Source organism: Microbispora sp. KK1-11 (genome assembly GCF_006874435.1).
Classification (GTDB): domain Bacteria; phylum Actinomycetota; class Actinomycetes; order Streptosporangiales; family Streptosporangiaceae; genus Microbispora; species Microbispora catharanthi.
In genome coordinates this window covers 1-55980 of sequence record NZ_VIRJ01000045.1, presented here as the reverse complement: position 1 = coordinate 55980, position 55980 = coordinate 1, and the positions used below count along the sequence as shown (strand labels likewise).

55 protein-coding genes and 3 tRNA genes (1 of these 58 only partly in view) are annotated in these 55980 nt (G+C 67.7%); 17 read left to right on the top strand and 41 right to left on the bottom strand.

The annotated features are described in order from the left end of the window. From rsmA to FLW16_RS39630, 4 genes are all read right to left on the bottom strand, one after another. Positions 1–790, bottom strand: partial view of a 16S rRNA (adenine(1518)-N(6)/adenine(1519)-N(6))-dimethyltransferase RsmA gene (gene rsmA, locus FLW16_RS39645; protein ID WP_142566135.1) — the 5' portion only. The gene continues 98 nt to the left of window position 1, outside the view; 790 of the gene's 888 nt are visible here — the first part of the coding sequence; it begins with the start codon at positions 788–790; the stop codon falls past the left edge of the window. 19 nt (positions 791–809) lie between these two features. Next, entirely contained in the window at positions 810–1667 is an 858-nt protein-coding gene (locus FLW16_RS39640; RefSeq protein ID WP_142566134.1) for a TatD family hydrolase, read from the bottom strand. A 2-nt stretch (positions 1668–1669) separates the two neighbouring features. Next, entirely contained in the window at positions 1670–3256 is a 1587-nt protein-coding gene (gene metG / locus FLW16_RS39635) for a methionine--tRNA ligase (protein ID WP_142566133.1), read from the bottom strand. An 80-nt stretch (positions 3257–3336) separates the two neighbouring features. After that, complete coding sequence (locus FLW16_RS39630) at positions 3337–4575, bottom strand: glycosyltransferase (RefSeq protein WP_221891516.1); 1239 nt, start codon at positions 4573–4575, stop codon at positions 3337–3339. Between the two features lie 398 nt (positions 4576–4973). Here FLW16_RS39630 and FLW16_RS39625 point away from each other — a divergent pair, with 398 nt between their 5' ends. After that, positions 4974–6497 carry a hypothetical protein gene (locus FLW16_RS39625; RefSeq protein WP_260616100.1) on the top strand — a complete coding sequence of 508 codons (1524 nt, stop codon included), beginning with the start codon at positions 4974–4976 and terminating at the stop codon, positions 6495–6497. Between the two features lie 67 nt (positions 6498–6564). Here FLW16_RS39625 and rsmI read toward each other — a convergent pair whose 3' ends face one another. After that, positions 6565–7386: a 16S rRNA (cytidine(1402)-2'-O)-methyltransferase gene (gene rsmI, locus FLW16_RS39620; protein ID WP_139577252.1), complete on the bottom strand. Its 822-nt coding sequence runs from the start codon at positions 7384–7386 to the stop codon at positions 6565–6567. 208 nt (positions 7387–7594) lie between these two features. On the opposite strand from rsmI, the gene FLW16_RS39615 reads away from it, so the two are divergent. Beyond that, the gene (locus FLW16_RS39615) at positions 7595–9100 is read left to right on the top strand and encodes a dolichyl-phosphate-mannose--protein mannosyltransferase (protein WP_142566142.1); all 1506 of its coding nucleotides are present in this window, start codon (positions 7595–7597) and stop codon (positions 9098–9100) included. Between the two features lie 116 nt (positions 9101–9216). After that, the gene (locus FLW16_RS39610; RefSeq protein ID WP_142566131.1) at positions 9217–10533 is read left to right on the top strand and encodes a hypothetical protein; all 1317 of its coding nucleotides are present in this window, start codon (positions 9217–9219) and stop codon (positions 10531–10533) included. Positions 10534–10555: 22 nt separating this feature from the next. On the opposite strand, the gene FLW16_RS39605 is transcribed toward FLW16_RS39610, so the two are convergent. Then, positions 10556–10966 (bottom strand): VOC family protein, encoded by a 411-nt coding sequence (locus FLW16_RS39605; protein ID WP_142566130.1) that lies wholly within the window; start codon positions 10964–10966, stop codon positions 10556–10558. Positions 10967–11045: 79 nt separating this feature from the next. Between FLW16_RS39605 and FLW16_RS39600 the strand changes: the two genes are divergently transcribed. Both FLW16_RS39600 and FLW16_RS39595 read left to right on the top strand, forming a co-directional pair. Then, the gene (locus tag FLW16_RS39600) at positions 11046–12002 is read left to right on the top strand and encodes a YafY family protein (RefSeq protein WP_142566129.1); all 957 of its coding nucleotides are present in this window, start codon (positions 11046–11048) and stop codon (positions 12000–12002) included. An 11-nt stretch (positions 12003–12013) separates the two neighbouring features. Then, complete coding sequence (locus tag FLW16_RS39595) at positions 12014–12946, top strand: amidohydrolase family protein (RefSeq protein WP_142566128.1); 933 nt, start codon at positions 12014–12016, stop codon at positions 12944–12946. On the opposite strand, the gene FLW16_RS39590 is transcribed toward FLW16_RS39595, so the two are convergent. The 11 genes from FLW16_RS39590 to galU all read right to left on the bottom strand — a co-directional run bounded on the left by FLW16_RS39590 (position 12922) and on the right by galU (position 22074). Next, complete coding sequence (locus FLW16_RS39590) at positions 12922–13296, bottom strand: VOC family protein (RefSeq protein WP_142566127.1); 375 nt, start codon at positions 13294–13296, stop codon at positions 12922–12924. The two genes, FLW16_RS39595 and FLW16_RS39590, sit on opposite strands and share 25 nt — an antisense overlap. Continuing rightward, positions 13293–13913, bottom strand: coding sequence for a TetR/AcrR family transcriptional regulator (locus FLW16_RS39585; RefSeq protein WP_142566126.1), 621 nt, complete (start codon positions 13911–13913; stop codon positions 13293–13295). The genes FLW16_RS39590 and FLW16_RS39585 overlap by 4 nt, the downstream gene beginning before the upstream one ends. 69 nt (positions 13914–13982) lie before the next feature. Then, on the bottom strand, positions 13983–15425 hold the full coding sequence (locus tag FLW16_RS39580) for a cell wall metabolism sensor histidine kinase WalK (protein WP_260616097.1): 1443 nt from the start codon (positions 15423–15425) through the stop codon (positions 13983–13985). Between the two features lie 418 nt (positions 15426–15843). Next, the gene (locus FLW16_RS39575) at positions 15844–16689 is read right to left on the bottom strand and encodes a Clp protease N-terminal domain-containing protein (RefSeq protein WP_142566125.1); all 846 of its coding nucleotides are present in this window, start codon (positions 16687–16689) and stop codon (positions 15844–15846) included. A 389-nt stretch (positions 16690–17078) separates the two neighbouring features. Further along, positions 17079–17155, bottom strand: a tRNA-Ala gene (locus FLW16_RS39570). Positions 17156–17205: 50 nt separating this feature from the next. After that, positions 17206–17919 carry a hypothetical protein gene (locus FLW16_RS39565; protein WP_142566124.1) on the bottom strand — a complete coding sequence of 238 codons (714 nt, stop codon included), beginning with the start codon at positions 17917–17919 and terminating at the stop codon, positions 17206–17208. Between the two features lie 379 nt (positions 17920–18298). Beyond that, positions 18299–18940, bottom strand: coding sequence for a GNAT family N-acetyltransferase (locus FLW16_RS39560; RefSeq protein ID WP_079313233.1), 642 nt, complete (start codon positions 18938–18940; stop codon positions 18299–18301). Between the two features lie 67 nt (positions 18941–19007). Next, the gene (locus tag FLW16_RS39555; protein ID WP_260616096.1) at positions 19008–19484 is read right to left on the bottom strand and encodes a molybdenum cofactor biosynthesis protein B; all 477 of its coding nucleotides are present in this window, start codon (positions 19482–19484) and stop codon (positions 19008–19010) included. A 4-nt stretch (positions 19485–19488) separates the two neighbouring features. Next, the gene (gene moaC, locus FLW16_RS39550) at positions 19489–19965 is read right to left on the bottom strand and encodes a cyclic pyranopterin monophosphate synthase MoaC (protein WP_142566122.1); all 477 of its coding nucleotides are present in this window, start codon (positions 19963–19965) and stop codon (positions 19489–19491) included. Beyond that, the gene (gene glp / locus FLW16_RS39545; RefSeq protein ID WP_142566121.1) at positions 19962–21164 is read right to left on the bottom strand and encodes a gephyrin-like molybdotransferase Glp; all 1203 of its coding nucleotides are present in this window, start codon (positions 21162–21164) and stop codon (positions 19962–19964) included. The genes moaC and glp overlap by 4 nt, the downstream gene beginning before the upstream one ends. 4 nt (positions 21165–21168) lie before the next feature. Beyond that, positions 21169–22074, bottom strand: coding sequence for a UTP--glucose-1-phosphate uridylyltransferase GalU (gene galU, locus FLW16_RS39540; protein WP_142566120.1), 906 nt, complete (start codon positions 22072–22074; stop codon positions 21169–21171). Positions 22075–22107: 33 nt separating this feature from the next. Between galU and FLW16_RS39535 the strand changes: the two genes are divergently transcribed. The 5 genes from FLW16_RS39535 (at position 22108) to FLW16_RS39515 (ending at position 26358) form a co-directional block, all read left to right on the top strand. After that, positions 22108–22674, top strand: a complete 567-nt coding sequence (locus tag FLW16_RS39535) for a 5-formyltetrahydrofolate cyclo-ligase (RefSeq protein WP_142566140.1) — start codon at positions 22108–22110, stop codon at positions 22672–22674. Between the two features lie 33 nt (positions 22675–22707). Next, complete coding sequence (locus tag FLW16_RS39530) at positions 22708–24207, top strand: potassium/proton antiporter (RefSeq protein WP_142566119.1); 1500 nt, start codon at positions 22708–22710, stop codon at positions 24205–24207. A gap of 160 nt (positions 24208–24367) precedes the next feature. Further along, positions 24368–24706 (top strand): FmdB family zinc ribbon protein, encoded by a 339-nt coding sequence (locus FLW16_RS39525; protein WP_142566118.1) that lies wholly within the window; start codon positions 24368–24370, stop codon positions 24704–24706. Between the two features lie 62 nt (positions 24707–24768). Then, complete coding sequence (locus FLW16_RS39520) at positions 24769–25575, top strand: S-methyl-5'-thioadenosine phosphorylase (RefSeq protein WP_142566117.1); 807 nt, start codon at positions 24769–24771, stop codon at positions 25573–25575. A 12-nt stretch (positions 25576–25587) separates the two neighbouring features. Then, entirely contained in the window at positions 25588–26358 is a 771-nt protein-coding gene (locus FLW16_RS39515) for an SAF domain-containing protein (protein WP_142566116.1), read from the top strand. Between the two features lie 29 nt (positions 26359–26387). Here the strand turns inward: FLW16_RS39515 and FLW16_RS39510 are convergent, their stop codons facing one another. Next, positions 26388–26840 carry a MarR family winged helix-turn-helix transcriptional regulator gene (locus FLW16_RS39510; RefSeq protein ID WP_260616095.1) on the bottom strand — a complete coding sequence of 151 codons (453 nt, stop codon included), beginning with the start codon at positions 26838–26840 and terminating at the stop codon, positions 26388–26390. A gap of 122 nt (positions 26841–26962) precedes the next feature. Here FLW16_RS39510 and FLW16_RS39505 point away from each other — a divergent pair, with 122 nt between their 5' ends. After that, complete coding sequence (locus FLW16_RS39505; RefSeq protein WP_142566115.1) at positions 26963–27313, top strand: DUF1801 domain-containing protein; 351 nt, start codon at positions 26963–26965, stop codon at positions 27311–27313. A 35-nt stretch (positions 27314–27348) separates the two neighbouring features. On the opposite strand, the gene FLW16_RS39500 is transcribed toward FLW16_RS39505, so the two are convergent. Then, complete coding sequence (locus FLW16_RS39500) at positions 27349–28473, bottom strand: M15 family metallopeptidase (protein ID WP_142566114.1); 1125 nt, start codon at positions 28471–28473, stop codon at positions 27349–27351. A gap of 129 nt (positions 28474–28602) precedes the next feature. Next, entirely contained in the window at positions 28603–29178 is a 576-nt protein-coding gene (locus FLW16_RS39495) for a hypothetical protein (protein ID WP_142566113.1), read from the bottom strand. Positions 29179–29338: 160 nt separating this feature from the next. Between FLW16_RS39495 and FLW16_RS39490 the strand changes: the two genes are divergently transcribed. Then, positions 29339–29411: transfer RNA gene (locus FLW16_RS39490), tRNA-Arg, on the top strand. Between the two features lie 1366 nt (positions 29412–30777). On the opposite strand, the gene FLW16_RS39485 is transcribed toward FLW16_RS39490, so the two are convergent. The 8 genes from FLW16_RS39485 to FLW16_RS39455 form a co-directional block, all read right to left on the bottom strand. Beyond that, on the bottom strand, positions 30778–32151 hold the full coding sequence (locus FLW16_RS39485) for a tyrosine-type recombinase/integrase (protein WP_142566112.1): 1374 nt from the start codon (positions 32149–32151) through the stop codon (positions 30778–30780). Then, positions 32148–32339 carry an AlpA family transcriptional regulator gene (locus FLW16_RS39480; RefSeq protein ID WP_142566111.1) on the bottom strand — a complete coding sequence of 64 codons (192 nt, stop codon included), beginning with the start codon at positions 32337–32339 and terminating at the stop codon, positions 32148–32150. Before FLW16_RS39480 ends, FLW16_RS39485 begins: the two co-directional genes overlap by 4 nt. Then, a complete protein-coding gene (locus tag FLW16_RS39475; protein ID WP_142566110.1) occupies positions 32339–33724 on the bottom strand; it encodes a replication initiator in 1386 nt (461 codons plus the stop codon). The genes FLW16_RS39480 and FLW16_RS39475 overlap by 1 nt, the downstream gene beginning before the upstream one ends. 97 nt (positions 33725–33821) lie before the next feature. After that, positions 33822–33962, bottom strand: a complete 141-nt coding sequence (locus FLW16_RS44205) for a hypothetical protein (RefSeq protein WP_185949796.1) — start codon at positions 33960–33962, stop codon at positions 33822–33824. 21 nt (positions 33963–33983) lie between these two features. Further along, the gene (locus FLW16_RS39470; RefSeq protein WP_142566109.1) at positions 33984–34343 is read right to left on the bottom strand and encodes a hypothetical protein; all 360 of its coding nucleotides are present in this window, start codon (positions 34341–34343) and stop codon (positions 33984–33986) included. Between the two features lie 17 nt (positions 34344–34360). Further along, a complete protein-coding gene (locus FLW16_RS39465) occupies positions 34361–35020 on the bottom strand; it encodes a DUF2637 domain-containing protein (protein ID WP_142566108.1) in 660 nt (219 codons plus the stop codon). Positions 35021–35038: 18 nt separating this feature from the next. After that, on the bottom strand, positions 35039–36391 hold the full coding sequence (locus tag FLW16_RS39460) for an FtsK/SpoIIIE domain-containing protein (RefSeq protein ID WP_142566107.1): 1353 nt from the start codon (positions 36389–36391) through the stop codon (positions 35039–35041). Next, complete coding sequence (locus tag FLW16_RS39455; RefSeq protein WP_142566106.1) at positions 36384–36725, bottom strand: hypothetical protein; 342 nt, start codon at positions 36723–36725, stop codon at positions 36384–36386. The genes FLW16_RS39460 and FLW16_RS39455 overlap by 8 nt, the downstream gene beginning before the upstream one ends. Before the next feature lie 127 nt (positions 36726–36852). On the opposite strand from FLW16_RS39455, the gene FLW16_RS39450 reads away from it, so the two are divergent. Beyond that, positions 36853–37209 carry a GntR family transcriptional regulator gene (locus tag FLW16_RS39450; protein ID WP_142566105.1) on the top strand — a complete coding sequence of 119 codons (357 nt, stop codon included), beginning with the start codon at positions 36853–36855 and terminating at the stop codon, positions 37207–37209. A gap of 177 nt (positions 37210–37386) precedes the next feature. Here the strand turns inward: FLW16_RS39450 and FLW16_RS39440 are convergent, their stop codons facing one another. After that, the gene (locus tag FLW16_RS39440; RefSeq protein ID WP_142566103.1) at positions 37387–37605 is read right to left on the bottom strand and encodes a hypothetical protein; all 219 of its coding nucleotides are present in this window, start codon (positions 37603–37605) and stop codon (positions 37387–37389) included. Between the two features lie 517 nt (positions 37606–38122). On the opposite strand from FLW16_RS39440, the gene FLW16_RS46065 reads away from it, so the two are divergent. Continuing rightward, positions 38123–38497: a hypothetical protein gene (locus FLW16_RS46065; RefSeq protein WP_312847187.1), complete on the top strand. Its 375-nt coding sequence runs from the start codon at positions 38123–38125 to the stop codon at positions 38495–38497. 1 nt (position 38498) lies between these two features. Beyond that, the gene (locus FLW16_RS39430; RefSeq protein ID WP_142566102.1) at positions 38499–38975 is read left to right on the top strand and encodes an NUDIX hydrolase; all 477 of its coding nucleotides are present in this window, start codon (positions 38499–38501) and stop codon (positions 38973–38975) included. Positions 38976–39001: 26 nt separating this feature from the next. On the opposite strand, the gene FLW16_RS39425 is transcribed toward FLW16_RS39430, so the two are convergent. From FLW16_RS39425 to FLW16_RS39410, 4 genes are all read right to left on the bottom strand, one after another. Then, positions 39002–39481: a hypothetical protein gene (locus FLW16_RS39425; protein WP_142566101.1), complete on the bottom strand. Its 480-nt coding sequence runs from the start codon at positions 39479–39481 to the stop codon at positions 39002–39004. Positions 39482–39618: 137 nt separating this feature from the next. After that, a complete protein-coding gene (locus tag FLW16_RS39420) occupies positions 39619–40188 on the bottom strand; it encodes an HD domain-containing protein (RefSeq protein WP_185949795.1) in 570 nt (189 codons plus the stop codon). Positions 40189–40255: 67 nt separating this feature from the next. Beyond that, a complete protein-coding gene (locus tag FLW16_RS39415) occupies positions 40256–40735 on the bottom strand; it encodes a GntR family transcriptional regulator (RefSeq protein ID WP_142566099.1) in 480 nt (159 codons plus the stop codon). Further along, on the bottom strand, positions 40719–41072 hold the full coding sequence (locus FLW16_RS39410) for a hypothetical protein (RefSeq protein ID WP_142566098.1): 354 nt from the start codon (positions 41070–41072) through the stop codon (positions 40719–40721). The genes FLW16_RS39415 and FLW16_RS39410 overlap by 17 nt, the downstream gene beginning before the upstream one ends. A 162-nt stretch (positions 41073–41234) precedes the next feature. Between FLW16_RS39410 and FLW16_RS39405 the strand changes: the two genes are divergently transcribed. Further along, entirely contained in the window at positions 41235–41960 is a 726-nt protein-coding gene (locus tag FLW16_RS39405; RefSeq protein WP_142566097.1) for an XRE family transcriptional regulator, read from the top strand. Between the two features lie 486 nt (positions 41961–42446). Here FLW16_RS39405 and FLW16_RS39400 read toward each other — a convergent pair whose 3' ends face one another. The 4 genes from FLW16_RS39400 to FLW16_RS39385 are packed head-to-tail and all read right to left on the bottom strand — an operon-like array spanning position 42447 to position 52721. Further along, the gene (locus tag FLW16_RS39400) at positions 42447–43889 is read right to left on the bottom strand and encodes a HEPN domain-containing protein (RefSeq protein WP_185949794.1); all 1443 of its coding nucleotides are present in this window, start codon (positions 43887–43889) and stop codon (positions 42447–42449) included. Between the two features lie 47 nt (positions 43890–43936). Next, positions 43937–46867 (bottom strand): DUF499 domain-containing protein, encoded by a 2931-nt coding sequence (locus tag FLW16_RS39395; RefSeq protein ID WP_142566095.1) that lies wholly within the window; start codon positions 46865–46867, stop codon positions 43937–43939. Then, positions 46864–49734, bottom strand: coding sequence for a DUF1156 domain-containing protein (locus tag FLW16_RS39390; protein ID WP_142566094.1), 2871 nt, complete (start codon positions 49732–49734; stop codon positions 46864–46866). The genes FLW16_RS39395 and FLW16_RS39390 overlap by 4 nt, the downstream gene beginning before the upstream one ends. Further along, positions 49731–52721 (bottom strand): helicase-related protein, encoded by a 2991-nt coding sequence (locus FLW16_RS39385; RefSeq protein ID WP_396687107.1) that lies wholly within the window; start codon positions 52719–52721, stop codon positions 49731–49733. Before FLW16_RS39385 ends, FLW16_RS39390 begins: the two co-directional genes overlap by 4 nt. Positions 52722–53804: 1083 nt before the next feature. Here FLW16_RS39385 and FLW16_RS39380 point away from each other — a divergent pair. Continuing rightward, positions 53805–53875, top strand: a tRNA-Arg gene (locus FLW16_RS39380). Positions 53876–53908: 33 nt separating this feature from the next. Here FLW16_RS39380 and FLW16_RS39375 read toward each other — a convergent pair. The 4 genes from FLW16_RS39375 to FLW16_RS39360 form a co-directional block, all read right to left on the bottom strand. Then, on the bottom strand, positions 53909–54241 hold the full coding sequence (locus FLW16_RS39375; RefSeq protein ID WP_142566092.1) for an integrase core domain-containing protein: 333 nt from the start codon (positions 54239–54241) through the stop codon (positions 53909–53911). Between the two features lie 148 nt (positions 54242–54389). Continuing rightward, positions 54390–54593 carry a hypothetical protein gene (locus FLW16_RS39370; protein WP_142566091.1) on the bottom strand — a complete coding sequence of 68 codons (204 nt, stop codon included), beginning with the start codon at positions 54591–54593 and terminating at the stop codon, positions 54390–54392. A 143-nt stretch (positions 54594–54736) separates the two neighbouring features. Beyond that, positions 54737–55510 carry an SDR family NAD(P)-dependent oxidoreductase gene (locus FLW16_RS39365; protein WP_142566090.1) on the bottom strand — a complete coding sequence of 258 codons (774 nt, stop codon included), beginning with the start codon at positions 55508–55510 and terminating at the stop codon, positions 54737–54739. A 198-nt stretch (positions 55511–55708) separates the two neighbouring features. Continuing rightward, positions 55709–55980, bottom strand: a 272-nt coding sequence (locus tag FLW16_RS39360) for a saccharopine dehydrogenase C-terminal domain-containing protein (protein ID WP_396687091.1), incomplete at its 5' end; no start/stop codon positions are given.

Below are 55980 nucleotides of genomic sequence, written 5' to 3'. Positions count from 1 at the left end.
CGCGCGCCGAGGGGTCGATCCCGGCCCCGACCAGGGCCTTCTCCGCGGCGGCCGCCGTTCCGGCCCAAGAGGCGAGCGCCGCGCGCAGCGTCTTGCGGCGCTGGGCGAACGCCGCGTCGACGGCGGCGAACACCTCCTCGCGGGTCGCCGTCGTCGCCGGCGGCTCCCGCCGTACGAGCGAGACCAGGCCGGAGTCGACGTTCGGCGCGGGCCAGAAGACGTTGCGCCCGACCGGACCGGCCCGGCGCACGTCGGCATACCAGGCGGCCTTCACCGAGGGAACGCCGTAGATGCGCGACCCCGGCGCCGCCGCGAGCCGGTCGGCGACCTCCGACTGCACCATCACCAGCCCGCGCCGCAGCGACGGCAGCACCTCCAGCAGGTGCAGCACGACCGGCACGGACACGTTGTACGGCAGGTTGGCGACCAGCGCGGTCGGCTCGGTCCCGAGCTCGGCGGGCCCGACCTTGAGCGCGTCGGCGTGCACCACGGTCAGCCGGCCGGCCACCTCGGGGGCCCGCTCGGCGACCGTCAGCGGCAGCTGCTCCGCCAGCACCGGGTCGATCTCCACGGCGACGACCTCGGCGACCTCCGGGAGCAGGGCGAGGGTGAGCGAGCCGAGCCCCGGCCCGACCTCGATCGCCACGTCGTGCGGCGCGACCTCGGCGAGCCGGACGATCCGGCGGACGGTGCCACCGTCGATCACGAAGTTCTGCCCCAGCTTCTTCGTCGGACGGATGTTCAGCTTCTCCGCGAGCGCACGCACTTCGACCGGCCCGAGCAGACTCATGCCTCCAGTGTCCCCCGCGCTACCAGGCGCCGAAGACGGTCTCGCCGTTGACCGTGATCCGGGCGGCGAGGTCGGCGACGTCCATGCCCTTGACCTCCGCGAGGCAGCGGAGCGTGAGCGGGATCAGGTAGGGCGCGTTGGGCTTGCCCCGGTGCGGCGTCGGCGGCAGGTAGGGCGCGTCGGTCTCGACCAGCATCAGCTCGGGCGGGGCCACCGCCGCCGCCTCGCGCAGATATCCGGCGTTCTTGTACGTCACCGGGCCGGAGAACGACATGAAGTAACCGGCGTCCACGCACCGCTTGGCCATCTCGGCGTCGCCGGAGAAGCTGTGGAAGACCACCACGTCGGGGGCGCCCTGGTCGGCGAGCACGGCGAGCACGTCGTCGTGCGCGTCACGGTCGTGGATGACCAGGGCCTTGCCGGTCCGCTTGGCGATCTCGATGTGCGCGCGGAAGCTGGCGTGCTGGTCGTCCTTCGACGCCCAGTCGCGGAAGTAGTCGAGTCCGGTCTCCCCCACCGCCCGCACGTGCGGCCGCCGCGCGAGGTCCTCGATCTCGGCGAGGACCTCGGGCGTGGAGGCGTGCGCCTCGTTCGGGTGGATGGCCACGGCCGCGTAGACGTCCCGGTGCTCGCCGGCCACCTCGGCGTTCCACCGCGAGGAGGGCAGGTCGTATCCCACCGTCACCAGGCGCGTCACGCCGACCGACTTCGCCTCGGCGAGGATCGACGCGACGCTCGCCCCGGCCGCCTGGGCCGCCAGCGCGACGGGATCTCCCGAGGACGCCTGACGATTGCCGACCATGATGTCCAGGTGGCAGTGGCTGTCGAACACCTCACCCGGCAAGGCCTCGGGCGGTGTGGGACGCTCTCGTGACATCGTCAGGCGTTCTCGAGGCGCGGGAAGAGGATCTCGCCCTTGACGACCTGGGCGCCGGCGGGCAGCCTGCCCCAGGTGGCGACGTCGGCGATCCGCTGGTCCGCGAGCGCGCCGAGGTGCGGCTCCGCCCCGAGGGACGCCCACAGCTTCTCGCTGGTGGCGGGCATGACCGGGTGCAGCAGGACCGCGATCGCGCGCAGCGACTCGGCCGCCGTGTAGAGGATCGTGGCGAGCCGCGCCTGCCCCTCGGGCGAGTCGTCCTTGGCCACCTTCCACGGCGCCTGGTCGCTCAGGTAGCCGTTGACCTGCTTGACGAAGTCGAAGACGGCGCCGATGCCGCCGGCGAAGTCCAGGTTGTCACCGATCATGGTGTCCGCCTGGGCCGTCGCTGCGGCCAGGCCGTCCGCGATCGCCTGCTCGGCGGGACCCGCGTCCTTCGCCTCCGGCAGCAGACCGTCGAAGTACTTGCCGATCATCGCCGCGACCCGGGACGCCAGGTTGCCGAAGTCGTTGGCGAGTTCGGAGGTGTAGCGGGCGGAGAAGTCCTCCCAGGAGAACGAGCCGTCCTGGCCGAACGGGATCGCCCGCAGGAAGTAGTAGCGGTAGGCGTCCACACCGAAGTGGCTCGTCAGCTCGCGGGGCGAGATGCCGGTGAGGTTGGACTTGCTCATCTTCTCGCCGCCGACCATGAGCCAGCCGTTGGCGAACACGCGCCCCGGCAGCGGCAGGCCGTTCGCCATCAGCATGGCGGGCCAGATGATCGCGTGGAACCGGAGGATGTCCTTGCCGACCAGGTGCACGTTCGCCGGCCAGGTGGCGTCGAACTTCGCCTGGTCGGAGCCGTAGCCGACGGCCGTGGCGTAGTTGAGCAGCGCGTCGATCCAGACGTAGATGACGTGCTTGGGGTCCCAGGGGATCGGGACGCCCCAGTCGAAGGTCGACCGCGAGATCGACAGGTCCTGCAGGCCCTGCTTCACGAACTGCACGACCTCGTTGCGCGCCGACGCGGGCTGGACGAAGCCGGGGTTCTGCTCGTAGAACTCCAGCAGGCGCGGGCCGTACGCCGAGAGCCTGAAGAAGTAGTTCTCCTCCTTCAGCCACTCCACCGGGCGCTTGTGGATCGGGCACAGGTCGCCCTCCAGCAGGTCGCCGGGCGACTTGTACTCCTCGCAGCCGACGCAGTAGGGCCCCTCGTAGCCGCCCTTGTAGATCTCGCCCTTGTCGTACAGGTCCTGCACGAACTCCTGCACGCGGTCGGTGTGACGCGGCTCGGTGGTGCGGATGAAGTCGTCGTTGGCGATCTGGAGGTGCTCCCAGAGCGGCTTCCAGGCGTCCTCGACGAGCTTGTCGCACCACTCCTGGGGCGACACGCCGTTGGCCTCGGCCGTGCGCATGATCTTCTGACCGTGCTCGTCCGTGCCCGTGAGGTACCACACCTTCTCGCCGCGCTGGCGGTGCCAGCGGGTGAGCACGTCGCCCGCGACGGTCGTGTAGGCGTGGCCCAGGTGCGGGGCGTCGTTGACGTAGTAGATCGGCGTCGTCACGTAGAACGCCGACTCCCCGGATGCAGTCGTTCCTGTAGCCGCCATGTGCGAATCCTATCGGCCCCGGGGAGATGACTCCCCGGGTTAAAACGCCGGTGGCGTCGTCAGGGACGCGACCCCGCGACCTAGGCCACGGACTCGCGGCCGGCGGTCTCGGACTCGCGGGTGACGGCCTCGGCGGCCTCCTCGGCGGCGGACGCCGCGATGTCTACCGGGTTCTCCCGGGTGCGGCGGATGCCGAGGATGCTGATGAACAGCGATGCGAAGATCGTCTGAAAGCTCATGACGAACGCGGTCGCCGACGGCACGACGAGGCGCAGCGACTCGGCCGGGATCAGCTCGCCGAAGCCGCGGCCGCCCCAGTGGGCGAGCGAGGCCACCAGGCCGGCGAGACCGGCCACCGCCAGGGCGCCACCCGCGAGCAGGCCCTTCTCCAGCGTGACGACGTCCACCAGCCTGCGGATGCGCCGGTCCTCGGGGAGGAAGCCCTCCTCGGCCGCGTACACCTTGGTGAACAACGCGAACAGCACGGCCTGGAAGCCGATGACCACCATCGCCGACGCGCCGACCAGCGTGTCGACGTCGAAGGCGAGCTTGCCGATGTAGACCGGGCCGAACGACAGCGCGGCCCCGGCGACGAGGCCGAGGCTCATCAGCACCAGGCCCGGGATGAAGAACAGCCAGCGCGGGCTGTAGAGCATCAGGAAGCGCAGGTGGCGCCAGCCGTCCCGCCAGGAGCGCAGGTGCGGCGGGCGGGAGCGGCCGTCGGGCGACAGGGTGGTGGGCACCTCGCGGACGTCGAGCCCCTGCAGGGTCGCCTTCACGACCATCTCGGAGGCGAACTCCATGCCACCGGTCTGGAGTCCCAGCCGCAGGATCGAGTCGCGGCGGAAGCCGCGCAGGCCGCAGTGGAAGTCGCCGATCTCGCTGGGGAAGAACAGCCGGCCGATGAACGACAGGACCGGGTTGCCCAGGTAGCGGTGGAGCGGGGGCATGGCGCCCGGGGCGATGCCCCCGCGGAACCGGTTGCCCATGACCAGCTCGGCGCCGTCCCGGAGCTGCTCGACGAAGGGCATCAGGCTGGTGAAGTCATAGGAGTCGTCGGCGTCGCCCATGATGACGTACTTGCCGCGGGCGGCGCGGATGCCGCCGATCAGGGCGTTGCCGTAGCCCTTCTCGTCAATATGGACAACCCGGGCGCCCGCGTCACGGGCCAGCTGTTGGGAGCCGTCCGTGCTGCCGTTGTCGGCGATGACCACCTCACCGTCGATTCCGTTCTCGCGCATGCAGGTGAGAGCCTTGCGAACACAGATCTCAACGGTCTCGGCCTCATTGAGGCATGGCATGACAACGGTAAGTTCCACGTCGCAACTCCTCGCATATGACGGCAGGACACCAATGATGCCCGCTTCCCAGTAGCGTCCGAGTCAAGTCCGCGAAACGGCTGGCATTCTGTAACCGTGACTCCACCCACCGCTGGAGCGGCGGGCTCCCCGCGTCGCCGGCCAAGCGGCGTCGCAGAGGACGAGCCCGGCCCGGAGAATTCCCAGCACGCCGGCCACGTCGGCGTGCGCGGTATGTCCGCAGGTGAGGCGCAGGAAATCCGCCCGGGTGGCGGCGTCCTCCTTCGCCGCACATCCGCGGCTGTGCATCGGAAGGCACCGGCGATATTCGAGGGGGGGAAGCGCGGACTCACCCGCCTGCCGAAGCAGGCGGTCGAATCCGCGCGACTTTGATGGTCGCGATCGCGGATCCTCCGTCGGTGAACGCCTCCCCGGTCGGCGGCTGGGGCCGTCCGCTCGCCCTGCTGCGCCGGCACCGGGTCTTCGCGGTCACGCTCGGCGTCGCCTTCGTGCTGCGGATCGTCACGATGCTGGGCTTCGGCCCGGCCATGTGGTTCAACGACTCCTACGACTACGTGTCCGTGGCGCTGCGCCCGCGTCCGCACCCGATCCGCCCGGACGGGTACAGCTTCTGGCTGCTGCTGCTCAAGCCGTTCCACAGTTTCTCGCTCGTGGTGTTGACCCAGCACCTCATGGGCCTGGCGGCGGCGTTCCTTATCTATGCGCTGCTGACCAGAAGATTTGGGATGCCAGGCTGGGGGGCGACGCTGGCCGCCGCCCCCGTGATGTTCGACGCCTACCAGATCCAGCTCGAACAGCTGATCATGTCGGACACCATGTTCATCCTGCTCGTCGTGGGCGTGGTGACGCTCGTGCTGTGGCGGGAGCGGATGACCTGGCGGGGCGGGACCGTGGTCGGGCTGCTGCTCGCGCTGACGGCGCTGACCCGGAGCATCGGCCTGCCCATCCTCGCCCTGGTCGTGGCCTATCTGGTGATCAAGCGGGCGGGCTGGAAGCCGATCGCCGCCGTGATCGCCGCGTGCGCGCTGCCCGTGCTCGCCTACATGGGCTGGTTCAAGGCGGTGAACGGCCAGTTCGCGATGACCAACAGCGACGGGGTGATCCTCTACATGAGGACGTCGCTGTTCGCCGACTGCCACAAGATGAACATCGACGAGCGCCGCGAGCTCGAACTGGCGCTGCTGTGCATCAACGTCGCGCCCAAGGACCGCGGCCTGTCCGCTCAGGCGTACCTGTGGTGGGACGACCAGAACCAGCTCCACGTCTTCGGCTCGGGCATGAAGTTCACCCCGGAGATCAACGCGAACGCGAGCGCGTTCGCGAAGAAGGCGATTCTGTCCCAGCCGGGCGACTACCTGGCCGCGGTGGCCAAGGACTTCTTCCGCGCCTTCCAGTGGGGCCGCCCGCGGTTCCCCGACGCCAAGACCTTCCTGCAGTACGAGTTCGACAACGAGTACACCCGCAAGCTGCCCAAGTGGAGCTCCTACCACAGCACCACGGACAAGGACGCCGAGGCGTACGAGAACGGCCCGGCCGCGACGCACGTGGTCTCGCCGTGGTCGGGCATCATGATCGGCTACCAGAAGGTCGTACGGCTGCCGGGCATCGTGCTGGGCCTGGTGCTGCTGTTCGGCCTGTACGGCGTGGCGCGGCGCTGGCGCGACCTCGGCGGGCCCGAACTGCTGCCCTGGCTGGGGGCGGTGGGACTGATCCTGGCCCCGGCGGCGACCGCCGAGTTCGACTACCGCTACCTGCTGCCCGCGGTGCCGCTCGCCTGCCTCGCCGCCGGCATCACCGCCGCCGGTCTGCTGGGCCGCCCCTCGCCGCGGCTGTCCTCCCTGCGCCTGTCGCCGCTGCGCCCGTCGTCACTGCGCCTGTCGTCACTGCCCCTGTCCTCGCGGCGCCGCTCCTCGCTCCGCTGACCCGGCACGCGGCTGACCCGGCACGCGGCGCCCGGCCCCTCTCCGGGGGCCAGGCGTTGTCCCGGGGTCAGACGCCGTGGACGGCGTTGTAGAGGTCGCGCTTGGGGACGCCGGCCGACTTGGCCACCTCGACGATGGCCTGCTTGCGCGGCACGCCCGCGCCCTCGCGCCTGGCCACCTCCTCGACCAGCTCCTCGATGCCCGGCGCGGCCTCCTCGGCGGTCCGTCCCGCCACCACCAGCGTGATCTCGCCCCTGACCTCGCCCGCGGCCCATTCGGCCAGCTCGCCGAGGCCGCCGCGGCGCACCTCCTCGTAGGTCTTGGTGAGCTCCCGGCAGACGGCGGCGGGCCGCTGCGCGCCGAAGGCCTCCGCCATCGCCTCCAAAGTCGCGTGCAGGCGGTGCGGCGCCTCGAAGAACACCATCGTGCGCTCCTCGGCCGCCAGCGCCGCCAGCCGCCTGGCCCGCTCCCCCGGCTTTCGCGGCGGGAACCCCTCGAAGCAGAACCGGTCGCTCGGCAGGCCGGAGACGGCGAGGGCGGTCGTCACCGCCGACGGGCCGGGCAGCGCCGTCACGGGCAGGCCGGCCTCGACCGCGAGGCGGGTGAGCCGATACCCGGGGTCGGAGACGCCCGGCATCCCCGCGTCGGTGATCACGACGACGGTCCGGCCCTCGCGCAGCGCCTCCAGCAACTCCGCGGCCCGCGCGCTCTCGTTGGCGTCGTAGTAGGACACCACGCGGCCCCCGATGGCGATCTCCAGGTCGGCCGCGAGCCGCCGCAGCCGGCGGGTGTCCTCCGCGGCGATCACGTCGGCCGCGGCGAGCACCTCGCGCAGCCGTGGGGACGCGTCTTTGGGCTGGCCGATCGGGGCTGCGGCGAGAACGAGCACGCGTCCACCCTATGGCGGGCGTGAAACATTCATCGACGAACGGCCGGATGGCCCAATCCGCGCGCGACCCGTGTCCTTGGCGGGGACTCACCAGTAATCTGTCGGCGTGGCCGTGACCGACTATTCTCACAAGGCGTTCGAGCAGCCGGAAGAGGGACCACAGGACAACGCTCCCGCGGTTTCCCTGCGCGACCGGCTCGTGCCGCCCATGCCCGGCAGCGCCATGTGGGGCTGGCTCGGCCCCATCCTGGTCGCCCTCTTCGGCGGGTTCCTCCGGTTCTACCGGCTGGGCACACCGCACTCGGTCGTCTTCGACGAGACCTACTACGCCAAGGACGCCTTCGCCACCGTCAAGTACGGCGTCGAGCGGCAGTTCGTGGACGGCGCGGACAAGCTCCTTCTCGCCGGCAACGAGCACATCTTCAAGCAGTGCGGCTCGGTGAGCGAGTGCGCCTCCTACGTGGTGCACCCGCCGGTCGGCAAGTGGCTGATCGGCGTCGGCGAGATGCTCTTCGGAGCGAACCCGTTCGGCTGGCGCTTCACCGCCGCGCTGCTCGGCACGCTGTCCATCCTGATCCTCGCCCGCACGGCTCGCAGGATGACCCGCTCGACGCTGCTCGGCTGCGCGGCCGGCCTGCTGCTGTCCCTCGACGCCCTCCACTTCGTGCTGTCCCGTACGGCGCTGCTGGACATCTTCCTGATGTTCTGGGTGCTCGCCGGCTTCGCCTGCCTCGTGGCCGACCGGGACTGGTCCCGCGGCCGGCTCGCGGAGTGGCACGAGGCGGGCTCGCCCGCGGACGGGCCGCGACTGGGCCTGCGGCCCTGGCGCCTGGCCGCCGGGCTGTGCCTCGGCCTGGCCATGGCCACCAAGTGGACCGGCGGCTTCTACATCGCCGCTTTCGCGATCATGACGCTGCTGTGGGACGCGGGCGCCCGGCGGGCCGTCGGGACGCCCCGGCCGTACGGCGTGGTCGTCCGCCGCGACCTGCCGCTCGCCGCGGCGTGGATGGCGGCCGTCCCGATCGTCACCTACATCGTGTCGTTCACAGGGTGGTTCGTCACCGACAAGGGATATGGCCGCAACTGGGACCAGGCCACCTCGAGCGGCCCGGTCTACTTCGTCATCGACTCGCTCCGCTCGTGGTTCGACTACCAGAAGCAGGTGCTCACCTTCCACACCGGCCTGGAGTCGAGCCACCCGTACCAGTCCGAGCCGTGGCAGTGGCCGATGCTGCTGCGCCCGGTCGCCTTCTTCTACGAGTCGCCGAAGAACTGCGGCGCCGCCTCCTGCTCCTGGGCGGTCCTCGGCACCGGGACACCGGTCATCTGGTACGCCGGTCTGCTCGCGCTGATCGGCATGATCGCCTGGTATGTCGCGACCCGCGACTGGCGGGCGGGCGGGGTGCTGCTCGGCTACGCCGCCGGATGGCTGCCGTGGTTCTACTTCGCCATCGCGGACAACCGCACGATGTTCATGTTCTACGCGATGCCGATGGTGCCGTTCATGATCCTGTCACTCGTGCTGGCCGCCGGGCTGATCATCGGCAGGATGAATCCGGCCAGGCCCAACCGGCGCGTGGCCGGCACGGCCGTGGTCGGCGCGTTCGTGCTCCTGGCTCTGGTCAACTTCTGGTGGCTCTATCCCGTGATCGCCGCCGAGTCCATCCCGTACGACTCCTGGCACGCGAGGATGCTGTTCGACTCGTGGATCTGACACCCCCGTATCGTTGGGCGCGTACGTCGCGCCCTAGGGTGCACCCAGAGGGGGGGTGGTCGCGAGTGATGCCGGGTCGTCGTCAACGATGGGGTCGATACGGCAGACTGCGGGTCATGCCCGCACCTGACGTCGCCGCGCTCCTCGCCCAACTGGAGCGCTCCGAGCCGGACATCGCCGAGTCCGCCCGCGTCGCGGTCGAGTGGCTCGCCGGCGGCGAGGCGCTGGAGACCATCAGCCAGTTCGATGTGTGCGAGTTCCTCTGGTACACGCTGCCGATCAAGGTGCCGGGCGACCAGGCGACCATCGCCAGGGCCCTCGGCCGGCTGCTCAGGCTCGCGGGCATGGAGCGTTACGCCGCCCTGTGCGACTCTGCGGCCACCGCCCGGATCCTGCTGACGTACGCCAGGGAGGGCGAGGAGGCCGGGGCCGCGGCCTACCACCGTGAGCTCGAGGCCACCGGGGTGCTGCCCCCGGACGTCGCCGAGCTGTCGTGGAGCTCGATCATGGGCCCGGAGGAGCTCGGGGCGCACGTCGCGTGCGCGGCCGCCCTGGAGCTGGCCATCGTGACCGGCGACCCGGTGGACCGTGAGGAGCTGACCCGCCGCTGGCTCACCGCGCCCCGCGCCGAGCTGGGCGGCGACTGCTGGCTGCACCGGGTCCACGGCGAGCGGCTGAACCGCTGGGTGCTCGGACGCGGCACCGCCCGCCGCGAGCTCGCCCAGCCCTTCGAGGTGCGGCTGCACGCCCCCATCGCGGCTCCGGACGAGCCGCACCTGGAACCGTTGCGCTGGCTGCTCGGCCTGGCCCGCACCGGGGTCCGCCTGACCGAGCGGCTCAACGTCGGGCGTGCCGTGGCCGCCGAGGCGGCCGACCGGTTCGGCTGGGGCAATCGCACCAGGTCGGGGGCCGTGCGCGGCGAGGCCGACGTGCCCGCTCTCACCGAGCTGCGGCAGATCGCCGTACACAATCTCGGGGCGCTGCGGCGCAGCGGCCGGAGGCTGGTGCTCACCACCACGGGCAGGAACCTGCTGGACGACCGCGCCGCGATGTGGGAGGCGGCCACGCCCACGCTGCTCGTCCCCGCCCCCGGCGAGCACGACTTCGAGGTCTCCATCCGCGAGTCGGCGCTCATGATCCTGGTGGACCGCGACGTGGTGCGGGACGGCGACCTGCGCGACCGGGTCGCCGAGGTGGTCAACGGTGAGGGCTGGCGCGCCACGGACGGCGGCCGGGTCGGCGGCGCCGACCTCACCGGCCCGCTCGCCCGGCTCAGGCACCGCCTCGACGCCCTCGGGCTGGAGTCCGCGGCCCACAAGCCGGAGGCGGCGGGCGCCGTGGAGTGGCGGCTCACGGACGCCGGGCGGCGCGCCGCGCTCGCCGCGCTGCGCGCCCAGGCCCTGCGCCCCCGCCAGTACGCCGGCCTCGGCTGAACCCCGCAGGCCCCCCCGGAGTTCATCCCCGGCCTTCGAGCATCTCCAGGTAGTGGGCGTTGTACATGATCCCCAGGATGTTGCCGAAGGGGTCGACGACCGAGGCGGTCACGAACCCCGGGCCGCGCTCCGTCGGCGCCTCGTGCTGCTTCGCGCCCATCGACAGCAGCCTGACCAGGCTCGCCGTCACGTCGTCGACGTGCCAGTAGACGACGGCCCCGCCCGGCCCGCCCGCGTCGTGCGGCGCGTAGCGGCGGTCGATCAGCCCCAGTTCGTGCTGGTGATCACCGAGGCGGAACTCGGCGTAGGCGAGACGCCCGTCCGGTCCCCGGCGCTCGAAGTACGCTTCCGCACCGAGCAACTCCGCGTACCACCTCTTCGCCTGCTCGACGTCGTCCGCCCAGAAACTCACGGTCGTCATTCCGCGCAGCATTCGTGCTCCCTTCGTTGGAAACGAACGCTAGAAGGCCTTGAGGAACGTACGGTTCCGCAATGCGCGGGAGACTGTGGCCATGCTGGAAACCTCCGTACGGCTGCTGCGGTTGCTGGCGCTGCTCCAGGCGCGGCCCGGCTGGTCCGGGGCCGAGCTGGCGGACCGGCTCGCGGTGACCACCAGGACTGTGCGCAACGACGTCGAGCGGCTGCGCATCATGGGCTACGAGATCCACTCGACCACCGGCACGGCCGGCGGTTATCGGCTGGGCGCGGGGTCCGCCCTGCCCCCGCTGCTGCTGGACGACGAGGAGGTCGTCGCGGTGGTCGTCAGCCTGCAGGCCGCCGCGGGCAGCACCGTGACCGGCATCGAGGAGACCTCGCTGCGCGCGCTCACCAAGCTCCAGCGCATGCTGCCGTCCCGGCTGCGTCACCGGATCGAGGCCGTTCGCGCCGCCACGGTCGCGGTGCCTGGCCACGGCCCCACCGTGGATCCCGAGACGCTGACGTCGATCGCCGCGGCCGTCCGCGACCGCGAGACCCTGCGCTTCGACTATCTCGACCACCGGGGCGACGAGGGGCGCCGCACGGCCGAGCCGCACCGGCTCGTGTTCACCGGGCGGCGCTGGTATCTGCTGGCCTGGGACGTCGACCGGCGCGACTGGCGGACCTTCCGCGCCGACCGCGTGCGGCTCCGCGCCCCGAACGGCCCCCGCTTCACCCCGCGCGAACCACCCGAGGGCGACGCCGCCGCCCACGTCGTACGCGGGGCGGGCTCGGCCGCCTGGAGACACCCGGCCGTCGTACGGCTGCACGCGCCCGTCGAGGTGATGGGCGCGAGGCTCACCGCCGCGGCCGGCCTGCTGCGCGCCGACGGCGCGGACGTCTGCGTGCTGGAGACCGGCGGCGACTCGCTCCACAACCTGACGTCCTTCCTCACCTCGCTCGACGTGCCCTTCACCGTGCTCGACCCGCCCGAACTGCGCGCCCACCTGCGTGCGCTGGCCGAGCGCTACCGGGCAGCGGGAGGCGGGTAGCGTCTGAGGTCATGCCGGACGAGACACTTGCCGCGGACGACGACATTCGACACGTGAACGCGTTCTGGCGGAGGCTGGGCCTGCCCGGTCTGATCGACGTCCACACCCATTTCATGCCGGAACGCGTCCTGACCAAGGTGTGGGCGTACTTCGACTCCGCCGGGCCGCTCGTCGGCCGGACCTGGCCGATCACCTACCGGCTGCCGGAGGACGACCGCGTCGAACGGCTCAGGGCCTTCGGCGTGCGGGCGTTCACCTCCATGCTCTACCCCCACAAGCCCGGCATGGCGGAGTGGCTGAACGACTGGGCGGCCGGCTTCGCCGCCCGGGTGCCCGGCTGCCTGCACACGGCGACGTTCTTTCCCGAGCCCGGCGCGGCGCGGTACGTCGCGCGGGCGGTCGAGGCGGGCGCCCGGGTGTTCAAGGCCCACCTCCAGGTCGGCGGGTACGACCCGAACGACCCGCTGCTCGACGAGGTCTGGGGGCTGCTGGAGGACCACGGCATCCCGGTGGTGACGCACTGCGGATCAGGCCCGGCCCCCGGCCCGCACACCGGGCCGGAGCCGATCGCGGCCCTGCTCGCCCGGCATCCCCGGCTGCCGCTCGTGATCGCCCACATGGGCACCCCCGAGTACGCCGAGTTCCTCGCCCTGGCCCTGCGTCATCCGGCGGTCTGCCTGGACACGACGATGGCCTTCACCGGCTTCACCGAGGAGACCGCGCCCTTCCCCCGGGAGGCCGTCCCGCTGCTGCTGGACCTTCAGGACCGTGTCCTGCTCGGCACCGACTTCCCCAACATCCCCTACCCGTACGCGGAGGCGCTGTCGGCCCTGGCCGGCCTGGACCTCGGGGACGGGTGGCTGCGCGCCGTCTGTCACGACAACGCCGCGAGGATCTTCGGTCTGCGGGAGGCGGACCGTCACGCGGGAGACATGACCTCGTAGAGGTTGCGCGCCGCGTCGACGAAGAACAGCCCGCGCGGGCACAGCGGATGATCGATGCGGCCGTTGTCGGGATGGGCCGGATCGCTGCCGTAGGGCACCCCGGCCTCCCGCAGGCGGGCCAGGATCCCGTCGAACGTGGCCGGATCCACGTCGAACGCCAGATGCACGCCGACGGGGTTCTCCACGGTCATGAAGTCGAGAGTCAGCGTCTCGTTCACCCGTACGGGCGCGAAGTGGCCGTTCCGGCCGGCGGGCGGCAACTCCGCCAGGCCCATGATCGAGGCGAAGAACCGGGCCCCCTCGCGGTTGTCGACGGCGGGGACGATGGTGTGGTTCAGCGTGACGGTCATTCCGCGCTCTCCGGATTCTTGAGGGTGCCGTGCAGGAGGACGTCGACGAGCTCCTCCGATGACGGGTCCTGGGAGCGGGTGAAGAGCATCCCCAGCAGGACCGAGGCGATCTTCTCGGGCTCCAGGCGCAGCACCGCCCTGTCGGGTTCGATCAGCTCGACGATCGCCTCATGGGTCGCCTTCATCGAGGCCTCCCTGCCCCCCGGGGCATGCCCGTCGCCGGGGGCACGCCGGTCACCGGAGCTTCGCCCGCGGCGGTGACCGGTGGCGTGCAGGGCTCCGATCACGGTCCCCATGCGTCCCAGGTGGGCGCGCAGCGCCTCGGCCGCCTGCGTCAGCCGTTCGGCGAGCGGTTCGTCGAGGGAGATCGAGGCCAGCTCGCGCAGCACGTGATCGTGGTTCATCGCCTCGGCCATGCACGCGTCGAGCAGTTCGTCCTTGTCGCCGAAGGCCCGGAAGACGGTGCCCTCACCGATGCCGGCGGCCCGGGCGATCTGACCTGTGGTGACTGCCGCGCCGTGCTCGGCGACCAGCGGAAGCGCCGCGGCGACGATCATCGCCCTGCGCTGCTCGGGGCTCATCGCCGGCGCCCGCCGGCGGGAAGTGGAGTCTGTCATGCGGACAACAATATGGAGTGAGCACTCACTCCGTCAATGTGTTTCCGCGACACCTCCGGCCAGGCGGGTTCAGGAAGACAGGGTGTCGTCGGCCGGTGCCGTCGTCACCTCGGCAGGAACGGACGGCAGGCACAGGACGAAGCGCGCGCCGACGGGGCTGTCCTCGATCGTCAGGCTGCCTCCGTGGGTCTGCGCGATCTGCCTGGCGATGGGCAGCCCCAGCCCCGCGCCTCCGGCGTCCCTGCTGCGGGCCGAGTCCAACCGGGTGAACCGGTCGAACACCATCTCGCGCTTGTCCCGTTCGATGCCCGGCCCGTCGTCGACGACTTCCAGCACCGCCGCACCCTGCGGAAAGCGCCGATCGCCGCAGTCACCGCCGGGCTCGTGCCGTACGGACACGGTGACCGTCGAGGAGGCGTGCCGTTCGGCGTTGTCGAGGAGGTTGGTCAGCAGGCGGGCCAGACCCACCCTGTCGCCGAGCACGAGCGCCCCGGGCTGGAGAGCGGATTCGACTCGCTTGGCCGGATGACGGCGGTTGCGCAGCTCGGCGGCCACGACCTCGGCCAGATCGAGCCGGTGTTGCTCGCCGCGCATGCCGTGGTCGAGTCGTTCGAGGGTGAGCAGGTCGTGCACGATCGCCTGCAGCCGCTCAAGGCTGGGCAGGAGGACCGAACCCAGCTCGGGCACGCTGGTCTCCTCCGGCGCGAGAAGCCCGTCCTCCACCTCCGCGCGCATGGCGGCTATCGGAGTGCGCAGGTCGTGGGAGGCGTTGGAGACGAACTCACGCTGTTGCCGCAGCGCGCTCTGCACCTGCCGCAGCGCGGTGTCCAACCGGCTGAGCGTGTGGTTCACGCTCTCGGCCATCCCCTGGATCTCGTCGTCCGTGGCCGGCACCGGCACACGGCGACCCGGGCAGTCCCCGTTGATCTCGTCGAGCTCCGCCCGGATGGCGTTCACCGGCTTGAGCGACGCCCGTACGTTCCGGTAGCCGAGGTAGGTGATGGCCGCGGCCAGCGCCGCCGCGCCCACTCCCACCAGCCCGGCCAAGCGGGGGTCGACCCACGGGGGCACCGTAGGGGAAGCGCTGTAGACCATCCACCTCTCGCCCGCGCGGTGCGCCCACTGCGCCACGACGATGTCGCAGTCGGCAGGCGGGAAGACGCCGCCGCACACGACGCAGGTCGCGCTGTTCCTGCTGTCCTTCGGGGTGAAGCGCGCCATCCTGGGCATGCCCCGCACATCGGGGGTCGAAGCGACCACACGGCCGGACGGGTCGACCACCTGAAGCTGGCGGAACTCGCGCCCGGCAAGGGGATAGGCCAGCTGTCCCCGCTCCATCTGGACGGCCACGCGGCCGCCCGCCGCCGCGACCTCCCTGGTGACGGTGTCGCTGGCGTAGTGGTGCACGGCCGTCATGAGGAGCAGGGCCAGCAGCGCGCACAGCAGGGTGGCCACCACCCCGGTGAACAGGGTGATGCGGCTGGTGATGGAGAAGCGGCCCTGCAGGTTCATCCTGTCCTCTCCGGCCAGTGGACCACATGGGGCGGAAAGGGCCGGGAAAGAGGCGACCTCGCAATCTCGACAGGGCGTCAAGGCCCTGCCCGCATCTCCTGTGGAACGCCAAGGGTTCTTCCACGTCTCCTCCACGTGACTCCACGGGAGACAGCCGCCAACCGCGGGCCCTGCCCTCCTCGGCGTCCATCGGGTCGCAAAAGGACCTGTAACGGCCGGCATCCGGCCACCACGTCGAGAGAAACCAGGCTTCCCACTCACCTTCAGGGGCCTTTGCACAGCGGTAGCCGTACCGGCGGGCGGCGGAACGTCCCCGAGCGATGGCCTCCTTCGCCACTTACGTTCAGTGACGAAGCAGTGCGTGTCGACGCCCGAAACGCTGCAGATCCGGACGCGGTTCGGGGCGGTGGGAAGTGGTCTACTCAGTGCGGTTGCGCACGATCTCCTCGACGATCCGCCGCAGTGCTTCGCGGGCGGCGTCGAGCGTGACGCCTGCTGTGGCGAGCGCCTGGCTTGCTTCACTGTTCGGGTCGTTCAGAATGCCGAGGAGCAGGTGCTCGGTTCCGATGTAGTTGTGCCCCAGCCCGACGGCCTCGCTCAGTGCCTTGCCCAGGGCAGTGCGGGTCGCCGGTTCGACCGGGATGACGACCGGTGCGCCGTCGCCGGTCTGCCGTAGTCCGGAACGGATCGTGTCTGGATCGGCACCGAGGCGGGTGATCATTTGTACGGCGAGTGCGTGGGGGTCTCCGAGCACGCCGAGGAGCAGGTCTGTCGGCCGTACCGCGGGATGGTCCAGCCGCCGGGCGTGCTCGACGGCGTCGGTTACCGCGGTGCGCGCCCGCGGTACGAGGCCCTTGAAAGCGCCGCCGTGCAGAACGTCGTCCATGGTCAGTGCGGACTGGCGTGGCGTGTACCGCTGCTGGGCGGCTTGCCGGCTCATGCCCAGGTGTGCCCCGATGTCTGACCAGGAGTGGCCGGCGGCGCGCGCCTGTTCGATGAAGTAGCCGACAAGTCGGTCACCGAGGCGGTCCAGTTCGGCGCTGAGTTCTTCCGCTTTGGTGATCTTGGTGAGCGGGTCGGTCTCGTTGCGGTCGACCCGTTCGATGAGTGTGTACAGCTCGATGAGATCGCTCATGTCAACATCGTGCTTGACGTTTTCATCACCGTCAATGCTGAGGTTGACACCTCTTGCGATGTCAGGGTCCGGCTTGACGCCTGAAGCGGCCTCGGCAAGCCGGTGCTTCGGCGGAATGCCTGATGACACCGTCGCTGGGGTCCCGGGAGGAGACCGCGCGGGCGCTGTCCAGCACTAGCGAACCCGGTAGACGCCGAGTTCGTCCGTTGCCAGGTCCCAAAAGGGGATCGACATCACGGAGCCGGCCGACTTCTTCGACACGCAGCAGGCAGCAGTCATCGTCGCTGCCCCACCCGTTGGCGAACAGGAGAAACTGTCGGTAACTCGGCGGCAGGTCCACACCCAGCCGCTCTTGGCTGGAGCTGCTCGGCTTCCTCAGGGCTGAGCATGCGGGCTTTCGCCGACTCAAGGCGGTAGCCGTACCGAGCGGCCTCGGCGGCGAACGGTCCGGGACGTAGCGGCACGGGCCTGAGCAGCGAAAAGGCCCGTCAGGTGGATCACCTGACGGGCCTTCGTCGTGGTGGAGCTATGGGGATTTGAACCCCAGACCCCTTCGATGCGAACGAAGTGCGCTACCGGACTGCGCTATAGCCCCAACGACCTCGACTAGATTAGCAAACTCTGCGGGGTGCTCGCGCCACCGAATCAGTCTCCGGCCGCGCGGCGGCCGTCGGCGTACTGGTCGAAGACCTGGACGCGCTTGCGCGCCTCGAACTTGATGATCTCCGCCTCGCGGGCCGCCGCGGCCAGGGCGCGGCGGCGTTCCCGCTGGCGGCGCAGGTGCTCGGCCCGCGCCCGGGCGGCCTTCTCCCGCTGCTCCCTGTCCGCGCGTACGGCCACGCGCAGCACGCCGAGGTAGCCGACGAGGAGCAGACCGGAAGGCGCGACGGCCCACCAGGGCATCACGCGGACGGCCGCGGTGACCACGGAGGCCAGCACGAGCAGGATGCTCCACAGGAGCCGCCGCCGGCGCCGGGCGAGGATCCGGGCGCGGCGGTGGGCGGCGACACGGCGGGCCCGCGCGTGCCGCTCCGCCGCGATCTGGTCCGGGGTGACGGCCTCGGCGCCCGGCGCCGCAGAGGAAGACGCGGCGGAGTCGGCGGACACGGCCGGCGGGGTGACGACCGTGTCGGCGTCGCCGCCGTCCGCGTCACCGGTGCCGTCGGAGTCGCCGGAGGCGTCGTCCGAAGCCCCGGCCTCCGAGGAGTCGTCGGCGGCGAGCGCCTCGGACAGCGTGGCCGCCTCCGCCTGCTCCTCGAACAGCTCGTCGTCGGTGTGCCGGTCCCGGCGCAGCCACATGGGCAGCAGAACACTGAGCCACATGACGACGATGGCGAGGTAGAGCAGGGCGCTACCCATGCGCCCACCCCCACGCCTTCCGGCGAAGGGCATGGTGAACACGTCCGTGGCCCTGTGTCGGCGGAGAGGTGTTCACGTCACGCACCGTAGGACTGTGTGTCACTGAATGACGAGCATTCAGTCCGGTGTGTCGCGAGATCGTCAAAGGTCTTCATGTAATTCGATCCCGTGCGAGCGCGTGGTTCCCACACGCCACGCCCGTCGCTCGTCGCGAGGATCTGCTATCGGTGGGCCAGCGGCGGCCGGGGTGCGATGGACGGAGTCCGCTTCCTCATGTGGCTGCCTCCCGTGACGCGGTCTCGGTTACCCGCCACGGAGCATCACAGCACCCGCTAGTGATCGGTTTGCCCTTCGATTGCAGCCGGCCGGGCGCCGTCTCCTACCCGGGGCTGGACTCGCTGCGGCGGGCGGCCGAGTTCATGGTGCGGCGCCACTGGACGAGCAGTCCGCGCGGCACGTCCTCGACGGTCAGCGCGTAGCAGATGTGGTCGCGCCAGGCGCCGTCGATGTGCAGTTGGCGACGGCGGATGCCCTCCTCGCGGAACCCGAGCTTCTCCACGACCCTGCGGCTGGCGTGGTTCTCCGGCCGGATGTTGGCCTCAAGACGGTGTAAACCGGTCGTGAAGAAGCAGTGGTCCACCGCCATGGCGAGCGCGGTCGGGATGATGCCCCGCCCGGCGAGCGCGCCGTCGACCCAGTAGCCCACCTGCGCGGAGCGGGCCGACCCCCACACGATCGCCCCCACGGTGAGCTGCCCGGCGAAGCGTCCCTCGTACGTGACGACCCAGGGCATGGCCATCCCCTGCCGGGCCTCGCGGCGCAGCGTGCCGACCATCGAGACGTACGGCCCGAGACCGGTGCGGAACAGCGGGGTCTCGGGGTTGCTCGGCTCCCAGGGACGGAGCCATTCGGCGTTGCGCAGGCGGGTGTCGCGCCAGTCCCGCACGTCACGCAGGCGCAGCGGCCGCAGCCCGACGGGCCCCTCGGCCATGGACGCCGGCCAGCCGCGAAGTCGATCCATTCGTCAATCATCCACCGGAACACGGTCAACGCGCCACGCGGGACGCGCGCCCGTCTCGGCGGGCCCCTCAGCGGGCATGGTCGCCGCCGTGGATCTGGTCGACCACGTGGCCCAGGATCGGGGTCAGCACGGCCATGCCGTCCCGTACGCCGCCGGAGGACCCGGGCAGGTTGACCACCAGCGTCCTGCCGGCCTGCCCGGCGAGCCCCCGGGAAAGGATCGACGTCGGCACCTTCTCCCGGTTGACCTGGCGTATGGCCTCGGCGATGCCGGGGATCTCCCGGTCCAGCACCCGGCTGGTCATCTCCGGAGTGAGGTCGAGCGGCGTCACCCCGGTGCCGCCGGTGGTGACGATCACGTCGTAGCCCTCGGCGACGCCCTCGCGCAGCGCGGCCTCGACGGCGTCCCCGTCGGGGACCACGCGGGGCCCGTCCACCTGGTCGCAGCCCGCCTCCTTGAGGAGGGAGGCCAGCAGCGGGCCGGAGCGGTCCTCGTAGACGCCCGCGGACGCCCTGTTGGACACCGTCACCACCAGCGCGCGCACGCCCTCACTCCTGTCCTGACCGGGTCCAGTGGCCCGTCTTGCCACCCGTCTTCTCCTCGACCCGGACATCGGTGATCACCGCCGCCGGGTCCACCGCCTTGACCATGTCCACCAGCGCGAGCGCCGCGACGGTGACGGCCGTGAGCGCCTCCATCTCGACGCCGGTCCTGTCGGCCGTACGGACCCGGGCCGTGATCTCCACCCCCTCGTCCACGACGGCCAGGTCGACCTTCACGCCGGTCAGGGCGATCGGGTGGCACAGCGGCACGAGGTCGGGGGTGCGCTTGGCGCCCATGATCCCGGCGATCCGCGCCACGCCGAGCGCGTCGCCCTTGGGCACGTCTCCCGCGCGGAGCACGGCCACCGCCTCCGGCGACAGCAGCACCCGGCCCGTCGCGACGGAGGTGCGCGCGCTGACGTCCTTCTCGGAGACGTCCACCATCCGTGCGGCGCCCGACTCGTCCACGTGAGTCAGCTTCATAGCGGTATCACCTCCACCTCGGCGCCCTCGGGCAGCGAGGTCACGTCCTCCGGCACCACGATCAGCGCGTTCGCCCCGGCCAGCGCCGCGAGCTGGTGCGAGCCCTGCCGGGTCACCGGCGCCACGGTCTCCCCCGTCTCCCCGGTGTCTCTGCTCAGCACGGCCCGCAGGTATGACCGCTTCCCCTCGGGAGACCGCAGCGGGGCGGTCACGGTGGCCCGTACGGTCGGGGGCGGACCGGCGGGGAGACCCTGCATCGCCCGCAGGGCGGGCTTGACGAAGAGCACGAACGACACGAACGACGAGACCGGGTTGCCCGGCAGCGTGAAGATCGGCACGCGGTCGGGCCCCACGACGCCGAAGCCCTGCGGCATGCCCGGCTGCATGGCGACCTTCTCGAAGGTCACCGTGCCCAGCGGGGACAGAGCCTCCTTGACCGGCTCGTACGCCCCCATCGAGACGCCGCCACTGGTGATCACGGCGTCGGCCCGCAGGAGCTGGGCGTCGAGCGTGTCCATGAACTCCTTGGGGTCGTCGGTCACCGAACCGGCCCGGAACCCCTCCGCTCCGGCCTCGCGTACGGCCGCGGCGAGCATGAAGCTGTTGGACTCCCAGATGCGGCCCGCGCCCAGCGGGGTGCCGGGCTCGGCGAGCTCGGCACCCGTGGACAGCACGACCACCCTCGGCCTGGGCCGCACCAGCACCCGGCGCCGGCCGACCCCGGCGAGGATGCCGATCTGGGCGGGCCCGATCCTGGCGCCCTCGCGGAGCACCACGTCGCCCGCCCGCACGTCCTCGCCCGCCCGCCGGATCGCGTTGCCGGGCGGCGCCGGCCTGTCGATCCGTACGCGGGCGGTGCCGCCGTCGGTCCACTCCACCGGAACGACGGCGTCGGCGCCGGCGGGCATCGGCGCCCCGGTCATGATCCGGGTGACCAGGCCGGGGCCGAGGGCGTTCAGCCCGCCGTCCCCCGCCGCCACGTCCCCGATCACGGGCAGCGTGACGGGCACGGCGGCCACGTCCTCGGCCCGTACGGCGTAGCCGTCCATCGCCGAGTTGTCGAACGGCGGGAGCGGGACGGGCGAGGCGACGTCCTCGGCCAGCACGGCGCCGAGGGCGGCCTCTATCTCGACCTCGAGCGGTGCGAGCGGGCGCACCGCCGCGAGGATGTCGGCGAGATGGCGGTCGACGGGTTTCATCGGCTCACTGTCCGGACTTGTCCAGGAACTCCCGCAACCAGGGCAGGAACTCGGGGGCGAGGTCGTCCCTGTTCGCGGCGAACTGCACCACGGTCTGCAGATATTCCAGCTTGTTGCCGGTGTCGTAGCGACGGCCGCGGAACAGCACGCCGTGCACAGGACCGCCCTCCTCCGGGCCCGTCGAGGCCAGGGTACGCAGGGCGTCGGTGAGCTGGATCTCGCCGCCGCGTCCGGGCGGGGTGCGCTCCAGCACCTCGAACACGGCGGGGTCGATCACATACCGGCCGATGATGGCCCAGTTCGAGGGCGCCTCGTCGGCCGGGGGCTTCTCCACGAGGTCGGTGACGCGGACGACGTCGTCCTCGTCGGTCGGCTCGATGGCGGCGGCGCCGTACAGGGAGACGTGCTCGCGCGGCACCTCCATCAGCGCGACGACGCTGCCGCCGTAGGTCGCGCGCACCTCGATCATGCGCTTGAGCAGCGGGTCGCGGGGGTCGATGATGTCGTCGCCGAGCAGGCAGGCGAACGGCTCGTGGCCGACGTGCTGCTTGGCGCACAGGACGGCGTGGCCGAGGCCCTTCGGCTCACCCTGCCGCACGTAGTGCATGGTGGCGAGGTCGACAGGCTCCTTCACCTGGTTGAGCCGCTCCTCGTCGCCCTTGGCGCGAAGAGCGTCCTCCAACTCGTACGCTACGTCGAAGTGGTCCTCGATCGAGCGCTTGTTGCGGCCGGTCACCATGAGGACGTCGAGCAGCCCGGCGGAGACGGCCTCCTCCACCACGTACTGGATGGCCGGCTTGTCGACGATGGGCAGCATCTCCTTGGGGGTCGCCTTCGTCGCGGGAAGGAAGCGGGTGCCGAGACCCGCGGCGGGCACGACGGCTTTGGTCACGGGATCGAAGTCAGCCATGAGTAGACACTAACGGAGCAGTCTTTGGACAAGATGAACCTGCGTCGGCGTATCCTGCGCGGCCGGTCGGAACTCGATCCCAGGACGCTGCGCGAGTCGTCGGCGGCGATCAGGGAGTTACTCCTCGACCAGCCGTGGGTGCAGATGGCGGGGCTGGTGGCCTGCTACTGGTCGACCGGCGCCGAGCCGTCCACACAGGGGCTGATCCTGGCCCTGTGGAAGCACGGCGCCACGGTGATGCTGCCGGTGCAGCGCGCGGACGGCGACCTCGACTGGGCGGTGTACGACGGCCCCGACTCGCTGGCCCCCGGCCCGAACGGGATCATGGAACCGGTGGACGTCCGGCGCGGCGTCGACGCGATCCGCACCGCCGCCCTGGTCATCGCGCCGGCCCTGGCCGTGGACCGGGTCACCGGCGTACGGCTCGGCCGCGGCGGCGGCTTCTACGACCGGGCGCTCGCCCGCGTCGGGCCGAACGTGCCAACGGTGGCGCTCCTGCACGAGGGCGAGCTGCTCGAAGGGGTTCCCGCGGAGCCCCACGACCAGCGTGTACGCTTCGCCGCCCTCCCGAGCGGAATCACCCGATTGGTACAGATATGACAACATTGGCCTAAGAGACGGCGAAGGGAGCGGGTGGGTCTGAACGTCTGGCTGCTCCTGTCCGCCGTCGTCGTCATCGCGGCCATCGCGTCCGTACGGATCGCGCACCGCACCGGCCTTCCCACGCTGCTCATTTACCTCGGCCTCGGCCTGCTGCTCGGCGAGGGCGGCATCGTCGGCATCAACTTCGACAACGCCCAGACGGCCCAGCAGCTCGGCATGGTCGCCCTCGCCGTGATCCTCGCCGAGGGCGGTCTCACCACCAACTGGACCCACGTACGCGACGCCGTGCCGACCGCGCTCGTGCTCGCCACGGTCGGGATCGCGGTCAGCGTCGTCGTGCTCGCGGCGACCGTCGCCGCCCTCCTCGGCATGGAGTGGCGGATGGCGTTGCTGCTCGGCGCGTTCCTGGCGTCGACCGACGCGGCGGCCGTGTTCTCCGTGCTGAGACGGCTGCCGCTGCCGCCCCGGCTCGCCGGGATCCTCGAGGCCGAGTCGGGCTTCAACGACGCTCCGACCGTCATCCTCGTGATGATGCTGAGCGCGGGCTCGTCGCTGACCCTCTCGCACGTCCTGCTGGACACCGCCGTCGAACTGGTCATCGGCGCGGCCGTCGGCCTCGCCGTGGGCCCCGCGGGGGTGTACGCGCTGCGCCGGGTCGCGCTGCCCGCCTCCGGCCTCTACCCGATCGCGGTCCTGGCGCTGGCGCTCGTCACCTACAGCGGGGCCACGCTGCTGCACGGCAGCGGGTTCCTCGCGGTGTACCTGACGACGCTGATCCTGGGCAACGCCCGTCTCCCCCACCGCGCCGCCACGCGCGGCTTCGCCGAGGGCGCCGCCTGGCTCGCCCAGATCGGGCTGTTCGTGATGCTCGGCATGCTGGCCGATCCGCGCGAACTGCCCGTCGTTTTCGTCCCGGCCCTGGTGTCGGGCCTGCTGCTCGTCCTGCTCGCCCGCCCGGCGTCGGTGCTGGTGTCCGCGGTGGTGGTTCGGCTCCTACGGCTCGGCTCTCTGTCGTGGCGCGAGCAGGTGTTCCTGTCGTGGGCAGGGCTGCGCGGCGCGGTGCCCGTCGTGCTGGCCACGATCCCCTGGGCCGCCGGTCTGCCCGGGGCGAAGAGCCTGTTCAACGACGTGTTCATCATCGTCATCGTGTTCACGTTCGTGCAGGGGCCCACCCTGCCGTACCTCGCGCGACTGCTCGGCCTGGCGGCGGAGGGCGAGGCCCGCGACCTCGACGTCGAGGCCGCGCCGCTGGAGGAGCTGAACGCCGACCTGCTGCAGGTCCGCATCCCGCGCGGCTCGCTCATGCACGGCGTGGAGATCTTCGAGCTCCGGCTGCCCGCGAACGCCATGGTCACGCTCGTCGTGCGGAAGGGGCAGTCGTTCGTGCCCACGCAGACGACCCGGCTACTGGCGGGCGACCAGCTTCTCGTGGTCACCACGGCCGCCCAGCGGGAGACGGTCGAACGCCGCCTGCGCGCCGTCAGCCGCCGCGGCAAGCTCGCCGGCTGGTACGGCGAACGCGGCGGCTGACCGCCGTCGCCCGAGGTTGTCCGGCGGTTTCGCGGGCGGATCGCTGGGTGAGCGAATGGGACGACGCGGGGCAATAAACCGGGCTGGAGTGGCGTTTGGGCTTGTTGACTGCTTACCATTAGCAATCGACCCGGTCGAGTGCCAGTCTCAGGAGGAGCGAGTGCCTACCTACCAGTACGCCTGTACCGCTTGCGGTGAGCAGCTGGAGGCCGTCCAGAAGTTCTCTGACGACCCGCTCACGGAGTGCCCGGCCTGCCAGGGCAAGCTGCGCAAGGTCTTCTCCGCCGTTGGCATCGTGTTCAAGGGCTCGGGCTTCTACCGGACCGACAGCCGTTCGTCGAGCTCGTCGACGACCACGTCCACCACGACGACGTCGTCCTCGAAGTCGTCCGGCGACTCGGGCAAGAAGGAGCCCGCGACCTCCACGAGCTCGTCGAGCACCTCCTCGTCGAGCACGTCGTCGAGCACGTCGTCGTCCGGCTCCACCGCCGCCGCCTGAGGTTATCCACAGGGGCCGGCGGGACGCGGCGGGTGTGCGGCGCCGTTCGCTAGTGTCGGCCCATGGTCAATCGCGCAGACATCGGGGTCATCGGCGGTTCGGGGTTCTACTCCCTGCTGGAGGACGCCGAAGAGATCGACGTGACGACGCCGTACGGCCCGCCGAGTGACTCGATCACCGTGGGCCGCATCGGCGAGCGGACCGTCGCGTTCGTCCCACGGCACGGCCGCGGCCACACCTTTCCTCCCCACCGCATCCCCTATCGGGCGAACATGTGGGCCCTGCGGTCCCTCGGCGTCCGCCAGGTGCTCGCGCCCAGCGCGGTCGGGTCCCTGCGCCCGGAGATCGGGCCGGGCGCCCTCGTGATCCCCGACCAGCTCGTGGACCGCACACAGAGCCGTGAGCAGACCTACTACGACACGGGCGGGGCCGTTCACGTGTCGTTCTCCGACCCCTACTGCCCCTCCGGCCGGGCGGCCGCCGTGGCCACGGCGCGCGAGACGGGCTGGGACACGGTCGACGGTGGCACTCTGGTCGTGGTCGAGGGGCCCCGCTTCTCCACCCGGGCCGAGTCGAAGTGGTTCGCGGGGGCGGGCTGGTCGATCATCGGCATGACCGGGCACCCCGAGGCCGTGCTCGCCCGCGAGCTCGCCCTCTGCTACACGACGCTCGCCCTCGTGACCGACCACGACGCCGGCGTGGAGGCCGGTGAGGGGGTCACCCACGAAGAGGTCCTGGCCTTCTTCGCCGCCAACGTGGAGCGGATGCGCACTCTGGTCGCACAGGTCGTCGAGGCCCTTCCCGAGGAGCGCCCCTGCCCCTGCGGCAACGCCCTCGACGGGATCAAGCTGCCGATCGAGCTCCCCTGACACGAGATGGCCATGCGTGATCTGCGGCGGCTGACGGCACGCCGTCGCCGTCCGATCGCCGCCGTCCTCGCCGGTCTGGCGGTGGCCTGCGTGCTGCTGGCCGTCCGTACCCCTGACGGGGTGGAGGTCCTCGCCGCCGCCCGCGACCTCACCGGCGGGCGGCTGACCGCCTCCGACGTGGTGGTCGTACGGCTTCCGCCCGACACGGTGCCCGCCGGGGCGTACGCGCCCGGCGCCCCGGTCTCGGGTCGCGTGCTCGCCGGTCCGTTGCGCCGAGGCGAACTCCTCACCGACGCACGGCTGCTCGGCCCGGGCCTGTTCCGCCAGACCCTGACCGGGCAAGCGTCCGAGGGGGGACGCGCCGGCGGGCAGCCGTCCGGCTGGCACGAGCCGAGTGGGGCGGGCTCCGACGGGCAGGCGCCCGACGGTTCGGCCGGCGCCGGTCCGGCGGCAGGGACTTCGACCGCGCAAGCGGGGGCTTCGTCCGCGCAAGCGGGGGCTTCGTCCGCGGAGCCGGGGATGGTCGCGACGCCGGTCAGGATCGCCGACCCCGACGCCGCCCGCCTGCTGTCGCCGGGAGACGTGATCGACATCCTGGCGGCCTTCGAGGACGGCCCTTTCCAGGCCCGGACCATCGCCCAGGAGGTGCGGGTGATCGCCCGGCCCCCCGGCCGTACGGACGGCGGCGCGCTGCTCGTGCTGGCCACAACCCCCGGGCAGGCGGCCCAGCTCGCCCAGGCGCAGGCACAGGGCAGGCTCTCGGTGACCATTCACCCTCACTGATCGGCCTGGTCCGGCGGCGAGAGCGCCGATCAGGCGATGATCGCCCCGGCCTGCCGCCAGGCCCGCTGGTCACGCGTGACCTGCTGGAGCATCTCCTTGAACCCGGCGTAGCGCTCGGCGCCGAGGGTTCGTTCGTGCCGCTCCTCGATGGCGGCGAGGATGGCGCGCGCCTTGGCGATCTCGTCGATGCCGTGCTCGGTGGGGACGATGAGCTTGGCCCGGCGGTCGGCGGGATCGGGTTCACGGGTGACGTAGCCGAGCCTGACGAGCTCGTCGAGGATCGTGCCGATGATCTGCTTGTGCTGGCCCGACCGGGCCGCGAGGTCCGTCGCGCGCACACCCTTGGGATCGAGGAACGCCAGAACCGTTCCGTGCCGCGGACTCACATCGGGGTGCCCCTGCTCGGCGAGGGTCTCGAACAGCTCCTCCTGGAGAGCACGCATCAACTGACCGGCCAGCACACCGAGGTCGGGAACCGTCACGATCCACCGCCTTCCCGCAATTTAGTCACGATCATTGACTGTCAATAATCTTGATTATAGTGTGGCGCTCAGAACACGCACAGCCCGCCCCCAGGAGAACGGACAGCGAGGGGATCACGACCATGACCAGCAGCGAGATCGACATCTACGTCGAGACGAAGCTCGACCCGAAGTACCGCGAGATCGTGGCGGCTCTGCGCGCCCTTGTGGCCGAAGAGGCCCCCCAGGCCGTCGAATGTCTCACGTACGGCTCGCCCGCCTGGCGCGGCAAGAAGATCCTCGCCGTCATCAGCCAGAGCAAGACCCATCTCACCTTCGCCTTCGAGCGGGGCGCGGAGATGTCCGACCCCCACGGCCTCCTGGAGGGAGTCGGCAAGAAGACCCGCCACGTCAAGATCAAGGCACTGGACGGGATGAACGAGGCCGCGCTGCGCGACTACATCGGTCAGGCCGTCCACCTCGACGCCGACTGACGCGACCCGTTCCCCTCATTCGAGGGGCGCACCCGTCAGAGCTGCGCGCCGAGCTTGGGGTCGTACTCCCAGTGCCAGGGCTCGAAGGGGCTGTGATACGACCAGTCGGGGTGGATCCAGCCATACCGCTTGCTGTTGGCCTCCAGCCAGTTGAACTGCACAGACCGGAAGTTCTGCACTCCGCCGCACAGGTCGACGGCGAGCCCCAGACCGTGGTTGCTCTTGCCCGGAGTGGCCGCGAAACCGGGCCGCCGGTAGTAGATGGACTGCTGCTCACCCAGGTTGCGATAGCTGTCGGAGATGCACATCGAGGCGCCGAAGCGCTTCTTGTAGGCGATGTTGAGATCGGCGAAGGCGATCGCCGCGTCCGCCCGCAGTTCCTCTCCGGCCTGCGGCAAGGGGCACAGGATGTTCTTGGGCAACAGGCCGTTCGGGTACTCCTCCGCCTGGCCGATCCTGGTCGGGTCGCAGCCGCCCGCCCTTCCATTGCCGAGCTTCACGCCGAGCTTGATCAGCGCCTTGGTCAGCGACCGGACCAGCGTGGTGGAGCGTTTGCGCAGCGCGGCGACCTGCGCGCTCAGCTGCGCCTCCTGCAGGAGGTTGGCCGCTCGGAGCTCCTGCGCCTCCTGCGCGAGCTTCTGCTGCCGTTCCAGCAGCTTCATCGCGTCGCCGAGCACGTTGTTCCGCCCGGCGACAAGGTGATCGAGGTCGGCGATCCTCCGGAGCGTCTCCGTGCCGTTTCCCGCCCTGAAGAAGGGGCTGAGCCCGTCGATCGAGGGATCCTGGTAGATGGACGAGGCGAGGTCGGACAGCGGCTTGCGTAGTTTGTTGAGCTCCGCCGTGGCCTGCTGCAGGCTCTGCAGCTTGGTCGCCAGCTCCTTCTCGACAGCGCCGAACTTCTTCTGGCGCGCCACCAGCGCCCTGTTCGCGTCCTCGATGGACTTGTACGCCTTCTGGGCCTCTCGCCGCAGCTCGGTCAGCGTGGTGGGCTCCTTGTCGAGCACACCGGCCCGGGCGCTTTCCCCGGCGGCCTCCGTGCGAGCGTTCGCTGTCGTGGTGTCGGCCAGGGCCGCCGCGGCCATGCCGTACTGCGCGGAGACGGTCAGCGAAGTCATCGCCGTGACGACCGCGATCAGCCTGGCTGATCGAGGAGATGACACGATCGACTCCCCCGTTTGCGAACTCGTGACCTGGGTCAGGGACGCACGTTACTACAGCGCCCTGTGTGCCCGGGCCCCGGTTCGCGTAAGCGCTATCGACCGATCACGTCGCGTTTGCGCGTTTCCAGCTCATCGCCCGCCTTCGGGGTGGCCCTCACGTTCCCGGCAGAGCTCCCACAGCCACGTGTCCCGCCACTCCGGCGCGCACGTGAAGGTCGTCTCCTCGCGAGGTTCCGGCTTCTCCACCGGCCGGCTCGCCTTCGGCGCGACCTCGTGGACGACCTCATGGACGGGTTGAGCGATCGGCAGGATCCGTACGAGTCCCCCATAAAGGCGGGCGGGACCGGACGGCTCGGGCACCGGAGTCGGGTTCAGCAGGGGCTTGCGCACCGTCCCCGCCATCGGAACCACGTCGATCCTCCGGGCCTCCCGGCCATCCGCGAGATTCGCCAGCATGGTCGGCCGCGTACCGGGCGCCCCGGCGGGAGCCCGATCGCCCGCACTCTCGCCGGGTGCTCCGGCACCTTTCTCGTCCGCGGCCCCCGCCGGTGTCGCACTGCGTGAGAAGTCGCTCCGCACCCGCTCCCCGTAGCCGGCGAAGTGGGCCATGAGCATGCCCGAGGCAAGGATCGCCGGCACGAGCAGCGCCGCGACGAGCACCGCCGATCGCAGCCCGCGCGCGGATCCACGTCGCGTTACGGTCACGGCCAGCGACGGTAACCACTCTCCCCCGGTCGGCGTACGACCACTTGCCACGCCTTTACCGCAGGTCAGCCTGCTGATGACCAGCGACCTCGAAACGACACCCCCGGGGGAGGCGCGAGCGGGCCCAACCTTTCGCTAGGCTTACTGGTGCACATCGTGCGCCTCCGTAGCTCAGGGGATAGAGCACCGCTCTCCTAAAGCGGGTGCCGCAGGTTCGAATCCTGCCGGGGGCACTCTTTGATCAGCCAAAACGGCCCCCCACCTGGGGTTTCTCCTCATCCACTCGATGATCTGATGCAGCCGAGTGCCGCTGTAGGCAGGAGCAGGTCAGCGGTCGCGGAATATTCGCGGAATGATTCTGGGGCGTGGCGCTGCTGCTGTCGGACACTGGTATGCACTGCCGGCACGCCGACCAGGTCACCTCCTCGGCCCTGATGGCTGCTGGTTCTGGCTGGGCGCGATCTCCCACCTGCTGCCCCAGTGGCGGCGGCGCACCGTGGGTGGGGCATCTAGAACTGCGCGCGCCCCTGATTCCCCCGTCGACCTGGCGGCCCTCGGCTCTCCTCGACCACGCCAACCGCAAATGTGACTGACATCACAATGAGGGGTCGTTGCGGAGATATCGTCCGAGGTGAAGGCACCACTAAGTACGTGCACATTTCGGCCTTCCACCTGCGGTTATACGCTAGATGGATGCAGTAAGTGCTACGGCGGCTACTGGAGCGCTTTAGGCTTTGTTTGTGCACGCGGTTTCCTGCACACATCAGCTCCTCAGCCTGTTGATCGCCCCCGGGGGGATCCACAGGCCCCGGGCCTCAATCCCCCATCCCCAGGGATAGCCCAACAAAGAGAGGTGCAGATGAAGAAGGGGAAGAGGAAGCCGCGGAAGAGGCTCATCCCCAGTGGGTGGGCGGTGGTGGCCGCGCAGGTGTGCCTGACCGCTCTGAACTGGTGGCTGAACAGGAACTAGCTCGGGCCTGATCACCCGAGCCGTCCTGAACCTCTGTCGCATGAGAGGGCCCCGTTGTGAGCTGGCAGGCGAACGGCGGGGCTCTCGCCTTGTCTGCGCTGCACTGGTGAGCGCCCATGAGCGCTCATACCTCGCGACAGCTTGACTTGTTGCCAAGGCTACCTCAGAAAAACGGTATCGCTAAATAGATGTGCCTGCGCTTAAATTAATCGCCCCTTCGGGGTTACCGGAGCCCGGGACCGGACCTTCGCCCGGTAGGAGCGATCTGAGGGCCGTCTAGGGGCAAGCGCTTTGCCAAGCGGCGCGTTTCGGAATCGCCCCATCCGTCTGTTGGCGTACAGATGGGCCTGTAGGCGTGGATGGCCGATGGCAGTCCCGACTGTGGTGTAGGTAGGTTCCCTGCGACGGCTGGTTGTGCTTACGTGACCAGCGCAGTTAGCGCCGGGCGGCCGTCGGCAGCTCGCGCATGTCCTCGGCAACGCGGACCACGAGGCGCTGTTACGGCGGGCCGCTGTGGAACCGTGCCCGGCCGGGCCGCCCGAGCTGCCGAATGTCGCCGCCCAGGAGAGCAGCCTCAGGAATGACGAAGGCCCCGGGATGACCCGAGGCCCTTCGATGAGCAGCTCGGATCACTCATCCAGAGCAGCCATGATCTTCTTGTTGGCGGCTTGCGCCTGCCCATCGATCACCTTCGCATAGACGCGCTGGAGTACCTCAACGCTGTGCCCCGCTCGCTGAGCCACCTCCGTTGCCGGGACGCCGGAAGCCAGCCACAACGAGACCGCCGCGTGCCGAAGGCCGTATGGTGTGGCCGCCAGCGGCGATGCGACCTGTTCCGGCGTGAACGCCAGCTTGCGGACCTCCTTCCACACGCGGGAGATCGCCGAGTTGGTGTAGAGCCCGCCCTTGCTCGTGGCGAACAGCCGACCATCCTTGGTCACGCCGAACTTCTCGATGTGCTCCCGCAGGATCTTCACCAGCGCGGGAGGGATCGGCACTGGACGCGTGTCCTTCTCCGCCCGGTGCTTCAGCCCACGATCGTCGTGCGCCTCGCCGGAGTCGGTATAGCGCTTGTTGGCGAACGGACGCGCCTTCTCCAACGTGAGCATTCCCCACTCCTCCTCTGGCAGATGGCAGTTCGTCCGCTTCAGGCCGGCCGCCTCCTCCGGTCGTAGGGCGGCGTAGTACATGCAGGCGTACATCGCCCGCATACGCGCCCCACGCGTACGGCCAGCGCGAGACGCGGCAGCCAGCAGCGCCCGAGCCTGCCCAGGGTTGACCACGGTCCGGGGGTCGACCTCATCCGTCCTGTCCGGAGCTGTCCACTTGACCGAGTCGAGCGGGTTCTTGTCGAACGGCTTCGGGTCCTCCTCCATGGCCAGTTCCAGCAGATGGTGAAACACCTCGCGCTTGCGCAGGACGGTGTTCGCCGACGCCTTCTTCCCCTTGAACGTCACCGAGATGGCGTCCAGGCCCATCCGGACGACCCGCGCGTCTTTGAGGTCGGTCAACGGAAGCGAGGCGGTCTCAAGCCAGCGCAGCACCGGAGCCTGTTTGGGGGGCAAGTCACCGCGCCGTTCCTCTGGCAGCAGGACGTATTCGCGCAGCACCTTGCGCATCTCGTCGGCGTCGGGTCGGCCGGGCAGATCCTTCACGAGCGCGGGGACCAGGGCCAGCAGGGCATACACGTCCGTCTCCCTCGTCCGCGCCGCCGAAGTCTTCCACCGCTGTGTGATGAACTTCTGGGCGAAGGCGAGGACCGTCGGCCCGGCGTCCGCTTGGGGCTCAAGCATCGAGACGGGAAGCCCGGATGCGATGTCGAACGCCTCGCCGTTCTTGGCCGCCAACCGCAGGTCCCGCAGGTGACTGTTCGCGAGTTCCTTGGTTCGGAAGGTCTTCGACTTCTCCCGACCGCCAACCGTCCAACGCGCGACGAAGGACGGCTTCTTGCTCGACTGGTTGCGGCGGATCTCCCAGAACTTCACGTCATAGCTGGTGTTCACGCAGCCTCCCGCAGGGACTCCAGCCACGCCGTAAGGTCGCTCCTGTAGACGTAGAGATCTCCGTTGGGCAGCTTCACGCAGGCGGGGGCGCGGCCCAGCTCTCGCCAGCGGTAGAACGTGCGGCGGGAGATACCACCCAGTTCGTCGAGAACCTGCTGTAGCGGCATCAGCTCATCGCGTCCAGCCATCAGGCCCCTCCTCCGCTCGAACACGAAGGGAGCCCGGATGCGCTGGCGAATGCGGCGACGAGGGCGTCACCCGGGGAGTAGCCCTTTCCGGCGTACTCCCATTCGCTGATCACGAGGACGGTGTCCTCATCGAGGAGGGGCAGGCGGCCCGTCGTGATCTGCTCATCGCGGGCATGTTCCTGCCGTTCGGCCCGGATGTCGCCGAGGGTGGTGGAGTAGCGGCGGGATCGGGTGGAGAAGTGGCCGCGGAAGCCGAGCATGTGTGCCCACTGGGTCAGCCGGAGTTCCGTCAGTTCCTCGAAGGCACCCAGGCGGAGGCATTCGGCGATGAGCCGCCGGGCGTGGTCGCGGACGGGCAGGGCGGCCAGGTCCTCGCCGGGAACGATGCGCCGGTCGATGGTGCCGACGCATTCGGCGGCCTTGGTGGCGTACTTGGCGATGTAGCCCGCTACGGCCTGGTCGGTCAGCTCGCCGTCCATCGCGATCGAGCGGGCGTCGAGCTGCGTACCCCAGCGCAGGACACGCGCGGGTTCGCAGTCGAACGCCGGGATCTTGGCGATCACCACGGAGGCGGCGTGCTCTACGGCTTGCCTCAGCAGGTCGAGCGTCGCCCAGGCCGGGGGCGGCGAGATCGGTCCGGCCGGACCGTCGAGCCGGATGACGGCGTGGAGGTGGACGACGCCGCGCCGCTGATATTCGGCGACCTTGGCGAAGGAGACGACAAGCTGGTCACGCATGTCGCGGAGGGTCAGGCCGCCGAGCTTGGCCAGGTTCCGGCGCAAGGCGTCGGCGAAGCGCTTCCACAGCAACGGCGCGACCGCGTTGAACAGCACCGAGCCCGTGTAGTCGTAGCAGTCAGGGCACAGCGGCTCGCCGAGGCAGTCATCCTCGGCCCCGTGCCGGACGGTGCAGGACAGGACACGCCCGTGCGGGCAGGTCTCGGCGTAGCGGCGGGGGGGGCAGGGCAGGACGCTCCCGTTGTGCTGCCTGCGGGTATGGACCGGGCCGAACGACGGCGCGGTGAGCGTAACGAACAGGCAAGGGTGCGCGGTCACCGACGCGGGGACGCCTTTGCCGCCGACGAGGCCGGCGCGGATGAGGTGGTAGGTGTCGGCGCGGTAGGTCTCGGCGCAGGCTGGGCAGCGGGAGGCGCGGCGGGTTTTGCACGGGACGCGCAGGACGCCGTCGGGTTCGAGGCGGGTGCTGTAGCGGTGCAGCAGGGTCCCGGTGGCCCTGTCCCAGTGTTCGACCTTGCCACGCAGGTGGATCGGCTGCCGGCAGCCACCCGTACGGCGGATCTGGGAGGCGAAGCGGGAGCAGTCAGGGTCGTTGAGCCGGGCGATGGCACCGCGGATGGCGTGCGCGTTGGCGGATGTTACGGGCAAGATGAAGACCTCCTTTCGCTCGATGGGTGGAGGGATGGCCCCCGACCTGGCGGTTGTCTTGGCGGATGTACGGCCAGGCCGGGGGCGCTGACGGGGTTCAGCAGAAGCCGAGCCCGTCACAGTGGCGGCAGGTCTCGCCGTAGGAGTCGAGACCGCCTCCGCCGCAGTGGCAGCACTGCCACCGCTGAGGCGTGATCGGCGCGGGAGTCGCGGGCGGGGCCTGCTCGGTGTCGGGCATGGGTGTCACCTCCTTTCGTGGTCAGGCGGCCTGCGCCGCGTTCTGGTCAGGGATGGGGTCGGGCTGGATGCAGCCCTCGTAGCTGCGTTCGGCCTCGTACTGGGCGCGGCGGGCGGCCAGGATGGCCACGGCCCGGTACTCGACGGGGCCGAAGCGGATCGAGGCGGCGTAGTGGCCGGACTCGCGCTCGCGCGGATCAATCGACGTGCCGAGGAGTTCGGCGATGTGGTCGACCTCGGCGCACATCTCAGCGTCCGTGGCGCGGTGCGGGAAGTGCAGCACGTTGACCGAGTACGGGACGGGGACGGCAGGGTTGGCGTCCAGGAAGTCGGCCAGGGCGCGGAGCCCGGCGATGAGTGCGGAACGGTGGTCGTCGTTCATGGGCTGATCTCCTTTCGTCAGGCGGGTTCGGATGCGGTGCGGAGGCTGCGGAGCAGGTCGGAGGCGAGCTGGTTGGACACGCCGAGGCGGGCGCGCAGCAGGTCGCGGGTGATCGGCTTGCCGTGCTTGGCCTGGTGCTCATCGGCCACGCGGCGGGCGTAGGCGACCAAGGCCGGGGATGGTCCCGGCTCGCCGTCCTGCCCGTCCTCGGTGGCGGGGACGAGCGCAGGAGCCGGGGACGACGAGGACGGGACGGCATCGACGGTCAGGACGGGCGCCGACGGTGCGGAACGAGGGGCGGCGGCACGGCGTTCGAGCATCGAGACGGCGATGAGGAACGCCCCGGCGGGAGTGGCTGCCGTCAGCCAGCCCCACACGGTCGGCTCGGCCTGGTGCAGATTGGCGGCCAGGGAGAGCACGATCCCACCAGCCAGGACGAGCGTGGGCCAGGACATCCACCCGGTGCGTTGGCGTCCGGTCTTCTTGTCCCGCTGGCGTTCGCGGGCGGCCATGACGCAGGTGAGGTCGACGCAGACGGCCACGGCCCACGACATCCAGCCGGTCTGTCCGTGGTCGGTGGCGGTGTCGTGGATGTGGGTGAACGATCCGGCACCCGCGATGGCGGCCAGGACGAGAACCGGCCCGGTGTCGAGCAGCCATGAGGCAAGGCGTCGCATCGTTACCCCCTTTCGTGGTCAGGCGGACAGCAACTCGGAGAGCGCGGCCTCATCGAGGCCGGTGACGCGGCCGGGCTGGGCGATCTCGGCCCACGTGGGAGTGAGCCGGGACCAGTGCCGGGCGGTGTGTTCTGCGGTCTGCTCGGAGACGTGGAAGGAGCGGGCGCGGTACCACTGGCCGTCCTGATGGGCGATGATCGCGACGCCGGGTGTCTCGGCGGGTATGGCGCGGGCGGACACCAGGGCGGCGGGGTCGAGGTCGCCGAGCGTCATGGTCGCGGTTTCCGGGTCGTTGACCCGGTGGCAGATCCGCCCGGAGCACTGCGCCCGGAGGGCGGTGACGCCGGGGCCGAGGTCGGAGCCGATCCGCTGGCCGGACAGGAACAGGTAGATGCCGAACGCCCGCCCGAGTTGTGCGTTGCGTAGCAACGCGGTTGAGGTATGGGCGATCTCGTCTTTCTCGGACTTGTCGGCCATCAGGTACAGCTCGGCCAGCTCGTCGACCAGCACCACCACCGGAATCGGCCGCACGCCGGGCGGGAGTTGCCAGATGTTGCGGGCGCCGGCCGTACGGCACAGCCCCATCCGGTCGACCATCACGGCCATCAGGTCATCCAGCAGGCCCACGCTCTCGGCCCGCGTGGTCGCCAGGGCCGACAGCCGGGGCGCGTACGGGGTGAACTCGACGCCGCCTTTGAGGTCGATGCCGACCAGGGCGACCGGTTGCGGAGCGAGCCCGACCAGCAAGGCGTTCGCGAGATTGGACTTCCCTGACTGGGTGGCCCCCGCGTTGATCCAATGCGGCACCGTGCGGAAGTCGATCGTCCACAGCCCGCCGGTCTCCAGCCGCCCCACTTGGACGGTGAGCAGGTCACCCGAGGCCGGGATGTGGTCGAGCCGGACGAGCGGGTCCCGCACGGTGGCGGCCAGGACCACGCGGCCAGGCCGAGGGGACGAGACCCGTACAGCATGCGCGCCCCAGGAGTGCGCGAGCCGTTCGGCCGCCTGGGCGTAGTCGGCGGGGATCTGCCCTTCGAGGGTGTGGACGGTAACGCGCCAGCCGTGCCGGGTCGGGCGGGGTAGCCACATGAACGGTTTGGTGTCGACCGCGACCCGCTGGAAGCGCCGCCGTACTTTGACGAGCCCGGTCGAGGCGATCGCGCCGGGAACGGTGGTGAACCACCAGCGTTGCCGCTTCTTGGTCAGCCCGCACCCGAGGGCCACCTTCCGCCAGGTCGCCCGGACGGTGACCGCGACGAAGGGGAAGCCGACGATCAACCAGAAGGAGCGGAAGTGGTAGTGGTGCCAGGCCCACAGGCCGGCCACCGAAGCGGCCAGGCCCGCGAGCAGGATCAGCAGGGCGTCACGCATGGGCGGTCACCCCGGCCGGGAGGATCGAGCTGGCCCGGTAGCTGATGCCCCAGCGGGCCTCACCGCCCCGGGACATCTCCCAGACGTAGCCGACCAGGCCGACCGGCGTGACGTCCTGTCCGGCGGTGATCTGGGGTTCGCCGGAGGTGCCGACCTTGACGAGTTCGATCCGGCCGAACTCGTCCTCCACCGACAGGACGATCTCGTAGACGGTGTTGCCGTTCTTGTCGGTCTTGATCTCGCCAGTGTCCTGGTTCAGGACGCGCGGGCGGGGCGCGCGGACGCAGACGAACTGCAGCTTGGTCACGTCGACCGGGATCGGAATGGTGCGCATGTGTGGACCTCCTTAAGCTCGTGCCCAACATAGTTAACTATGTTGACCTGGTTGTCAATGACCTCTGGGTTGGCTTGGTCGTTCTCCTGTGCTGAGATGGCATGTGTGTCCTCAGGACAGGAGAGGGATGGTCAAGAAGACGGGGCGGCCCGGTTACCTCCAGATCGCCGATGATCTGCGGGAGCAGATCCGCGGCGGATCTCTGCCGCCCGGTTCCCCATTGCCGTCGACCACCCAGCTCGCCGCCCGGTACGACGCCTCACTTAGCGTTGTGAAGCTCGCGGTCGGGATCTTGCGGACCGAGGGCCTGGTGATCGGCCAGCAGGGCAAGGGCGTGTTCGTCCGGGAAGACGTCCCGGACACCGAGCCGGGGCCGGCGGGCGACTTGGCGAGCGAGGTCATCGCGCTACGCACCGCCGTACGGGACCTGTCGGAACGCTTGGCACGGGTCGAAGCGACCTTGTCTCAGCGATCCGAGAGTTAGGACCACCGTCCCGGACTCTTAAGCCGGTGACGTGTCGAGCGAGCCGCGCGGACGCACCCCCGGAGGCGACTCCGCCACGCATGGCCTTGTCCTCCCGCCGGATGCCGACCAGGACCGTCACATAGCCGACGGTCACAACCGCGGTCAGGGCCAGGGCGATGATCAGAGGTAGCGCGCTCACGACCAGATCACCCCCAGAGCCGCGGCGCCGAGCGGGCCGCGCGGGGGACGGCGGGTGATGGCGCGACGCCGGGCGGCCCGGCGGCGGGCGACCTGACGGCCTGCCCAGCGGTCGCGAGCGATGCACTTGGAGCAGCGGGTCTGTCCCTCCTCCAGCAGCGCCCCGCACTCGCAGCCGGGCATCTCCTCCGGAGGGGCGATCGTGGTGTCTGTCATGGTCTGTTCTCCTTCCGTCGCAGGTAGTGGTGCGTTGTGACACCGAGAGTGCGACGGAAGGGCAGGACGAGATCACTACACGACGGGACATGTTCAAGACGTCCCGTCTACGATTGCCACGTCCCTGGACGTCCTGACGCGGCAGGTGAGATGGCCAACGAGCGACTACGCGCGGCCCTTCTGGAACGCGGGGTGAGCATCGCCGAGCTGGCGACCGCGATCCAGGTGGACCCGAAGACCGTCGAACGCTGGATTACTAAAGGCCGCGCACCGTACCGAAAACACCGGTATGCCGTCGCCGCTCACCTGGGGATGGACGAGAGTTACCTGTGGCCCGAGGCCCTGACCCGGGAACAGGTGGCATCGGCGTCCGAGAGCGAGATCGTCACCGTCTACCCGCACCGCTGGGCCGTCCCCCCGGGACGCCTGGGGACGTCTGTTCGCGTCCGCGACACAGGAAATCGGTGTCCTCGTCTACAGCGGCCTGTTCCTCGCCGACGATGCCGGCATCGTGCGCATGCTCGGCGAGAAGGCCGCCGCCGGAGCACGGGTGCGCATCCTGCTCGGCGACCCCGACAGCCCCGAGGTCGCCCAACGCGGCGCGGATGAGGGCATTGACGACGGGATGGCCGCCAAGATCCGCAACGTCCTTGTCCTCTACCGGCCCATCCGCGGCCTGAAAGGGGTGGAGATTCGGCTTCATCGGACGGTGCTGTACAACTCCATTTACCGCGGCGACGATCAGCTTCTCGTCAACACTCACGTGTACGGCGTGCCCGCCGGCAACGCCCCTGTCCTGCACCTGCGCAAGGTGTTAGGCGGGGACATGGTCGCCACCTATGTCGACAGCTTCGAGCGGGTCTGGGAGCAGGCCACGCCGGTAGGGTCGTGACGTGGCCCGCCGCATCGACTACTACGACGCCCCTGACGCACCCAAGCCGAACAGCCTCGTCCCGTCCGTCAACGTCGTCGTCACCAACGACGCCGGGGACATCCTCATGATCCGCCGCAGCGACAACGGCAACTGGGCCGTCCCCGGTGGCGCCATCGACCTCGGCGAATCCCTCCCCCAGGCCGCCGTACGCGAGACCCTCGAAGAGACCGGCATCGTCTGTGAAATCACCGGCCTCGTCGGCACCTACACCGACCCCCGCCACGTGATCCTCTACACCTCGAACGGCGAGGCCCGGCAGGAGTTCTCCATCGTCCTCACAGCCCGCCCCGTCAGCGGCGAACCGACCCCGAGCAGCGAGTCGACCGAGGTCCGCTGGGTGCCACGCGCCGAGGTGGAGACGCTGCCGATGGACCGCTCAATGCGTCTGAGGATCGGCCACTGCCTCGCCGATACCGGCCTGCCCTATATCGGGTAGAAGCAACTTACTGCGGGTCAGCCAAATCATGCTTTGGGTATCCGAGGCAGCCGTTCGTTGATCACATGGAAGAGCACCTTCACGAAGTCCCGCTGCAGTGGACCATCGTGCAGAAGAAGGACAAACGCAGACGGCGTCCCGTCTGACCCCAGGTATCCGATTCGGATACCTCCCGCCTCTGCGTCCCACGTCACGAGCTGAAGCTCGGGGATTGGGCGACTAAGTATCCCCCATTGCATTTCTGTGGGGTTGTGCATCTCTACTATAAGGCGCTCGTCCGTCAAGTAGACGTAGCCATCCCAATCGGCGTCGCTGAAGCGGACATAAACAGGACTTGCAGCCCAACGAACTTCACTTTGCTCATAGTGGCCATGCACCCGCTGCCATAGCGCCGACTCGTCGATATATCGCTCGTGCGTCAAATCTCTGCGCCAGCGCACCTCGAAGGATTCAGCGGGGCCATCACCGATCTCGGGAACGGCTCTTTTCTTGGAGAATAAGCCCACAGAATTCTCTCTCTGGAGAGTACCAATGTATCTGGTTATGGTGCCACATCAGTGGCATGAGAGAAAAGACGTGTTCGCCACATTCCTCATCATGGGACTGCTCTCAGTCAGGTAGCCGAGAGCGCAGGCGTAACAAGTCAGCCGTCGCTTCTGTGAGCTGTCCGAACTCTCAAAGCGGCTTCGATCGTCCGCACGGCCAACAGGATGCAGGGCGTTGACATGGTGATGGAGCGCGAGACTAAATGCTCAGGACCGTAACGTGAGTGAATCTCCGCCAAGCGCTCGGTGACGTCGAGATGCCGGCCATCTGGGCCGGTGGTCATGTCGCAGTACGTCAGCGCCTCGGCCAGCTCCGGCCGCTCCTGGGCGAACTCAGCGTTGAGCACGTCGAGCAGGCCGCGTTCAGCGGCCTCGTTGACCGCGCAGGAGTGATGGGCGACCAGGCGGCACAGCCGCTCGTCGGCGCCCGCCACATCGCGCAGGTAGCGGGCGCCGTCGAGGGGGTGAAACCCAGTGTCGACCAGCTCAGGGGAGTAGCCGATGTCATGGAGATAGGCAGCGGCGGTCAGCGCGTCGGCCTCGTCGCCGAGGATCGGGGCCAGCGACACGGCGCGCGCCGCCACCCCTTTCGTGTGCGCCCAGCGGCGGGGCAGCGGCTTGGCAAGGAGTCGTTCGGCCAGGTCCCGCGCCCACGCAGCTTGTCCCACGAGACAGACGATAGGCGCACCCGCCCCCGCAAGACCTAGGGCACCAACCCAGACGTCCTAGGACGTCCTACTCATCGGAGCGGACGAACCGGCCCTTGCCCTGCCGGGACACGATCAGCCCTTCGCGCTCCAGCTCCGCGAATGCCTGCCTTACGGTGTTGCGCGACGCCTCGTACAGCCAGCGAAGTTCCGCTTCGCTGGGCAGCAGGTCTCCGGGGCCGAGGTCGCCCCGCTCGATCCGCCGCCGCAACTCGCGGGCGATGAGCTGATACCGGTAGGAGGCATCGACCGGAGCGTCAGCGCCTTGCACAAGCCGCCCCTTCGACGGGACAGTCACGATCAACCCCTCCGCCTCCAAGGCCCGCAACGCGCGTCGTACCGTATTGCGGGCAACACGGAACTCCGCCGTCAGAGCGGTCTCCGAGGGCAGCGCCCTCCCCACCGGATAGACACCCGTCGTGATCCGCTCGCGTAGGCGCTCAGCCAGCTTGCCGGAGACTCGCTGTCCGGTCAGCCATGCCTTGCGCCGTTCAGGAGCGGTGCGCATCGAGAATTTTCGTCAGGTCGATACCGAGTTCGCCCTGTTCGCCCTCGCGCCAGCCCTCGCGCGCCGCCTTCTCGATTCGGTCGGCCGCTGGCAGCAGGCGCAGGCACGAGACCCGCTCGTCGTGCTGGTCACCCCAATAGAACCACAAGAACGCCAGGTGGACGTAGACACGGCGGGGCCGAAGCCGGCTATCGGTCACGTCCAGGGCAGGCCGGTTCTTTTCATCCACGATCAGGACCGCCGTGATCCCGCGCTGTTCCAGCTCATCCCGCAGCTCCCTCAAGAGCTGTTCCTGATACTCGCGCTGCCGCTTCTGGACTGGCCGCAGTTGCTCCATGCCTGACCCGCTCCTTTCGGCTTGGGGTGGGCGCGTTCATCGCGCCCACGCCGAACGAGCTTCCGCCGAGGCGGGGGAACCTCTACACCGCGACTAAGGGACGTCTAGGGACGTCTCGTGTTAACGTCGCAGGCAGAGCCGCCGCCCCAGGAGGTACCCCCCGTGAGCGACACCCTGCGCCATGCCCTTGCCCGGGCCAGACTCGGAACCGTCGACGTCGCCGCCGCCCTCGAAGTGGACCCCAAGACGGTCGACCGCTGGCTCAAGGGCCGCATTCCCTATCCCCGCCACCGCTGGGCCCTGGCCGACATGCTGCAACTCGACGAGAGTGACCTGTGGCCTGACGTCGCCCAACCGCGGCGAACCATTTCCCACGAAGTGAAAGCCGTCTATCCCCACCGCTGGGCCGTACCGCAGAACATCTGGCGGCGGCTCTTCCAGGGCGCAAGTCGCGAGATCGACATCCTGACCTACAGCAGTCTGTTCCTCGCCGAGGACACCGGCATGATCCGACTGCTCGCCAGCAGAGCCGAGGTAGGCGTGAAGATCCGCATCCTTCTCGGCGACCCCGACAGCCCTGAGGTAACCGCCCGAGGAGCCGAAGAAGGCATCGGAGCCGACGTCATGGCCGCCCGAGTACGCAACGCCCTCATGCTGTACCGGCCGCTCCAGGACGTCGACGGCGTAGAGATTCGTCTTCACCGCACGACGCTCTACAACTCCATCTACCGGGCCGACACCGAGTTACTCGTGAACGTCCACGCCTACGGCACACCGGCAGCCCAAGCCCCCGTGCTGTACCTCACGGCCACCAGGGACGAAAACAGCACAGCCGTCTACCTCACCAGCCTCGAACGCGTCTGGGCCACAGCCGAACCGCTCTGCTGACAGCCCGTCTCGCGACCGAAAGCAAATTTTCTTCTCGCTATCAAGGGCGAGCCGCCTACGGCGGCCCGCCTCGCGCGCCGGTCGGCCAGCCGGCCGGGCTGCGGCTCTCTGGCCGGTCCCGGCCGGCGCCGCCCGCGCGCTCCCAGCCGCGCAAGGCGAACGCTAAACGATCGGAGATCACCGCGGCCAGGACGACGACCAAGGCGACATAGTCCAACTCCCCGAAGCAGGTCGGAGGGAAGAGCCGCAAGGGGCTCCGCCCCCTGCACCCCCGGCCCTCCTCGGAGATGAGCTGGGGCCGTACGGGTGGGAGGTGGTCCTCTCCTCGCCGGTCACCCAAGGGATGCCAGACGAGGAGATGAACGCCCACAACCCGAGCCAGCCCCGGTGGTGACAAGCTGTCAGACACAAAGGCCACAGCCCAGAGAATGAGCACGGACCATCGCACTATGTCCACACCGGAGAGATAACCACCAATAGCTCGCCTTAGCTCTCGGGAAGGCTGTCGATATTTCTAGAGATAGTAGAAGCACGCCAACCAAGCTGAGCCCGCCTCATCATCGCCTTTTCCAGCTCTTCTGTCGTGAATCCAAGCTCGGCCAAGAAGAGCGATTCCAGTAAATGGAGCAGTATCGCCTCCCCTACTTGTGCACCGCGATGATCTCTTGCTAGATCATGCACAGCCGGCAGTCCATGACTGATTTGATTCCGCAGTGCGGCTACTCGCTTCGCCCAATTGTCGGGCAGGTTCAAAGGAACCAGCCCGCAGGCTACCCGCACCGAAAGCCTTTTTAGGCGGTCTTCGAGAGAGGGCTCATACGAGTTCGCGATCAACTTTCTTATGCGTGCCCGGCGCTTCGAGTTCAACCCAGCAACAGATGCGAGGGCTGCATCCACATTGCTTGCGATTTGATCATACTCTTTAGCCCGGTCAGAAACGTTATCGAGATAAAGCATGCGATCCACGGCTTCTACTATGGTGACCGCAGTAAGGAATCGGGGTATGGGCCAACGGTAGTTACGGTTGATCAGCGTGATCCACTGATCAATGATGTAGCGCCAGTTGGGAAGTATGGAGAAAAGATTCCCCCCGACTTCCTCCCAGCGATAATCGCTCAGCAAAAATAGCAAGTCTTGAGAGGTGATATCACGAAAATCATCTTGAGACGGTGAACGACCAAACCAGACTTTGAGCAAATTAGAGCGACCACTCTCGGTCGCGGACGCTATCCAGCTTTTGTCAGTTACATGGAGACTCTCGATCCGCGCAATAGAGGTTGTCGCCAATGAAATCAAAGTCTCTAGAGGCAAAATATATTGCGGAAGGAAATCCCGCAGAGGTAGTGGCGAGTCTAGCGAAACCACAAACTTGCATTGAGATTTGATTTCCGCGTCGCCCTGTTGGGGTCGAGGCCAGAAAACAGAGTCATCTTCAATGGAGAGCGTTCCCCCAGGAATAGCCGTAACCCTTCCGGCGGGGGCATGGTAAGCGAGACGCTTAGGCTGGAGAGAAGACTCTTCGAACTCATAGGAAAAAGGTGACCAGCTAGCCCAAATGCGTTGGTGTCTAAGTCTAACCTGAGCTTCGGATACCACGAGCTCCTCATCACCAAGCAGGAGCCCTTCGAGGGCCAGCCAGGGACGGAGCTCTATATCGGCCTGAGGCGTGAACTTTGTGGTTGCGGGACCCATCCGACAATCAACCAAAGTCACCGGTGTACCGAAGATGCTCCCATGCAGAAGTGGGATATCCTCTAGTGGCGCAGCCAAGAGGGACGCTTGCCCCGCAGACCGAAGGGGGTTGCGATGTAATTTTGCTACGATTCCTCCCTCCTTCGTTATTTCGCAGGTGCCGGGAATGACATTATCCTCCGACTGGCCGGGAATCCACCAGTCTGCGGGAACTGTTTGTCCTATTCGAAGGCCCACTGATCACATCTCCTAAGTACCTGACACACTAAGCTGGCCGCGGAAGATTAAAGCCCCTCCTCTTCGATGACTGACGTAACACCGGGCAGAGATTTGGCTTTCGTGACGAAGTGGTATGTATCGCCAGTACGTGCAGTGACGGTTATATCTAATCCGATCATCTGGATGTCCATGTTCAATTTCGCGGGATCAACCAAGGAGGCTAGCTCACGGATAAGCCCCCACACGGCCTCGCGCCTGCTGTCGTCAGTGAGTGACGATAGAGGCATTCGGACCCTAGTCACCTCATAAGTTGGCTCCTCTACCGCTTGTGCCGGCACGGAGGTCGTACTCGCAGACTCGCCAATAGAATCGCCCGTGCTTGTGGGGTCGACGGCCAGAGTACTTTCCGAGCCAGGCGCAGCCTCTGGCGGGGGTTTTGGGATCGAAGTGGGTCGGCGACGCAGTAACTGCTGCATCGAGGCCGGCTGAATTTGTCCTGGCGTGGCAGGCCGGATCTCATTGCCATCGCTATCGGTAAGCATCCATTCGCTGCTGGTCGCGAGGCTGAATAGTGCCTGCCGCAGATCTTCCACGGTGGCTACCATAGGCCAGGTTGGGTTGTTATACGGCAGCGCGAAAAGTTCTCGCGGAGTCAAGTCGCGTCCGAAGCTACCACCCGTGATCAGTTGACCGACATACTCCGGAGCAAGGGCGCCGGAAGCGACGGCACGGCTGGCGGCCACAAGATCAGCCCATACATCCTGTCCGGCCAAAGCGGTTTTGCTATCGGGTACAGTTTTATACTGTACTGTCAACCCATCGGTGGTGCGTAACAGGTAAGCGTAGTGCTGATAGGCCCACTTAATATCACTGTCGAGCTTCATACGGGCTTCATCCCGGCGCGAACATGCTTCAGAATACTCGTCGTCGGTTGGATCGAGCTGGGCGACAACGAGCTCCCAGGCAAGCACATCCCTAGCTCGATCTCGGGCACGTGTACGTCGTTGAGTGTTAACCATCGTGACCACCATAGAGGCTGCATAGGTGGTAGTGAGCCCAGGTGCAACCCCGAACGCTACGGCGAGATCAGCGCGGGTGTCAGCGTCTTTCCCGTTAAGCAGACTCCATCGGCGCGGATCGAGGACAACAAGCCGATTTTCCTGTCCGTCCACGTCCGCAAAGCAAGCAGCCGCGGTGGTGACACCATTGATGGAGCGTGCGACGAAGTGCAGGTTGCTGAAGGCGCCCTTGCTGGCAAGTTGCTGTGCGCGCTTCCACACGCGGTCCAACGCGAGGTCGTTGCTGACCATCGTCGTCGCGTTGGAATGGTACATGCTCAGCGTCTGCTTAATCGATAGAAAAAACCATTCGGGCCCCTTGCTGTGTCTGGGCTGTGTGCGGTCCAGCGCGCCGAGGCCGCCTTCCGCGGGGCCTGCGATAAGCGCATTGAAGATCTCTTCGGCCGCAGCATAAGGCACATCTGAGCCAGCTAAGGCCGCAATCAGCTCGGCTTTAGTAGCTCCTCGCGCAGCCTGAGCACGGGGCACGAGGCTGTAGACAAAGCAGGCGGTAGCCATCCGCAGGGCGGGAGCTGGCTGACCCGCAGAGACACCATTCGCGGCGAGGTTGGCATCGAGAGCGAACGCCGTGCCACTGCCTCCGCCGGAGCGGATAATGTCGGTATTGGCTACCGCTCGGAAACCTTGAATAGCGCGGTCATTGCCAGCCAGCACGCCAGAGGACAACAGTGCCTCTAAAGCGCTGGTATGCAGCGGGATGTCCCCGGGACCGATCAAATCGGGTGTCCACCGACCAGCCTCATGCTCGGTTACCCAATACAGCACGGTCCGTGCGAAGATCGCGACAGTAGATCGGACCCGCTGGAAGGCCTGGACGACAGACCACTCCTTCGAGACCAGCTCAAACAGGTCGGGGTGGAAGGGATAGGTCTCAACGATTCGATCGGTGAGCCTAGCCAAGCTACGGCCTGGACCCAGCTTGCCATACACGTGTTTGGTCCATGTCTCGTCGGCGGCGGCGAGGTAGACATCCGCGACAGCCCGAGCGGCTTTGTCGACTTTGGCACGGGTGAAGAGACGGCGGCGAATGATTTGGGCGAAGTCGGCGGGTTCGGTGACCGTAACGGTTTCACCGTTACGCCGCAACCGCGCGGCGACGTATTCACGCATCTCTTCGGCAGCCGGATGGTAGCCAGCCTGATCCTCGTCACTGCGGATCATTACTACCACTAGCGCGACCTGTGGCTGATCATCGACTGCGTCGGCGAGGGCGTTGAGGAAGGCTTGCTCGCCCGGTAAGCCGCCGATGGCAGCCTGATCGGTGAGCGCCATCGCGTAGTCCATCAATTCGTCAATGACGATGAGCACTGGCCGACCAAGCTCAGCGAAGACCGCCTGCAGCGTCGCCTTATTCGCACCAAGGTCGTTGTAGTGCCGCCAGCGGCCCATCCGGTCGGGATGGCCGTGGAACGCCAGCCACAAGAACCGGCCGAACAAATCGGTGGCCGGTCCAAACCTCGGGTCTGTTTTGCCTGGGGACATCGACTCGCCGATCAGTATGACCGGAACGACCTGGCTCAGGTCGAAGGTATATCCGCCGGCAGTGGCTTCAGCAGCAACAGCATGACCCAGCTCTGAGCCAAAGAACGACGCAGAGTCGTTGATCATGTGCCACAAACCGACGAGCGCGTGGCTCTTGCCCCCGCCCATGCCCTGATCTAGGTGGAAGCATGCTTGAGCCTCCACTCCTCTAACGCCAAGTCGGCGAGCCACGCGCCCCAGGAAACCGACCAACAGCGGGGTCGGCTGAGTGATATCGGTGTAGTACTCACACTTGGCGTACGGCACAAGCACCGTCTGGTAGACCGCCTTAGCCAGACTCATTTGCAGCTCACCCACAGAGCCGTCAGTGAGCCGGACCTCGTCTCGGAGAGAGAGAATATCGGCCCAGTGTGAACTGGAGGGGGATGCAGTCACGAGGTCTCCTCAAACAGGCTGGGCTGTATGGCCGCAGTGCTTGTGCTTCCAGGGGCGACGGCGGCCTGGATCGACCCGCGGTTACGCTTCACTGCCGCTAAGGCAACGGCAGTTGGGTCGGAGCTGGGTAGTTTGGTGGCGAGCCAATCGACTAAAGCCCACACGTGGGCATCGGTCGCTGGCCGCTCTGCGGCGGAGAGGCAAGCGGCAGCCGCCTCCGTGCCGCTGGACCACGACGCTGCTATGCCACGCACGACTTCATAAGCGCTAGAAGCGGAGGTGAGCCGCTCGGGGGCATCATGCCGCAGTCGGAACCCAGCCTTAGTCTCGATGAGGATTGGGCCACGCAGGTCCTCCAACCGCAGGCCGTCGGACTGAGCGAAGAACCTAGCCTCGCCCTTCGGAACGTCCATGCGGCCATGGACTTCATGCCAGAAGATTGCCAATCGAGTATGCGGGTCGAAGGTCTCTAATGGCATCTCGTCCAGCCGAAGCGCGACCGCGTCGCGGACTGCGCGACGAGCGAGGGTCATGTAGTGCTCCAGAGGTACGGTGCTGCCGTCTGGAGTAATTACTTTGCTGTACCGACCAACAACCTGTAGTGCGGCACCATAAGAGGCCATGAGTTGGTCATCCAGGGCCAAACCATCGCTGTCCCACCCGCGGCAGCGATTCTTCACCTGACTGATCACTTCGGCATCCACTTGTGCTGCGATGCCGATCGGCCGATCCGCGGGAGCGACGCGAGCTCCGATGGAGACGGTCACGGAGATGGTCGCGACGCCGGTGACGGCGGTCTCAGTGCGGGAAGGCCAGGAGGAGGTGACCACGAAACCGGCATTAGTAAGGGCGGCCAACAGCCGCTTCCATGCTTCGGGATCGGAGTGGCCGAAGATGACTGTCATGTGGCCGTTGGCTTTGAGGACACGGCGTGCCTCCGCAAACGACCGGGCCAACATCACCTCGTAAAAATCTTGCGTACGGTGGTCACCTTGGCCCTTGGCGCCGCGCCCCTTGACGATAATCTCTTCTGCTTTGTCCTGCAGCCCATCTTTGCCATCGAGACTTCCATCAAACAAGTCTGGGGCCGCCGAGTGGAGGGCACGCTTAAACCAGACATAGGACAGATCGGAGGAATCCGCGTACGCAATCATGTCGTAGTAGGGGGGATCAGTCACTAGCACGTCGACAGTTGCGTCCCGAAACGGCAATGCCACCGACGAAGCTCGGCGGAATCGAGCAGGTGCCGCCTCAATTCGGTTTTCGTACAGCACCTTACGCAGAGCAGCTAAAAGGCTTGATGAGACCGAGCCCCACGTTCCCGGGCCCGCCCCGGGCCCCGGCTCGATGTAATCGAAAGCATGCGTGAGAGTACTTTGGTTAGTGAAAATATCCCCGGAATAGACCCGGTTCTGCTGAGAGCCGTCAGGCTTGCCGCGACTTTCCTTGCGTGAGCCGCGGGTCGCCCTACGTAGCTGCCGTGCAATATTGGACGCAGCGTAGGAACACAGCGCAGCCGCATACTCGACGCTGACCACACCAGACAATTCTCGGTATAGTTCGGCGATGACGCGAGCCGCGGTGGCGAAAAGCACCGCTTGTCGCGAGTTCATCAGTGACCCATAGGTTAAGAACCCATACTGGCGAGCATCGACACCGGCAGTTGCCGGAATTTCCTCATTTGGAATTGCCGAAAGCCCAGGAGCTATCGGCGCCTGCGATGAGAAATCAACGTGTGCGGCGGCAGCAATCTCATCGGCACGTGGGATTCGGAAAACTTTCCGATTCGTATCGGGATCTGTCTCGGCCACCGCTAGCATGGCGTCAACGTACTGCTCTGCATAGCCCTTCGCTTTGACAACATCCAGGTTATGCGGATGGCCGCAGCCGGGAAACGGGCAATGTGCTGATTTGCCGCGCTTGCCTGTTGGGGAGGTAAAAGTTGGCTGCTGTTGTGGCAGGCCATCGCAGACTTTCGTGCGCCACTCGTCACCCTCGAAGACAAGTTCGAGGGCCTGGCCTTCGTCCCGCGTGCGATGGTAGGGGTGCCGTAGCACCATGGAGCTGATCAGTGGGAATCGACGGCCGCACCCGTCACAGGGGATGGTGACGGCCCATAAGTAGGCCCAGGGTGTCTTGCCGCCGTGAGCAGGGTTCCCCGGATACAGCGTCGCCACTCGTTCGGCAACGCGACGCCCGACCTCTAACAGGACGGTGCGGACATCAACGAGAAGGCGCGGTTCGTCAGCCAACCCCTTAAGACCCAGCTGAGAGCTGGTTCTTTGGTTTCTCCGATTGCTCTGCGCTGGGGAAGCTTCAACCGCCTCCTTATCCTCATCAAGATCAACTCCGGGCGAATAAGGCAACGGCGGTTCAGCGGACCAATCCCGCAGAGGATAATCGGCCAGCAGACGACCAGCAAGGGTGGCGACAGGAGACAGGTCCGTGCCGATGGCAGAAGCGCCGGCGCGACTCGCCTCCAGAGAGATAATGCCGCGGCCGGAGAACATATCAAGAACAACCGGAGGCCTGGCACCGTACTGTTCAGAAATTCGTGTCCGCAACCTTGTTATCGCGGCCCTGTTTCCGGTGAGGATCGCCTCTTTGATATCGGCTCGATTCTCGGAGGTATCGGGCAGTAGCGAACACAAGACCGCGGCGCGCGCCTGGGCGATGGGTCGGGAGGCAAACCAAGTGAACATCGCCTTTTCGCTGAGCCCTGAACCGGCCGGAGTGCCGACCGCCACATCTACTTCCGGGCAGGGGAACCAGCTGTCGATCAGGCGTGTAGCCGGCTGTGCAGCTCTGCCAATGAGGCCGCCTGTACCGCTCACCCCGGCGGTGGTAGCGGTAAGCGAGGTGGTCATGCCTGAGCTCCGATCAATCTCTTCAGTTCGGACAAGGGGATTTGGAAGCGCTCGATCCGCCGTGGACCACCGAGCACGGAGGCGGGATCCTGCTGACGGAGGCGGATGACTGCACCAGTTGCGCAAGAGCCGACGACATATAGCCAGTACTCCCGCCCACGTTGCTGGGCTTGGGCCCACTCGTTCTGCTCAAGCCACACCGCGCGTAGAGCCCCTTGCACTCCCTTGACCTCGATCAAGCGCTGCTCACGGGTCGTACGATGCCGGGCGTACAGGTCGTAGCCGAGGCCAGCAGTCTGGCGGTCATCTACATCGAACCCGCGCCTTTCCAACTCTCTGACGACGGTCGCGATCGCAACCTTCTCGGCGTCCGGGTCGTAGCCCAACTGGTCGGCCCGAGCAGCACCGGTGACCAACACCCAGCCGACCAGTCGCACGGCGCTAGCGTTTACCTGCGCTATGTCGCTCAGTACGAACAAGCGCTGAGCTTTGGCTGATGTGAATTGGCCAAGAAGCTGTACGCGTTCTGCGAGAGGTCGATCGGCGATCGACTCCTCGAACCTGTACTGCGTGGCGTCCAATTGAACCCTGGCGGCCTTGATCCACGCCTGTCGTTCACTGATCAAGGCACTGACCTGCGCAGTTAACTCGGCCCTGGCAGCATCCGTGGCGTCGTGCGTGGTGGCAGGCGGTAGAGCGGTAGGTCCCGCTGGAGCGGGGTCGGTCGGGAGAGGCGTACGCAGTGTCATGAGGGACTCCCACGCCACGGGAAGGGCGTGTCCGCCCGAGCAGCGGATAAGCAGCGGGGCCTTACGGACAGTTCGCCCGGCGCCGTCATGGAGCTGAATATCGGCATCAAACAGCGCGAGTACGTAGGAGGTGAGGGAGGCGCTGTCCACAAGAGTGGTACCGCGGACAAGATCTTCCTCTCCCACAGTGAGGGCATGTGCAACGAGCTGCTGGAATGGCTCTTCTGTAGGCCCCAGAACGATGACATCGTCCATCCCGGTAGCACCATCGTTGATGGCCTGTCGAACTGAGGCCCCATCGGCAGCTACATAGGCCTGGCCACCGCCACCCAATGCCTCGGGGAGCGTCTCTCCATCGCCCGCGCGGAGGTGCCGTATGCCCTTCGCAGGACCAGGATCGATCGTCCAAGCGGAGCTGCGTGCGAGTTGCTCAACCATCGCATCGACGATGACGGGGTTAATCGCCTCAAGACGGTCTGCGGCGAATCGCTCCAAGGCATCGGTGACATTCGCCGGGGTACTGAGTGCGCGCTCATCTGCGACAAGAACTCGGGCAGTCTCGATGAGTGCAGAGGTCTCAGGGATGGTGACCTCACGGCCAGCCTGGGCGTCAACCATGGCTTTGCCCCAGTCGAATCCGGCGCCGGCGGCTGTGGCGTCGAGCAGATCGTAAACCTTTCCCTCTAACGCCTCGGCCGCGCTTTCCAGGTTTTGCAGCATAACTTCTTGAACACGGCCCTCGCGTGTATGCGGGGCGACTAGATGGTAGACATGAACCGGGTTACGCTGGCCCACCCTGTGCAGGCGGCCCATCCGCTGCTCAAGACGCACCATCGACCACGGCAGGTCCCAGTCGACCATCACATTCGCCGATTGCAGGTCAATGCCCTCACCGCCGGCGTCAGTAGACACCAGGACCTGAAACTCCCCTGCCAAAAATCGCTCCTGAAGAGCGTCTCGGGCGCGGTGATCAACGGCACCATCAAGAACCTCAGTACTGAATCCGGCGTCCTCAAATCGACTATGGAGCCAGCGTGCAGTATCAGCAAACTCGGTGAACACCAGTAGTTGGCCTTGACAAGGAGTGATCCCATGCTTATCCAGAAGTTTCAGTAGCGCCGTCCATTTGGCCGGAGGGGCGGCCTGCTCGGCATGGCGAAGAGTGCTCAGCACATCATTGACACGAGCGAGTTCCGCACCCTTATCCCGTGTGCGGGACGTCACGAGTGCGTTTTCTGCCCTGGCCCAGGTATCGTCGTCATCTGCGGCCGCACCAAGACCGCCACCAGCCAGTAGGTCTTCAGGTACTACCAGGGTCCCACGCTCATGCGCTGCCCCTTTTAAGGCCGCCCCACGCCGGCTGATCGTCTCGGCTGCAGCTCGCAAACTCGAGGCCACACGCTTGCCGTAGATCGAACGGGCCAGGGTAGCGTTTTCCGCGTAAAAGGTTTCAACGTAATGCATTACTGCGTCATACGCTGCAGCCTCGTGAGGGTTCAACCTGACGGAAATGGTCTCAGAGAACCTGGGCGGGAAAAGCTTTTTGCCGTCGTGATCGACAAGGTCCTCTTTCATTCTCCGGAGGAACGACATCTTGCTGGGCACCAGCGCGGTTTCGTAGCTGGTCTGGCGTGGTTCCCAGGGGTACAGTGTCGGATCCAGCAGGTTCATCAGTCCACGAAAATAGTGCTCCTTACCCCGGTGCGGAGTGGCGGTGAGCAGCAACAGGTGGTGAGTTCGTACGGCTGCCTCCCGAGCGGCAGCAAGATATTGGCTGGTAGGGGTCAACCGATGCGCCTCATCGAAGATCACCAACGACCAGGAGGTGCGACGGCCAGCGACCTTGCGACGCACATCAGGATTGTGGGTAAACAGATCGACTGAGACGACCCAGGTGTCGTAACGAGGGTCAAGATCAGCTGGGTCGGCAGCGATCTCGTTAGTGATACGCCGGGCCTCCACACCAAACAGGCGACGCAGATCCCGTTCCCACTTTGTGACCAAATGCGCTGGCACGATAATTACGGATCGCCCTTGAATCAGGCCCTGCCTGCGTCCCTCAGTGAGATACATCCCCGCCATGATCGTTTTCCCCGTTCCAGGCTCATCCCCCAAAAGGAATCGCAGACGGGGCTGGCTGAGCATGTGCCCATGGACAGCGTCATCTTGATGGGCATACGGACGCAGAGGGCGAGTAGCCAGGACCGCGGATCTGATCCGGGGCACAGCGTGCTGCATCCAGCGCCCCCACAGCCCCGCAAGGGCCCGAGCAGGGTCACCGCCTCGATCATTAGCAGGCACCAGTCCAGCAACGAGTTGCTGCTCAGAAAGGAGTACTCGGCGAGGGTTGCCCTCAGGGTCGATAACGAGCAGTTCGATTGCCCCATCCCCAGCCCAATCGGCATCCCTTACCGTCACCAGAGCACCATCGACACGTACTTGCCGGCCCTTGGCTGGCAACTCGATCGTCATCTCGTCCCCGTGCTAGTCAATAGCAGCGAAGCCCAGGGCCAGGTGACACACGGCACGGCTATCTGAGCAGGGGGCTGCAATCGTCGAATCTGGCGCACTCCTCTACCTACGGGACCTAGGTGACGGAATGGTGATCCGTCAAGCTGCCTATTGATAACGATCACCCCAAGGATGCCGAAGTACGTGTGACTCATTCGTGTCGTTCCCTGGATGAACTTGCGAACTCCCAGGCCATAGCCCTGTAGAGCCCATCTGCAGTGGGAGTTCAGCGACGGCAACGGCCAAGTAACAGGCGGCGGGGATGCAGGTGTGGGTGGTGGTCACTGCAACCTCAATCCGGCAGTCTGGCTCCGAGGGGAAACTTTCTCCGTTTCATGCTGATCTGGTGGCATTTTGACCGGTTTGGTGTTGACTGTTCCTTATTCGAGCGGTCCCGCTTAGCCTCCGCGAGGTCGGCAGGAATGGGTACACGATGGCCTGCCAGCACGCCGTGCCGACGGCCACAGTTGAGGCAACATGGCGACGCACCATCCCAGCGTCGTGCTCGTTCGGCACCGCATCAATCGGCACATACCTCCAGGCCGCCGCTCGGCACTTACCTCCATAGACCTCCCGTTTCCCGCGCCCGAGAAATAGCCGGGCCAGTATGAGACGGCGAAGTCGGGCCACTGGTTGACCGTGAACAGCGTCTGTACTGCGAGGGTGCTCCAGCCCTGCCCTACGGCACCTGACTCTCCGGAGTCCCGGTGTCTTCTGGTGGTTGACTAAGTCACCAGCCCGCCCAGAGCGGAGCATGTGCGGGATGATCAAGCACCTCGTGGTCGTCGTAGGAGCTTTTACGCTGGTCAGGCCTCCAGAGTGGTACTTGAACCACCGCTCTCCTAAAGCGGGTGCCGCAGGTTCGAATCCTGCCGGGGGCACTCTGCGCCTGCCGAGAATTACATCAATGCAGGTCAAGCCGCATGCGAGTACTCGTGGAGGACTCCGCCGAGCCGGTCTCCTCGGCGTATGTCCAAAGCGGCGATTCGCCCTGGATCTGTGATCGGATCCGGCACGATGCGCAGCGGGGCCGCTTGGCCTAGATTCTGATGAGCTCGGTGCTGGTTGTAGAACCGTTCGTACTCGCGCAGGGCGCGAAGCAGGTGGTGTTCATTCCATAGGAGGCACCGGTCGAGAAGTTCGCGGCGACATGACTGCACCCACCTCTCCATGATCGAGTTCACCCGCGGCACCCGGATACCGGTGAGCACGGTTCGATTACCTGCATCGGCGAAGATCTCGTCCATGAGCGCCGGGAACTTCCCATCCCGGTCACGAATCAGATAGCGCGCCCGGCAGCCCACCTTCAAGATCCATCACAAGACGCTCCAGATGGCAAGCGGCACGGCCGCGCCCAGGGCCAGGAACGCCGAGAGCCGCAGCGTCGACGCGTGGTCACGCGCGTACGCGAGCACCTCCGATGCGGCCGCATCCGGGCGGGGGACGCGCGAAGACGGCGAGAGCCACGCTCGCCAACTGCGCCCAGTTGGCCGCGGCGTCGGACTCGGACAGTCTGGCCAGCCCGTAGCCGATCCCGCCGACTGCGGCCAGCCCCGCGACGGGGAGGGCAACCCGTCGCAAGCCGACCGAGCCTCTCATGCACTTATGGTGACAGTGCGTGATCTATCTGGCGATAGTGCGACGGCTTGGATCTCCGCGAGGGTGGCCGCCTCTTCGCCGCGGCGCGAGCGCTGTCCGGTCCGAGGGCCTACCGCTGGCCTCGCCGTGCGGGTGGCGGGCGGTCAGGCTCGCGAGCGCTCCTTCAGCCACGCGTCGAATTCGGTGGCCACCAGCCGCTCGCCGGTCACCCCGTCGGACTCCGCGGCGCACAGCCAGCGGACGGGGGCCGCCATGACGGCCGGATCGAGCAAGGAGCCGGTGAGCTCGTCGGGCACGTCGTCGGGGATCATCCCGGTGGCCGTGGCGCCGCCCGGCAGCAGGATGTTTACGGTGACGCCGGACCCGGCGAGGTCGGCGGCCATGATGGCGGACAGGGATTCCGCGCCCGCCCGGGACGGACCGTACGGGACGAAGCCCCGGCGTCGCATGGTCTCGTAGTTCATCGAAATATTGATGATCTTGCCGTGCCCCCGCTCGACGAAGCGCGGCGCGATCTCGCGAGCGACGAGGAAGTAACCCGTGAGATTCGTGTCGACGACGTCCCGGAAGCCCGCGGGATTCACCTCCCAGAAAGGCCGCGGCTCAGTGAGGAATCGGGGGTTGACGTGCCGCATCCCCAGACCGGCGTTGTTCACCAGGACGTCCAGGCCGCCCAGCCGGCGGAACGACTCCTCGGCGCCGTGCCGTACGGACTCCTCGTCGCGGACGTCCATGACGATGCCGTCCACCCGACCGGGGGTTTCGGACAGCGCGGACACCGCCGCCCGCAGCCGCTCCTCACCGCGGCCCGTTATCAGCACATGGGCACCCCCGTCGGCCAGGGCCCGAGCCATCGCCAGACCCAGGCCGCTGCTCCCCCCGGTGATGAGTACACGAACGTCCGTTACATCAGGCACGGCAGCCTTTCCTTTCCCCCAGAGGGATCCACGTTAGCCTCCGTTCCGGCCGACGCCGTACGCACCCTCAGCAGGCATATCGAGCACTGATCCTGCGATGGAGAAACGGCCCAGCGCCGGAGATGTCCCGGAACCGGCACCCTGGTTTCCCGCCCCGGGGTCGCCTGTCCGGTGGGTTGTGCACCCCGGCCCGTGCATTCACTGCTCGCGCATGCCCCAGGGGGTACCGTACGCGGTGAGCAGGTCGAGAAAGGGCCGGGGCGGCAGGGCTTCGGGGCCCAGGACGCCGGCCCCGGACCACACGCCGGCGGCCATCAGTTCGAGGGCCACGACCGGGTTGACGGCGGTCTGCCACACCACCGCCTGGGAGCCGTACTCGCGCATGGACCACTGGTTGTCGACCACGTGGTAGAGGTAGACCTCACGCGGGCTGCCGTCCTTGGTGCCCTTGACCCAGGTGCCGGCGCACG

Excerpts from the sequence above, each read along its gene's own strand:
- glp (WP_142566121.1), bottom strand. The coding sequence starts at position 21,164 with ATGAAACCCGTCGACCGCCATCTCGCCGACATCCTCGCGGCGGTGCGC.
- FLW16_RS39385 (WP_396687107.1), bottom strand. The coding sequence starts at position 52,721 with ATGCAGCACGCTGTGCCCCGGATCAGATCCGCGGTCCTGGCTACTCGC.
- FLW16_RS39580 (WP_260616097.1), bottom strand. The coding sequence starts at position 15,425 with ATGAACCTGCAGGGCCGCTTCTCCATCACCAGCCGCATCACCCTGTTC.
- FLW16_RS39615 (WP_142566142.1), top strand. The coding sequence starts at position 7,595 with ATGCCCGGCAGCGCCATGTGGGGCTGGCTCGGCCCCATCCTGGTCGCC.
- FLW16_RS39455 (WP_142566106.1), bottom strand. The coding sequence starts at position 36,725 with ATGCGCACCATTCCGATCCCGGTCGACGTGACCAAGCTGCAGTTCGTC.
- FLW16_RS39450 (WP_142566105.1), top strand. The coding sequence starts at position 36,853 with ATGGTCAAGAAGACGGGGCGGCCCGGTTACCTCCAGATCGCCGATGAT.
- FLW16_RS39640 (WP_142566134.1), bottom strand. The coding sequence starts at position 1,667 with ATGTCACGAGAGCGTCCCACACCGCCCGAGGCCTTGCCGGGTGAGGTG.
- metG (WP_142566133.1), bottom strand. The coding sequence starts at position 3,256 with ATGGCGGCTACAGGAACGACTGCATCCGGGGAGTCGGCGTTCTACGTG.
- galU (WP_142566120.1), bottom strand. The coding sequence starts at position 22,074 with ATGGCTGACTTCGATCCCGTGACCAAAGCCGTCGTGCCCGCCGCGGGT.
- FLW16_RS39465 (WP_142566108.1), bottom strand. The coding sequence starts at position 35,020 with ATGCGACGCCTTGCCTCATGGCTGCTCGACACCGGGCCGGTTCTCGTC.
- FLW16_RS39370 (WP_142566091.1), bottom strand. The coding sequence starts at position 54,593 with ATGAGAGGCTCGGTCGGCTTGCGACGGGTTGCCCTCCCCGTCGCGGGG.
- FLW16_RS39480 (WP_142566111.1), bottom strand. The coding sequence starts at position 32,339 with ATGGCTGGACGCGATGAGCTGATGCCGCTACAGCAGGTTCTCGACGAA.
- FLW16_RS39605 (WP_142566130.1), bottom strand. The coding sequence starts at position 10,966 with ATGCTGCGCGGAATGACGACCGTGAGTTTCTGGGCGGACGACGTCGAG.
- FLW16_RS39375 (WP_142566092.1), bottom strand. The coding sequence starts at position 54,241 with ATGGACGAGATCTTCGCCGATGCAGGTAATCGAACCGTGCTCACCGGT.
- FLW16_RS39410 (WP_142566098.1), bottom strand. The coding sequence starts at position 41,072 with ATGGAGCAACTGCGGCCAGTCCAGAAGCGGCAGCGCGAGTATCAGGAA.
- moaC (WP_142566122.1), bottom strand. The coding sequence starts at position 19,965 with ATGAAGCTGACTCACGTGGACGAGTCGGGCGCCGCACGGATGGTGGAC.
- FLW16_RS39520 (WP_142566117.1), top strand. The coding sequence starts at position 24,769 with ATGGTCAATCGCGCAGACATCGGGGTCATCGGCGGTTCGGGGTTCTAC.
- FLW16_RS39560 (WP_079313233.1), bottom strand. The coding sequence starts at position 18,940 with ATGGATCGACTTCGCGGCTGGCCGGCGTCCATGGCCGAGGGGCCCGTC.
- FLW16_RS39505 (WP_142566115.1), top strand. The coding sequence starts at position 26,963 with ATGACCAGCAGCGAGATCGACATCTACGTCGAGACGAAGCTCGACCCG.
- FLW16_RS39470 (WP_142566109.1), bottom strand. The coding sequence starts at position 34,343 with ATGAACGACGACCACCGTTCCGCACTCATCGCCGGGCTCCGCGCCCTG.
- FLW16_RS39535 (WP_142566140.1), top strand. The coding sequence starts at position 22,108 with ATGAACCTGCGTCGGCGTATCCTGCGCGGCCGGTCGGAACTCGATCCC.
- FLW16_RS39460 (WP_142566107.1), bottom strand. The coding sequence starts at position 36,391 with ATGCGTGACGCCCTGCTGATCCTGCTCGCGGGCCTGGCCGCTTCGGTG.
- FLW16_RS39590 (WP_142566127.1), bottom strand. The coding sequence starts at position 13,296 with ATGACCGTCACGCTGAACCACACCATCGTCCCCGCCGTCGACAACCGC.
- FLW16_RS39515 (WP_142566116.1), top strand. The coding sequence starts at position 25,588 with ATGCGTGATCTGCGGCGGCTGACGGCACGCCGTCGCCGTCCGATCGCC.
- FLW16_RS39415 (WP_142566099.1), bottom strand. The coding sequence starts at position 40,735 with ATGCGCACCGCTCCTGAACGGCGCAAGGCATGGCTGACCGGACAGCGA.
- FLW16_RS46065 (WP_312847187.1), top strand. The coding sequence starts at position 38,123 with ATGCTCGGCGAGAAGGCCGCCGCCGGAGCACGGGTGCGCATCCTGCTC.
- FLW16_RS44205 (WP_185949796.1), bottom strand. The coding sequence starts at position 33,962 with ATGCCCGACACCGAGCAGGCCCCGCCCGCGACTCCCGCGCCGATCACG.
- FLW16_RS39600 (WP_142566129.1), top strand. The coding sequence starts at position 11,046 with ATGCTGGAAACCTCCGTACGGCTGCTGCGGTTGCTGGCGCTGCTCCAG.
- FLW16_RS39595 (WP_142566128.1), top strand. The coding sequence starts at position 12,014 with ATGCCGGACGAGACACTTGCCGCGGACGACGACATTCGACACGTGAAC.
- FLW16_RS39390 (WP_142566094.1), bottom strand. The coding sequence starts at position 49,734 with ATGACCACCTCGCTTACCGCTACCACCGCCGGGGTGAGCGGTACAGGC.
- FLW16_RS39585 (WP_142566126.1), bottom strand. The coding sequence starts at position 13,913 with ATGACAGACTCCACTTCCCGCCGGCGGGCGCCGGCGATGAGCCCCGAG.
- FLW16_RS39440 (WP_142566103.1), bottom strand. The coding sequence starts at position 37,605 with ATGACAGACACCACGATCGCCCCTCCGGAGGAGATGCCCGGCTGCGAG.
- FLW16_RS39565 (WP_142566124.1), bottom strand. The coding sequence starts at position 17,919 with ATGGGTAGCGCCCTGCTCTACCTCGCCATCGTCGTCATGTGGCTCAGT.
- FLW16_RS39610 (WP_142566131.1), top strand. The coding sequence starts at position 9,217 with ATGCCCGCACCTGACGTCGCCGCGCTCCTCGCCCAACTGGAGCGCTCC.